The 57,671-nt window shown below is 51.9% G+C and carries 42 protein-coding genes (1 of these 42 running past the window's edge); 25 read left to right on the top strand and 17 right to left on the bottom strand.

The window, feature by feature from the left end; genetic code table 11:
• From AB1757_23080 to AB1757_23050, 7 genes are all read right to left on the bottom strand, one after another.
• A protein-coding gene (locus tag AB1757_23080) for an Nramp family divalent metal transporter (protein MEW6129937.1) crosses the window boundary here: on the bottom strand, positions 1–266 show its 5' end (the start). It extends 1,189 nt beyond the left edge of the window; the window shows 266 of its 1,455 coding nt (coding positions 1–266); its start codon is at positions 264–266; its stop codon lies beyond the left edge, outside the window.
• Between the two features lie 20 nt (positions 267–286).
• Positions 287–1,396: an SMP-30/gluconolactonase/LRE family protein gene (locus tag AB1757_23075; GenBank protein MEW6129936.1), complete on the bottom strand. Its 1,110-nt coding sequence runs from the start codon at positions 1,394–1,396 to the stop codon at positions 287–289.
• A gap of 330 nt (positions 1,397–1,726) precedes the next feature.
• The gene (locus AB1757_23070; GenBank protein ID MEW6129935.1) at positions 1,727–2,971 is read right to left on the bottom strand and encodes a Gfo/Idh/MocA family oxidoreductase; all 1,245 of its coding nucleotides are present in this window, start codon (positions 2,969–2,971) and stop codon (positions 1,727–1,729) included.
• An 11-nt stretch (positions 2,972–2,982) separates the two neighbouring features.
• Entirely contained in the window at positions 2,983–3,978 is a 996-nt protein-coding gene (locus tag AB1757_23065) for an FAD:protein FMN transferase (protein ID MEW6129934.1), read from the bottom strand.
• A gap of 153 nt (positions 3,979–4,131) precedes the next feature.
• The gene (locus tag AB1757_23060; GenBank protein ID MEW6129933.1) at positions 4,132–6,078 is read right to left on the bottom strand and encodes a glycoside hydrolase family 97 catalytic domain-containing protein; all 1,947 of its coding nucleotides are present in this window, start codon (positions 6,076–6,078) and stop codon (positions 4,132–4,134) included.
• Between the two features lie 256 nt (positions 6,079–6,334).
• A complete protein-coding gene (locus AB1757_23055) occupies positions 6,335–7,654 on the bottom strand; it encodes an alpha-L-fucosidase (GenBank protein MEW6129932.1) in 1,320 nt (439 codons plus the stop codon).
• A 16-nt stretch (positions 7,655–7,670) separates the two neighbouring features.
• Entirely contained in the window at positions 7,671–11,357 is a 3,687-nt protein-coding gene (locus AB1757_23050) for a carboxypeptidase regulatory-like domain-containing protein (GenBank protein MEW6129931.1), read from the bottom strand.
• 486 nt (positions 11,358–11,843) lie between these two features.
• On the opposite strand from AB1757_23050, the gene AB1757_23045 reads away from it, so the two are divergent.
• Positions 11,844–12,659, top strand: a complete 816-nt coding sequence (locus AB1757_23045) for an SDR family oxidoreductase (protein MEW6129930.1) — start codon at positions 11,844–11,846, stop codon at positions 12,657–12,659.
• Positions 12,660–12,699: 40 nt separating this feature from the next.
• Here the strand turns inward: AB1757_23045 and AB1757_23040 are convergent, their stop codons facing one another.
• Positions 12,700–13,755 (bottom strand): LacI family DNA-binding transcriptional regulator, encoded by a 1,056-nt coding sequence (locus tag AB1757_23040; GenBank protein ID MEW6129929.1) that lies wholly within the window; start codon positions 13,753–13,755, stop codon positions 12,700–12,702.
• Between the two features lie 916 nt (positions 13,756–14,671).
• On the opposite strand from AB1757_23040, the gene AB1757_23035 reads away from it, so the two are divergent.
• From AB1757_23035 to carB, 17 genes are all read left to right on the top strand, one after another.
• On the top strand, positions 14,672–18,208 hold the full coding sequence (locus tag AB1757_23035) for a carboxypeptidase regulatory-like domain-containing protein (protein MEW6129928.1): 3,537 nt from the start codon (positions 14,672–14,674) through the stop codon (positions 18,206–18,208).
• 66 nt (positions 18,209–18,274) lie between these two features.
• On the top strand, positions 18,275–19,495 hold the full coding sequence (locus tag AB1757_23030; protein MEW6129927.1) for an ROK family transcriptional regulator: 1,221 nt from the start codon (positions 18,275–18,277) through the stop codon (positions 19,493–19,495).
• 24 nt (positions 19,496–19,519) lie between these two features.
• A complete protein-coding gene (locus AB1757_23025; GenBank protein MEW6129926.1) occupies positions 19,520–21,445 on the top strand; it encodes a hypothetical protein in 1,926 nt (641 codons plus the stop codon).
• 17 nt (positions 21,446–21,462) lie between these two features.
• Entirely contained in the window at positions 21,463–22,299 is an 837-nt protein-coding gene (locus tag AB1757_23020) for a 5-deoxy-glucuronate isomerase (GenBank protein ID MEW6129925.1), read from the top strand.
• Positions 22,300–22,305: 6 nt separating this feature from the next.
• A complete protein-coding gene (locus AB1757_23015; GenBank protein MEW6129924.1) occupies positions 22,306–22,671 on the top strand; it encodes a cupin domain-containing protein in 366 nt (121 codons plus the stop codon).
• An 86-nt stretch (positions 22,672–22,757) separates the two neighbouring features.
• A complete protein-coding gene (locus AB1757_23010) occupies positions 22,758–24,287 on the top strand; it encodes an MFS transporter (GenBank protein ID MEW6129923.1) in 1,530 nt (509 codons plus the stop codon).
• Positions 24,287–25,048 carry a 2-dehydro-3-deoxy-D-gluconate 5-dehydrogenase KduD gene (gene kduD / locus AB1757_23005; GenBank protein MEW6129922.1) on the top strand — a complete coding sequence of 254 codons (762 nt, stop codon included), beginning with the start codon at positions 24,287–24,289 and terminating at the stop codon, positions 25,046–25,048. The genes AB1757_23010 and kduD overlap by 1 nt, the downstream gene beginning before the upstream one ends.
• Positions 25,049–25,203: 155 nt before the next feature.
• The gene (locus tag AB1757_23000; protein ID MEW6129921.1) at positions 25,204–27,780 is read left to right on the top strand and encodes a DUF4861 family protein; all 2,577 of its coding nucleotides are present in this window, start codon (positions 25,204–25,206) and stop codon (positions 27,778–27,780) included.
• The gene (locus AB1757_22995) at positions 27,777–28,757 is read left to right on the top strand and encodes a sugar phosphate isomerase/epimerase (GenBank protein ID MEW6129920.1); all 981 of its coding nucleotides are present in this window, start codon (positions 27,777–27,779) and stop codon (positions 28,755–28,757) included. Before AB1757_23000 ends, AB1757_22995 begins: the two co-directional genes overlap by 4 nt.
• 129 nt (positions 28,758–28,886) lie before the next feature.
• Positions 28,887–29,756: a sugar phosphate isomerase/epimerase family protein gene (locus tag AB1757_22990; protein MEW6129919.1), complete on the top strand. Its 870-nt coding sequence runs from the start codon at positions 28,887–28,889 to the stop codon at positions 29,754–29,756.
• A gap of 246 nt (positions 29,757–30,002) precedes the next feature.
• Complete coding sequence (locus AB1757_22985) at positions 30,003–31,367, top strand: Gfo/Idh/MocA family oxidoreductase (GenBank protein ID MEW6129918.1); 1,365 nt, start codon at positions 30,003–30,005, stop codon at positions 31,365–31,367.
• Positions 31,368–31,386: 19 nt separating this feature from the next.
• A complete protein-coding gene (locus AB1757_22980) occupies positions 31,387–32,460 on the top strand; it encodes a PmoA family protein (GenBank protein ID MEW6129917.1) in 1,074 nt (357 codons plus the stop codon).
• 182 nt (positions 32,461–32,642) lie between these two features.
• A complete protein-coding gene (locus AB1757_22975; GenBank protein MEW6129916.1) occupies positions 32,643–33,677 on the top strand; it encodes a Gfo/Idh/MocA family oxidoreductase in 1,035 nt (344 codons plus the stop codon).
• 204 nt (positions 33,678–33,881) lie between these two features.
• Entirely contained in the window at positions 33,882–34,802 is a 921-nt protein-coding gene (locus AB1757_22970; protein MEW6129915.1) for a sugar ABC transporter substrate-binding protein, read from the top strand.
• A gap of 61 nt (positions 34,803–34,863) precedes the next feature.
• A complete protein-coding gene (uxaC, locus tag AB1757_22965) occupies positions 34,864–36,291 on the top strand; it encodes a glucuronate isomerase (GenBank protein ID MEW6129914.1) in 1,428 nt (475 codons plus the stop codon).
• Between the two features lie 340 nt (positions 36,292–36,631).
• Positions 36,632–37,186, top strand: coding sequence for a zinc ribbon domain-containing protein (locus tag AB1757_22960; GenBank protein ID MEW6129913.1), 555 nt, complete (start codon positions 36,632–36,634; stop codon positions 37,184–37,186).
• Between the two features lie 3 nt (positions 37,187–37,189).
• On the top strand, positions 37,190–40,420 hold the full coding sequence (gene carB, locus AB1757_22955) for a carbamoyl-phosphate synthase large subunit (protein ID MEW6129912.1): 3,231 nt from the start codon (positions 37,190–37,192) through the stop codon (positions 40,418–40,420).
• Between the two features lie 12 nt (positions 40,421–40,432).
• Here carB and AB1757_22950 read toward each other — a convergent pair whose 3' ends face one another.
• Both AB1757_22950 and AB1757_22945 read right to left on the bottom strand, forming a co-directional pair.
• Entirely contained in the window at positions 40,433–40,819 is a 387-nt protein-coding gene (locus AB1757_22950) for a type II toxin-antitoxin system VapC family toxin (GenBank protein MEW6129911.1), read from the bottom strand.
• On the bottom strand, positions 40,816–41,043 hold the full coding sequence (locus AB1757_22945; GenBank protein ID MEW6129910.1) for a DUF2281 domain-containing protein: 228 nt from the start codon (positions 41,041–41,043) through the stop codon (positions 40,816–40,818). Before AB1757_22945 ends, AB1757_22950 begins: the two co-directional genes overlap by 4 nt.
• 129 nt (positions 41,044–41,172) lie before the next feature.
• Between AB1757_22945 and AB1757_22940 the strand changes: the two genes are divergently transcribed.
• The 7 genes from AB1757_22940 to AB1757_22910 all read left to right on the top strand — a co-directional run bounded on the left by AB1757_22940 (position 41,173) and on the right by AB1757_22910 (position 50,525).
• The gene (locus tag AB1757_22940) at positions 41,173–42,060 is read left to right on the top strand and encodes a hypothetical protein (GenBank protein MEW6129909.1); all 888 of its coding nucleotides are present in this window, start codon (positions 41,173–41,175) and stop codon (positions 42,058–42,060) included.
• 251 nt (positions 42,061–42,311) lie between these two features.
• Positions 42,312–43,541, top strand: coding sequence for a type II secretion system F family protein (locus AB1757_22935; protein MEW6129908.1), 1,230 nt, complete (start codon positions 42,312–42,314; stop codon positions 43,539–43,541).
• A gap of 231 nt (positions 43,542–43,772) precedes the next feature.
• Positions 43,773–45,377, top strand: coding sequence for a GspE/PulE family protein (locus AB1757_22930; protein ID MEW6129907.1), 1,605 nt, complete (start codon positions 43,773–43,775; stop codon positions 45,375–45,377).
• A gap of 352 nt (positions 45,378–45,729) precedes the next feature.
• Positions 45,730–48,309: a secretin N-terminal domain-containing protein gene (locus tag AB1757_22925; GenBank protein MEW6129906.1), complete on the top strand. Its 2,580-nt coding sequence runs from the start codon at positions 45,730–45,732 to the stop codon at positions 48,307–48,309.
• A 63-nt stretch (positions 48,310–48,372) separates the two neighbouring features.
• Positions 48,373–48,954: a prepilin-type N-terminal cleavage/methylation domain-containing protein gene (locus AB1757_22920; GenBank protein MEW6129905.1), complete on the top strand. Its 582-nt coding sequence runs from the start codon at positions 48,373–48,375 to the stop codon at positions 48,952–48,954.
• Positions 48,955–49,089: 135 nt separating this feature from the next.
• A complete protein-coding gene (locus AB1757_22915) occupies positions 49,090–49,548 on the top strand; it encodes a type II secretion system protein (protein MEW6129904.1) in 459 nt (152 codons plus the stop codon).
• A gap of 35 nt (positions 49,549–49,583) precedes the next feature.
• Complete coding sequence (locus tag AB1757_22910; protein ID MEW6129903.1) at positions 49,584–50,525, top strand: hypothetical protein; 942 nt, start codon at positions 49,584–49,586, stop codon at positions 50,523–50,525.
• Between the two features lie 16 nt (positions 50,526–50,541).
• On the opposite strand, the gene AB1757_22905 is transcribed toward AB1757_22910, so the two are convergent.
• The 7 genes from AB1757_22905 to AB1757_22875 form a co-directional block, all read right to left on the bottom strand.
• Positions 50,542–50,667 carry a hypothetical protein gene (locus AB1757_22905; protein MEW6129902.1) on the bottom strand — a complete coding sequence of 42 codons (126 nt, stop codon included), beginning with the start codon at positions 50,665–50,667 and terminating at the stop codon, positions 50,542–50,544.
• Position 50,668: 1 nt separating this feature from the next.
• On the bottom strand, positions 50,669–52,450 hold the full coding sequence (locus AB1757_22900; GenBank protein MEW6129901.1) for a bifunctional alpha/beta hydrolase/class I SAM-dependent methyltransferase: 1,782 nt from the start codon (positions 52,448–52,450) through the stop codon (positions 50,669–50,671).
• The gene (locus AB1757_22895; GenBank protein MEW6129900.1) at positions 52,447–53,205 is read right to left on the bottom strand and encodes a lysophospholipid acyltransferase family protein; all 759 of its coding nucleotides are present in this window, start codon (positions 53,203–53,205) and stop codon (positions 52,447–52,449) included. The genes AB1757_22900 and AB1757_22895 overlap by 4 nt, the downstream gene beginning before the upstream one ends.
• Positions 53,206–53,220: 15 nt before the next feature.
• Positions 53,221–54,165 carry a phosphatidate cytidylyltransferase gene (locus AB1757_22890; GenBank protein ID MEW6129899.1) on the bottom strand — a complete coding sequence of 315 codons (945 nt, stop codon included), beginning with the start codon at positions 54,163–54,165 and terminating at the stop codon, positions 53,221–53,223.
• A 61-nt stretch (positions 54,166–54,226) separates the two neighbouring features.
• A complete protein-coding gene (locus AB1757_22885; GenBank protein ID MEW6129898.1) occupies positions 54,227–54,853 on the bottom strand; it encodes a CDP-alcohol phosphatidyltransferase family protein in 627 nt (208 codons plus the stop codon).
• A 133-nt stretch (positions 54,854–54,986) separates the two neighbouring features.
• Complete coding sequence (locus AB1757_22880; GenBank protein ID MEW6129897.1) at positions 54,987–56,291, bottom strand: ATP-binding protein; 1,305 nt, start codon at positions 56,289–56,291, stop codon at positions 54,987–54,989.
• A 158-nt stretch (positions 56,292–56,449) separates the two neighbouring features.
• Positions 56,450–57,439 carry an aldo/keto reductase gene (locus AB1757_22875; GenBank protein MEW6129896.1) on the bottom strand — a complete coding sequence of 330 codons (990 nt, stop codon included), beginning with the start codon at positions 57,437–57,439 and terminating at the stop codon, positions 56,450–56,452.
• Positions 57,440–57,671: the final 232 nt, after the last annotated feature.

Raw genomic sequence — 57,671 nt, 5'->3', positions numbered from 1 at the left:
CGCGCACCCGCCATGCCAACCCAATACTTCAAAAATATCGCGAGCGCCGGCACCCATAACACAGCCGTGCCGAGCACTGCGCCAAAGCGGGTTGACAGGATGACTTCGCCTGAGCCGATGGCTTCGCCCATCCAGACAAATGCCGGGCCAATCATCATCAATAACGCCCACCCGCGCGGCGCATCGGGAAGCGGCGGCAAGTCCACATCCTTCACCTGAGTTTCTGCGGATGTTTGTCGGTCTTCGTTTTGCACTGTGCTTGACATGGCTTTCTCTGTTGGTGAGTTCAGGCGATATGCGCGCCCTGGGTTTCGACATACACAGCATATAGCGATTGGCTCGCGGTCATAAACAAGCGATTGCGTTTTGCGCCGCCGAAACAGATGTTGCTACAGATTTCCGGCAGCAAGATTTGTCCGATGCGCTCGCCATCGGGCGCGAAGATGTGCACGCCGTCAAAGCCTGCGCCCGCCCAACCGCCGCTTGCCCAGATGTTGCCATCGACATCAGCACGCACACCGTCGGAGCCGCCCGCTAACTCTCCATTTTTGGTCTTGAGTTTCATGGACGTAAACACTCGACCGTTAGTTAATTTTTTACCATCGACCACATCCCAGACTTTGATGTGGCGTGGCGCTTCGCCGCTTGGCGAAACCCCTGTGTCGACGATATAGAGCTTTTTGTAATCCGGCGAGAAACAAAGTCCGTTGGGTTTGAAGAGTTCGTCTGTCACCATATCTATCTTCGCCGTCTTCGCGTCAATGCGATAGACCGCTTCTTTGATGTAGAGTTCACCTTTGTTGCCTTCGTAAGCTTTCATCGTGCCGTAACCGGGGTCTGTAAACCATATGCCGCCGTCCGGGTGAACCACGACATCATTGGGCGCGTTGAAGGGTTTGCCCTGCCATTTGTCTGCAAGCACCGTCACCGTGCCGTTGGGTTCATAACGCACCATGCGCCGGGTCGCGTGTTCGCAAGAAATTTGCCGCCCTTCATAATCAAAGGTGTTGCCGTTACTGTTGTTCGATGAGTTGCGAAAGGTGCTGACGTGCCCGTCTTCGGCGAGCCAGCGACATTGAATATTATTGGGAATGTCGCTCCACACCAGATACTGCCCGTTGCCATTCCACGCCGGACCCTCCGCCCAGAGCATACCTGTGTGCAGACGTTGAATCGCCGCATTGCCGATTTTATATTTGTCGAAGCGCGGGTCAAGCACCACGATGTCTGAATCTGGATAACGCACAGGCGGCGCGTCCGGCGCGTAGTTGCGTTGCTGCCCAAAGGTCGTCAATGCGAAAGTCGACGCGGCGGTTGCGGCGACAAAAGCGCGGCGACTGAGTCGCGTGGATGACGTCAGGTTAAGGTCGTCGGTTAAATATTTTTTTCGCTCCATAGATTTATGGAAACTCCAAGTATGTGTTTATGAACTGCAAGGGAACCGTAAGGCGCAGGCGATACATCAACCGCCTGCAAGTGAATTGAGTGCTGCAAAGTTAAACGAGCAACAGAGAGCATACGGAACAAACGGCAATAACGGAATAGACAAGAAGCAAAAACTGAATATTTTCTATTTATTCCGAGTCACAAACGCAGGAACTCTGAAGCAATAGCAGAGGTCGTCACCCCTGCAAACACCAGAGCAATCGCATTTTCATTCGTCGGGCTGTTGATTGAGACAAAGGCTTTGTTCTTTCCGCTTGATGGTGTTCTGCCGTTTGCGAATTTAAATTTTAATCACTTGTCCGGTTTCGATGGCGCGATTGGCAAGCAGCACGGATATTGCCGCGTTGCGCCCCACTTGAAAATCAACTTCGGCTTTTTTACCCGAACGAATGCAGGAGATGAACGATTCCAACTCCCGATAGACCGCGCTCAACCGCTGTCTGCTCTGGGTATCAACCTGAGTGCCTTCTTTTTGAGTTTGTTGCGAAGCTTTCATGGTTTCGCCGGTTGCGGTGATGACGGTCGCGCCCTCGGCTTTGACCAGTTCGGGAGACTCTTTTTCGCGGAAATAGAGCGCCTGATTCCAACCCATTTCGATGGTTCCTTCGGTGCCCATAATGACAATCTTTTCGCCGTCGTGGGCATTGGTCGTGGTTGACGTAAACAGGGCTTTTTGTCCGGCGGGATAGGTGTAGATGACCGAAACGTTATCGTAAGTTTCGCGTCCGTCTTTCCAATAATCGATGCCGCCCATGCCGGTGACTGCCGCAGGGATTGAACCGTAGATAAGATTGACGATTTCAATCATGTGCGAGCCGAGTTCAGCCATCAGCCCTTGCGAATAGCGTTTGTACATGCGCCAGTTGATTAAGTGTTCAAGGTCTTCGTAACCCCACGGGCGCGGGTCGAAATCGCTTTTCGGAACCGGTCGCCGCCAGTTGCCGTTGCGATGCCAGTGACAACGAATGTGGGTAATCTTGCCAAGCGCCCCATCGCTCGACATCGCCAAAACCTTATGAATCACCGGGTCAAAGCGGTGTTGATGACCGACCTGCACGACAAGCTTAGGATGCGCACGCGCGGCTTTAAGCATCTGGTCGCATTGCGCCACCGAATAAGCCATCGTCTTTTCAACGAAGGCATGTTTTTCGGCGGCGAGCGCGGCAAGCGCGATTTCTGCATGCAGGTGAAGCGGCGTGGCAATGACTACTGCATCCACCTCTTTACTTTCGATGAGCTTGCGGTAATCGTTAAAGGTTTTCGGCGCGCTTGCGGCAAGCCCCACGGCTCTTTTTAAATTTGGTTCAAAGATGTCGCAGATCGCCGTGATGCGGGCGTTCGGCACGGTTGCCAGATTGCGCGTCAGTCCACTGCCTTGACCGCCGACTCCGATAACCCCGACGTTGACCTGTTCATTGGCGCTGGCGGCGAAAATATTTTTGCCCGCCGAGGTGAGCAACAGGCTCGCCGCGCCAACGGTTGAGCCTTCCAAAAAATTGCGTCTCGATAATCTCTTTTCCGTCATACTTGCTTCCTTCAAAAATTCAATCTAACAGTGCCAGCACTGCCATCCGCCTGTCGATAAAAAATCAAGGCGCGGGTTTCTTTGCGGTCTTTAAAAAACGCCCTTGCTTTATCAATGCCTGAGACCATCACGACTTTCGAGAAAACCTCTGCGTCAACGCCGCGCGGCGTGATAATCGTCGCGCTCAGGATGCCGTCAACCGGATAGCCGGTTCGCGGATTCATAATGTGACAATAAGTTTTTTCGCCAATCTCAAAGGATTTTTCGTGACAACCGGAGGTCGAAATGGATTGGTCTTTGAGTTCGAGAGTCGTCACCTGACGCGCGCGACTGGTCGGGTCGTTGACGGCGATTTTCCAGGACGTTTGATTGGGCGGTGTGCCGATGGCGTAAATCGAACTGCTGCCCGCAGTGATGAGCGCCGATTGCACGCCGCTGGCGCGCAAAATCTCTGCTGCTTTATCCACCGCATAACCTTTGGCAATGCCGCCTAAATCAAGCTCTATGCCCTCGCGGTCAAATCGTATGGCGCGTTTTGCGCTATGAAGTTTGACATGTTCATAGCCAACGTTTGCCATCACCGCTTGCAACGCTTTTGCATCAGGCACGCGCCCCTGACCTTTGAAAAATCCCCAGGCTTTCATCAATGGCCCGACGGTAATATCGAATGCGCCATCAGTCGCGCGGCTGTAGTCGAGCGCGTATTGCAACAAATCGAACAACTCTTTTTCGCAAGTGATTTCCCGGTGCGCCGCATTGCGATTGATATAGGTGAGTTCACTGGTTTCCGAGTAATTGCTCAACTGATGATCCAGGCGTTCAATCTCTTCAAATGCGGCTTCGGCAGCTTCGGCGAGTCGCGTTTGATTTTCTCCATAGGCGACAATCTCGAACGTCGTCCACATCAAGCGCCGGGCTTCCTGATACCTGACCGGTTGTTGCGCCGATAAATTAAACGGCAACCCGCTAAACATTACCGCAATGCATAAAACGAAAACTTTCATCATGATTTTTATCTGCGCGCACTGGCATTCAAGTCCATAACGCTTGCATTAACGGGCGGACAATGCGCCTGTCAACGGCAATAACCCGTGTCCTGCAACACACGGCACGGGCATTCACATCAACTGCCGTGTGAATACACCCTGTGCGTTTTGTCGTCAAGTAAGATGGTTCGATAGTTTGGAAAATCTGCCAATAAAACCGCCCCCGGCTCGTAATTCAAGGGGCAAAATTTCTGTTGGACTTACGGTAATTTGTTCGAGATTGATGGCTGCCGCCTCATCCAATTTATCGCGCGCCAGCAGAGCTTGATATTTACTTCTGCCGAGAAATGAAAGCGCGACCTTGATGGTCTTTGCCTGCGAACCATTCATCACCGCGAGAAACCAACTGTCGCCCTTGCGACGGGCAAAGGCAGCCAGTTCACCAATCTCACAAACCGGCAGCGCCATCGTTTCATCCCAAGTGCTCGGAATCGTTTTAATCAACTCAACCGCCGGATTCTCTAAAATATTTTTCGGATGCGCGCCGTAAATCAACACCGGCGACGTGAAGATGGCGGCGCTCGCAATCTGGTGCGCCCATGAAGTTTCACGACGACGTTCGCCGAAATGCACAGGCGTGTAATCGGCGTGCCCGGCAAGCATACGTGTAAACGGCAAGGTCGTATTGTGAACGGCGCGCGTCTGCATATTGCGATACTCCAAGCCGCGAATTCCTTCGCGGGTCATCTCATTCGGAAAAGTGCGCGACTCGCCTGCGGGTTTATTGGCTCCGTGAAAGTTGACCATGAGGCGATGCTCAGCCGCAGTTTTGAGCAGCGTTTGATAGAGGTCGATAATCTCTTTCGCTTCGTGGTCGAAAAAATCAATCTTGACGCCGACCACACCGACGCGGTTGCAGAGTTGGAAAAATTGTTGACGTGATTCGGCGGTTCGCAAATCGCGGCTGTGTTTCCAAAACCACACGCCGACATTGTGTTGCCTGGAATGCGCCACCAATTCGCGCATTTCATCTTCGCTCCATTTCTGCCAGAAGCCTTCGACGAGGTTATATTCAAAACCCAGTTTACCCGCGAGGCTGGAAAAATTCTTCATTTCTGCAAGCGTGTTCTCACCGCCATCGAGATATTTCCACACCGCGCGACCGGGTTTAATCCAATCGGTATGAATTCCCTGGGGTAAAAGTTTTTTGTCAGGTGGTGGCGAAAGGCTGTCAATGATGTCGCAATTGACCAGCGCATTTAAGTCCGCGCCAATCATCACCACGCGCCAGGGAGTGGTAATGGTTCCGGTAATAATTGCGGGTCGCGCCAAACGATTAACATCGCTCTCATAACGCAGTCTGAACGGATAGCTGACCGGATGCGCGTGTCCGAGTTGAACTTGAAAACCACGCTGCCCGTCGGCTTGTAGTCCCATCCCACTGTAACCCACAAGCGCCGCTTCGGTGATTGCCGCATAGCCCAGACCGTTTGGTAATTTGATGGTTAAAGGCGGCGCAGCCCATTCGCCGGGTTTAACTTCGCCAATCATTTTGCGTGTGTGAATGCCTTCGTAATGCCCTTCAAAATCGTGAGACCAAATGATACTTCCGGCTGGAATCCTGAAACCGGTTGCTTCATCGGGCACGCGCTCTCCACTGCCGTGTACGACATAGCGAAAGGCGATGCCGTTATTGAAGGCGCGCACTTCAAGTGTGCAAGGCGTTTTGCTTTCCCGATGCACCACGGAAAATTTCGCGCCGTTCGCGTGATTAATCGCTTCACTGTGTACGCCGCGCGTGGCATAGCTTTCATTCAAGCGATAGCTTTCGGTTTTAACGAGTTCAACATCCTGACAGAGATTGACATTGTTGACGAGGATGCCGAGCAGCGATGCTTCTATCACCATTTGATTATTGAATGAGATTTGATAGCCGAGGCGCGACCCGGCTCGCCAGAGCAGTTCAAAGCGCACCTTGCCGTCGGGGCTGACCAGCTTGACTGGGTTTGCGGCAAAGCCTTTGCGGGGATGCAAAGCAAATGCTCCGATAGGGGTTGCCAGGGTTGCAACAAGAAAAGTGCGACGCGAATAGACTTGCTGATGACGTTGGGTTTTTCTCATACATTTTTCCTGAGGGCAGACGAATATATGCAACTCTCCAGTTTTCTCATAGCGGATTTTGGAATCGAATACCCGTTGACCGATGTAGAGGTGTGGAGGTGATTGGAAAACAAAATATAAATCGTTTTCCAATCGGTCTTCGCAATTATCTAAAGTCAAAATCTGACTTCACAATTATCTGACGTCAAAGAAACAAGTGGCAATCAAATTGTCACCTCGTCACCTCGTCACCTCTTCATTTCACCTGTCAATAAGGTTAAACCTGGTCGCGCGCTCTTCGGCGAACGAAGAGTTCATCCTGTTTCGGCTCCGCGTCGCATTCAATGGCGAGCGTCGTCATCGGGTCATCAGGCGCTCTTTCCGGCAAGCCGGTAAATTGCACGCGATAGGTGTCCTGTTTGAAAGCCACTTTCTGCCCGGTGGCAAGTAAACTTGCGGATTTGATTTTGTTCTGTAATCCGGCAATCGCTACCGTATTGCCAGGCCAAAAGTGTACGTGCAGGTAAAGCGTGTTGCCTTTGCGCGAGAAACTGCCAAAGCGACAACGGCGCGGTTGGCAACGGTCAGCGCCGTAAAGCGACTGCCCGTTCTTATCCATCCACGCGCCCACGGTGTTGAGAATACGCACAGATTCTTCGGGCACCGAGCCATCCGGCATTGGCCCGATGTTGATAAGATAATTGCCGCCATCGTGCGCGCAGGTAATCAGGTTGCGAATGACCTGCTTAGGCGTCTTCCACGCATCATCGTTTTTGTGATAACCCCAACTGTCATTCATCGTCATGCAGGCTTCCCAGGCTTTGCCGCCTTCGGCAGCTTCGATGCGTTGTTCGGGTGTGGCAAAATCGCCGGGCAGTTTGTTGCGGTTATTAACGATGATGTCGGGCTGTAATTGAAAGACCATCTGATTCATCTTCTCGGACTCCCAACCTTTCGCGTCTAAGGGCCACGAAACGTCGTACCAGAGAATGTCTATCTTTCCGTAATTGGTCAGCAGTTCCCGCAGGTGGGTGTGAATGTAATCAACGAAGCGACGACGCGCCGCTTCATCTTCTGCCGAGCGCGCGCCATCCGGGTGATGCCAGTCCATCAATGAATAATAAAAACCGACGCGCAAGCCTTCGGCTCGCGCCGCTTCGACATACTCTTTAACCAGGTCGCGACCGGCAGCCTGTTTCGGAGCGCAGTAATTGGTGGTTTTGGTATCGAACAGGCAAAAGCCTTCGTGATGTTTGGTGGTCATCACCATATACTTCATGCCTGCGCGCCGCGCCAGGCGTGCCCACTCGCGTGCCGCATTCGGTTTCGGTTTGAACTGCTTTGCCAGCGACTCGTATTCGCTGACCGGAATGCCTTCCATTTCCATGACCCATTCGTGACGACCGAGGACGCTATAGAGTCCCCAATGGATGAACATACCGAACTTGGCTTCGTGCCACCATCGCATGCGACGCGCGCGGTCGCCTGGTTCGTCGGGATTTGGTGAGGCGGCATTGATTGATAAATCGGAGGCGGCAAGCGCCGCCCCGGCTCCGAGTAACTTGAGATATTCGCGTCGTGATAAATGATTGTACATCGGTTGCTCTCCTGAATTAGAAGTTAATCCTCAATGAGCCTTGCATAATGCGCGGCGCGCGGGCTGAGATAGGCGCGCCAAAGCGCGTGTTGGTCTGTTTGCCTGTCGCGTCGAATGTCATGGCTCCGTCAATATCACGGAAATTCACGCGATTGAAAAGATTGTAAGTCTCCCAGCGAAACTGCAAGCGATACTTCTCGCCGAGTGGAATGTTTTTGAAAAACGCCAAATCGGTATTAAATATCGAAGGCAAACGAATCAGATTTCTGCCTAAATTACCGATACTCCCGGCAGTCGTGGGTTTGGCAAAACACGACCTATCAATCAAGTATGGGGTTCCGGTGGGGTCTTTCAAATAGGTTTTCTTATTGGGGTCGCAAACCGCATTCGGGCGCGCATTGATCGAACCGCCGGTGAAGTCTGTGATATTTGCGGCTCCGGCTGTCCCTGCATACGTCCAGTTCAATCCGGTTCCGGTGCCAAAGACTTTCGGTTTGCCGCTCGCGTAAGAGGTCGTACCGGAAATTTGCCAACCATCAAAGACCGCTTTGATTGCGCCATTCTCCCAGACTCGGCTGAGTCCCGGCACATCCCAGATATAGTTGATGGTAAAGATGTGCGTCTGGTCGAAATCCGCCGGACTATAATTAAACGCCTTGTAAGGTCGTCCGTGAAAGACATCCGAAGAATCGTCATTGGCATAGTCGAAAGTTTTCGACCAGGTGTAGGCGATGCCGTATTGGAAGCCATGCGTGTAGCGGCGATTCACTTGAATTTGCAGCCCGTTATAATTTGACGAACCCGCATAAACGACGGTGGTGATCGAACCGTACCCTTGATAGGGACGCAGAAAATTATCGGCTAACGCGCCGGTTCGATTTGGTCCGTTGGTGCCGACGGCGGAAAACGGATTGCGATTTTGAGGATTGAGATTCAAGAATTTTGCGCCATCGGGAACCTGATTGATGTCGCGGCGCTCGCCAAGATGCCGGGTGAGCGAACCGACATAACTGATTTCCATCACTGTCTGCAAACCAATATCTTGCTGAATGCCGAGTGAAAAATTGTAAGTTGTCGGCGTATGCGATTGGCTCTCAACCGCATTAACGGAACTCGGCGAACTGAGCGCCGTGCCCACCAGATTAACCAGATTATCGATGTTGCCAAAATCAATCGTCAGATTGCGTTGGAACGGTTGATTGTTGACCAGGTTGCCGCCCGTCGTCCCGCCACCGGCGCGCGGCGCATGATAGACGCCACCCATCGCCCGAAGCACGGTTTTGCCTTTGCCGGAAAGGTCCCAGGCTAAACCGAAACGCGGTTCCCAATCAACCGGCTGCACATCTTTGAAGCCTTTGGGCGTACCCGGCTCACCGGCTATGGCTAATCCATTATTGGGGTCGCCGGTTCCGGGAACCAAGGTGCCGACGAGGTTCAGGTTGGTAAACAGTTGCCCGGTGCGCGGGTCTTGGGCGCGACGATTCGCGGTTGCGCAAGCAGCGGTCGCAGGCGTGCCGCCAACGCAAAACGGACGATAGAGCAAAGGCGCTTTGGCGGGGTCGTAGAGCGCCGGATCAAAGTTTGAAGCCAGATTATCGCGCTGCCGCCATTGCGTGTGATAGCCCATTCGCAAGCCATAATTCAAGGTCAACCGCCGATTCACTTTCCATTGATCCTGGGCATACCATTGCAGAAGGACAATCTCAAGATTGGTGAACGGACGCGAACTCGACTCTTGATAGCTCCTGAAATTTCCTAAGAGCGCATTGGCATAGGCATAACCGCTGTTGCCAAGAGAAGCCGAGAAATTACTATCGGTGCCGCTGAAATTGAACACCCCAGACCATTGCCCGCCCGGCGCTTCGCCGTTCAGCACGCGCTCGTAATAGGCACCGAATTTATAGCTGTGGTTGCCGCGAATGATCGAAAGATTATCGGCAAACGAAGGGCGAATATAGTCATTGCCGGTTTCGCCCCAACGATCAAGCCAGTTGATATTGGCTGGTCTGCCTTGAACGCCACTCCAATTCGTTACTCTGGGGATGGTGCCCAGCCGATTGTTATCAGGGAAGAGTTGCGGCGCAGTGTAATTCAAGGCGCTTCGTTGCAAGCGGTCAATCTCACCATCGGAGGGCACGAAGCCTTCCGAGTCGTGGCGCATACCGAAATTAAATTCGTTGACCACAGTGGGGCTGAAGATATGCACCCAGTTTGCCGACCATCCGTTATCTTTATACAGATAATGCGAGCTGATGCCCCAGCGATTTTCATCATTGCCGGGCCAACCCGAGGTGCCGGTTCCTTCATTATCTGAAGTCCACCATTGCGCCTTCACATAGATGCTGTCTTTATTTGATGGCTTCACATCAAAGCGGATAATCTGGCTGCGCTTGGGAACATCAACCGGGCTTTGAACAACATAATTAAACGCGCCGCCGGTGGCGGTAAGCCCGCCCGGCGTATTCGGCAACGGAAAGTAACTGAGCAACGCCTGTCCGCTTTTATTGATGCGCGATTGCGGAATGATATTCAAACCGAGCGGATTGCCGGGGGTGGCGCGCGAGGGGTCACGAAAGCAGGCGCTTTGGTCAGTCGCGTTGCAATTGCCCGTGGTAATCAGCGGGTCGCGAATGAAAACTTTAGCGCCGGTTGAATTGACCGACTGCGAGAAATCCCCTGTTCGTTCCAAGGTTGACGGCATGGTTACGAAACGCGGGTCTTGCGGGGTAATCTGGTGCGGTCTTTCATAGGAGTAGAAGAAGAAAAGTTTGTCGCGGTTTTTGTTGGGAAAGAGTTTGGGTATCTGTACCGGCCCGCCATAATTGAACCCCCAGATGTTATGGCGATAGAGCGGCTTGCCGAGTTCCGCTTTATTATTGAAAAACGGCGTGGCATTGAATGCTTCATTGCGGACGAAGTAGTAGGCTGAACCGGCATAGTTTTTATTGCCGCCTTTAGAGACCAGGTTGATCAATGCGCCGCCATTATTGCCGTACTCTGCGTCATAGTTATTACGCAAGACCTTGACTTCGGCGACGGCATCCTGGTTGATCGTCATGCTCAGTTTGTTTGAGCCGCTCGGCTCACTGGCATTCAACCCATCAACTGAGGCAACCGTCGAACGACCGCGCTGACCGGAGATGTTCGGCAAATCGGTGCCGAACCCTTCGCCTACCGCTTCTATATCGTCGTTATTAGAGGTTCCCGGTATCAGCCGCAACAGAGAGGTAACATCGCGACCTTTGGTTGAAATCAAAGCAATTTGATCTGCCGTCAGCCGCGCCGTGAGGTCGCTCGATTGCGTTTCGATTCGCGCCCCTTCGGTCGTGATGCTGACGGTTTCGCTCACCTGTCCGGGTTTCAATTCGAGATTGCCGAGTGCCAGGACTTCATTGGCGCTCAAGACAACCTGCTTTTGTTCGAGCGTCTGAAAACCCTGTTGTTCGATCTTAACCGTATAGGTGCTTGGTTGGAGCGCCGCGAAACTGAATCTACCTTCATCGTTGGCAGTCAAGGTGCGAACATTTCCGGTTTGTTCGTTGACCAATCGGATGGTGGCTCCGGCAATGATGGCACCCGAAGAATCAACTATGGTGCCGGTAATCGTGCCGGTAATCGTTTGACTGAAAGCCGTGCTGCAAGGAATTAAGCTCAGCAACACTACCATGAGACCTGATAAGCAGTTATTCCTGAAGTAAGCCATGCTACTTTCTCCTCCGGCAATTATCCTCGTAGAGGGCTGAAGTGCCCTTAACTGATGCGGCGCGTCACTCGGATTCGGATAGGCGCGTCCCTGACGATGAATAAAGCCTCTTAAAGTAAGTGCCTAGGCCCGCACTTTTTTTGCTGGATCAATTAGAGAGTACGGTTAGGGGTTTTGATTTTTTGCCGGCTGCGTTGAGTCACAGCCCATTCATAGCTTTTCGCTATGGGCAGCTAACCAGGTCAGCGGGATTATATTTGATTATGTTACCGATAACAAGTAGTATTTTTAGCGGTAACATTAATCAACCGAAAAAAGAAGAACGGTCGCCTTTTCAGCCCAGGTGATGACGATAAGGCAATCGGGCAAATTCAAGTTCTTGTTTGTTCCTTGTCGTTCTGCCACTATGAACGGGCAAATCGACATATCGGCTATCGATTTCAACAGCTCTTGTGAAGACCTGGGCTTAAATCTTTGGAGGTCTCAATGGCAAACTTACGATACGCGGACAAAGTGGTAGTGATTACCGGAGGCAGCAGAGGCATCGGTTATGGTTGCGCCCGGGAATTTGTCAAAGCTGGCGCGCAGGTGATGATTTGCTCGAATGACGAACAGGAAGGCTCGGCTGCGGTCGCAGCTTTAAAAAACCTCGCCAGTGAGCAACCGGCAGGCAATGCCGATTTTATTTACTGCGATGTCAGAAACGCCGCGGATATTGAAAATCTGATTGCAGTTTCGGTCTCGCGTTTTGGAAGAATTGATTGCCTGATCAATAATGCGGGATGGCATCCGCCGCATAAACCGATTGATGATTTTTCCGTTGATGAATTTCGCGAGTTGATTAATCTGAACCTCCTCAGCGTCTTCACAACCTGTAAATTGGCGCTGCCTTACCTGCGAGAAACCAGGGGCAATATCATCAATATGGCAAGCCTGGTCGGTCATATGGGGCAACACTGGGCTTCGACTTATGTGGCAACCAAAGGCGCGGTTGTGGCATTGACCAAAGCCCTTGCCATTGATGAAGCCCCCAATGGGGTTCGCGTCAATTCGGTTTCTCCGGGCAACATTTATACGCCGCTCTGGCAGGAAGCCATTGATGCTGCGCCTGACCCTCAGCAGTGCCGTGCTGATGGTGAAGCGGCGCAAGTGTTGGGACGGATGGGAACCAGCGAAGAGGTCGGGCGGTTATGTTTGTTTATCGCCGCCGAAGCTACGTTTACAACCGGCGTGGATCATTTTATCTCTGGCGGGGCAGAATTGGGTTACGGACGAAAAAGCGCTATTGATGATACGCTCTAAACCTGTTCGATGAGTGGAGCGGCTTGCGCTGAACCAACTATCAATTCTTGCCGACCCGAACCCGCGACCGCCTGCGCACCGGAGAAGTTGAAGTCTCCCCACAGGAGTTTCGCACAATCAGTTCCGGTGAAAGAACGATGTTTTTTGCTTTCGCAACCGCAGACTCGCCATTAATGAGTTGCATCAATAAGCGGGCTGCCTGCTCGCCCATTTCACTCCTCGACCAGGAAACCGTGGTGAGCGGTACACGAAGCATGTCGCTGTAATGAATATTGCCGGCACCGACAATGGCGATGTCCCTGCCCACCCGCACACCGAATTCTTCCAAGGCTTTTATGGCGCCAATCGCCGCCGGGTCGTTGACCGCAAAAACCGCTTCCGGCATATCTCCTTGCATAAGCCACGCGCGCATTGCCTCATACCCCTCCGATTCAAGAAAACCGCAATCGCGTACCAGCGATTCGTCATAGCGGATTTTGTGTTGGGCTAAGGCTTGCTGATAACCTTCGAGCCGTTCGACACTCACAGATGAAGCATCACCAAGCAGGTAGCCGATGCGGCGCTTACCAAGCTGAATCAAATGTTCTGTCGCCAACCTGCCAACCTGCACATTGTCTGTGGTGACAGTCGGACAACGTAAATTCTTCATGGTGCGATCAACCAGCACGATTTTGGCGTCGTTTTTGAGCATCTTGCGATAGACCCTGGTTTCAGTTGGTGGCAGCACCGAACTGATGATCAAGCCATCCGTGCGGTGGAGCAGAGCTTCCACTTCACCGATTTCTCTTTCGGCGTCTTCGTCTGTGCTACAAATCAGCAGTTGAAAGCCAGCGGGTCTGGCAATCGATTCAATGGCGCGGGCGACCTCTGCAAAATAGAGGTTCATCAAATCCGGCACCACAATACCGATTAGATACGAGCGGTTGGTAACCAGCGCACGCGCATGTTGATTGGGTTGATAATTTTTTCGGCGTGCGACCTCCAAGACCCGCGCGCGGGTTTCCGGGTGAATCAGCGGATGATTATTAATGGCACGCGAGACCGTCATCTTCGATACGCCCAATTCGCGCGCAATATCTGCAAGTGTTACCGCCATAACCTTCCATCAATGAATTCTGTTTTGAGGCGCAGCCTGATTTGCCTCTACCCTCACAATTTTCGTCATTCAAGCCAATGCTAATTTGACAGCAGTTTTTCGATTTCAGATTGTCTGAAATTTAAGCGCCTGACGCTTCAGGTTTGCTATAGCCCGCCACATTTTAATTGTTATCGATAACAAAAACCAAGGCGATTATGCGTTCAATGACTCCGTTTTCTTCGGCTCCGGAAGGTTTTTGCAATTCACCGCCACTACCCCCGTAGCGCATTCAAACCGGAAGTCAGTAATGCCGGTTTTCTCCTCTTTCATCACCACGCGGCGAAATATTTCGCCGCCGCAGATAGATTTTTGTTGACTCAAAATGGCGAAGATGATAATTTGTCCCAACATTGAACAAATTAAATAGTAAGCTCTGGTATAACGCCTGTCAGCGAATCTAACAGTTTAGCGTTGCCAGATTTTAGATTTGCAGACCATATGGCTTAAGAAGATTTGATTTTTTTGTTGAAGCTCTGCAATCAGGCAATTATTTTAGAGATTATCAGTTTTTAATCAATTAGCCAGTTTGATTCTGTTTTTTCCTAATGAATCAGTGTGGGTGACACCTCACTCAACTACAGCTGATTAATTATTGTTTAAGTGTCTCAAGTGGCAAATCGCGACGCTAATTTGTCCTATATTAGGGCAAATCAAGAAGCGCTCAGAAAAATCAAAAATCAAAGAGCCATCGAATCGTGCGGTTTTCAGGCTGCATAGTTCATTTATCGGCAAACGATTCGCGGGTGCCCAAGCTCTCTAGCGAAGATGAGCATTTAATGTCTCATCCGTTTTAACGCAGATCGCTCACTTTACCGGATGCTTCCGGCTTGTCATTCAAAGGCGTGTGACCTGGCATGCTTACAGGAGGTTGTCTATGAAAAAAACTTTCAAGCTGCTTGCTTTATACGTCATTTTGTCTTTTTTATTTGGGTTTTTACCCTTGCGAACAACTAATTCCATCGTATATGGACAGACCAATACCGGTCGTATCTCAGGAACCGTAACCGATACGTCGGGGGCAACGCTCCAAGGTAGTCTTGTCAAAGTGACCAACGATGCGACGGGTTTGTCGCGGACTACAAAAACCGATGATAACGGTTTTTATGTGATTACCAATCTGCTGCCCGGTAATTACACGGTTTCTGTCGAGCATCAGGGTTTCAAAAAAGCGATTCAATCCAATCATACGCTAGTTGCCGATGGACGATTGACGGTAGACGTTCCGCTTGAACCCGGAGCGATTTCCGAAAGCGTGCTCGTCACTTCGGTCAATTCCGAGACCATCAATAAAACTTCGGGTGAAGTGGCGCGCGTCATCGATACCGAACAGGTACAAAATCTGGCGCTCAATGGACGCAACTACCTGCAACTGACAACGCTGATTCCCGGCGCGCCGTTGCTCACCGATGATCCGCTTGCTTTAATGACCGACCTCGGAGTCAATCAGCCCATCAATGGCAATCGCGGCAATACCAATATGCTCACGGTTGATGGCGGTTTCAATCTGGATTCGGGCAGCAACAACAGCCAGATTAATAACGTCGGCATTGATTTTATTCAGGAAGTAAAAATTCAGACTTCAAATTTCTCTGCCGAATATGGGCGCACATCGGGCGCGGCAATCAATGTGGTGACACGCAGCGGCGGCAACCAATTTCACGGCAGCCTCTTTGAGTTTGTGCGCAACAACAAGTTCGATGCCAACAATTTTTTCAACAATGCCAGAGGTCGCTTTACAGATAATCCGACCGCCAAAGCTCCGGATGTCAAAGTCGCTTCGACTGATCCGCGACTGGGCAAAGAGGTCGTCTCGCGTCCGGCGCTGCGCTATAACAATTATGGCTTCAGTTTTGGCGGGCCAATCCAAAGAGATAAATTTTTCTTCTTCGGCGGCATTGAATGGAAGTCCATACGCCGGTTTACCGCCTCAACACCACGAACCCTGCCAACACGCGCCGAGCGACTCGGCGATTTTTCATTCAGGCTGCGCGGGGCGGATGGCATCGTCGGAACCGCTGATGATGGGGTCATCAGAGACCCGCAACGAACCGGCACCTGTAGCACGACAAATCGCGCCGCTTGTTTTCCCGGAAACATCATTCCGGCAAGCCGCATCACCGCCGATGGCAAAGCCTTCGCTACCGTCTATACGGCTATGGAAGCGCTGGCTGCGGCTTATACAGATACGCCAACGGCTAACAATGCGCTTTATCAACAACCCAATCCCTTTGATGTCAGACAGGAAATTGTGCGCCTGGATTATCGCTTTAATGATAGCCACAGCATCTATGGTCGCTATATTCATGATGATTATAATTTGACCGCGCCTTTCGGAACCTTCATCGATTCACAATTGCCGACCATTCCGACCAACCGTCGGCGTCCGAGTTTCAGTTATCAAGTTGGTCACCTCTGGCTCATTAATGCCCGGTTGGTCAACGAAGCCAAGGTCAATACCTCCTGGAACGGTCAGCGGATTCCACCGGTTGGCGATAACTGGAAAAGGGAAACCTACGGCTTTGCTTTTCAGCAATTGTTTTCAGGCGGGCGATTCGATAACGGCATTCCCGATACCGCCATCAATGGGTTCGCAAGCTGGGATGGGCCATCGCGTTCGCTGCTATCTCCTACAACCGACATTGCCCTGAGCGATACGGTTTCGTTGAACTATCAAAAGCACTCCATCAAAACCGGCGGCACCTACATTCGCAATCGCAAAGACCAGAACGGGCGGTCGCGATATACAGGGCAGGTGACCTTTAACAGCAGCGGCAATCCGAATTCGACCGGCAACGCTTTTGCCGATGCCCTGCTTGGCAATTTCCGCACCTACACGGAGTTTGAAGACGACCCCATCGGGTTCTTCCGCTTCTCTCAGGTTGACGCCTTTGTCTCTGACAGTTGGAAAGTCAGCCCCAGGTTGTCGCTTGAAATCGGCATGCGCTATCAGTACGGACAGCCCACCTATACGCAAGCCAACAACATCGTGAATTTCGATCCCAGTCTCTACGACCCGGCGCAAGCCGTCAGGCTTAATAACAATGGCACCATCGTGCCGAATTCAGGCAATCGCTTTAATGGCTTGATTCGCGCCGGTGATGGGGTTCCCGAAAAGGAAATTGCCCGGGTACGCAATGCCAGCGGCTTGGGTGCAGTGCCCGCGGGTGCGCCACGCGGACTGTATGACGCTCAACATATCTTCATGCCGCGTTTTGGTTTTGCCTGGTCACCAACCAGTGATGGTAAAACAGCGGTTCGTGGTGGCTTCGGCATATTCTACGACAAGCCCGAAGGCAATCTGATTTTTTCACAGGTCAACATCCCGCCATTTCTTACCAGCGCCAGCTTTGAAAACGGCAACATCGGCAACATCGCAGGCGGCACTGCCGGTGCGCTGGCTCCGTTTGCCAATATGCTGGCTATAGACCCAAATCTCGAGCTCCCTTACACAATGAATTGGAGTATCAGTGTACAGCGTGAACTGCCGGGTGGCGTCTTTGGCGAAGTGGCTTATGTATCCAATCTGGGCAGGCATTTGTTGCGCCAGCCCGATATTAACGCGCCATCTTTTGCCGACCTCTTAGCCAATTCGCAACTCCCTACAGCGCAGCGCAAAGCAACCAATGCGCTACGTCCATACAAGGGATTTGCAGCAATCAATTTCCGCCTTTCGGATGCCAATTCCAACTATCACGCCTTACAGCTTTTTGGGGCAAAACGTAAAGGCGACCTGACCATGACCGTCAGTTACACCTGGTCGAAATCCTTAGCTGACGCCAGCGGCAATGGTGATGGCGTGGATGCCGGAGAGGAGCCTTTCAATCGCAGAGCCAACTATGGGCCGACCAGCTTTGATCGCCGCCACATCTTCGTCACCACCTATACCTACAGAATCCCGTTTTTCCACTCCTGGAAAGGCATCGGCGGAGCGCTTTTATCGGGTTGGGAACTGAGCGGCATCACACGCTTTCAGACAGGTCAATTATTAACCGTTTTAGGAACCACAGGAATCGGTAATCGTCGCGCCGATTATCTTGGTGGCGATGTCAAACTCTTCCGCTTTGAGCGCACCCTCGACCGTTGGTTCAACGAAGAGGCATTCGCCCCGGCAGCCGAAACCCGTCCCGGCACCAGTGGTCGCGGCATCATCGTTGGCCCCGGTCGTAACCTGTGGGATTTGTCGATGCGCAAGCGTTTCGGCATCACAGAAGACATCAAGCTGTTGGTTCAGGCAGATTTTTTCAATGCCTTTAATCATACCAATTTCAATAATCCGAATACCTCAATGCCGGCACTGGTGACTACAGCAGGCGCTGACCCGCGACAAAATATTAAGACCAGCAGTTTCGGTTCGATTACAGGGGCTGCGCCGGGGCGCAATATTCAGTTGGCATTGAAGTTGACTTTCTGAGGAATTGAGGTTGGCGCGCTGGAGCTTATTTCCTGTCATTTTCGACAGCTTTTGGTAATTTGCATTATGCGAAGAATCAACCCACACAAATTTCAAATCGCCAAACGCGGAACGTCGCGCGACATTAACCGACAGATTGCGCTGAATCTGATTCGCACCCATCAACCGATGTCGCGCGCTGACCTGGCGCGGATGATGGGACTCAGGCGCGGCGCGGTCAGTCTTATTGTCAATGAATTATTGGAAGAAGGCGCAATCTTCGAGGGCATGACGGGCGAGGCTGAACGCGGACGCAAACCCACTTTCCTGTACATTGATTCAAGAGGAAAATCAATCATTGCTGTCGATATTCGCGTGACGCGAACTTACATTCTAATCACCGACCGTCTGGGTCGTCCACTGGTTGGACCCATCAATTTTCCGACCGACCATAATCCGAAAACTTTGACCCTTGAACTGAGCAAACGCATCAAGCAAATACTCGCCGACCATCCTGAAATCGGCGACTGTGAAGGGGTAGGCGTCGTCGTGCCGGGAATGGTTGAGCAAAGTACCAGTCGCATCATTCTTGCGCCGACGCTCGGTTGGCGCGACGTCGAGCTTCGTGAATCGCTTGCCGCCGCCACCGGGCTACCCATTCATCTGGAAAATTCCGGTAAAGCGTGTGCGCTGGCACAGGTCTGGGCAACACGCGGCGATGCCGCATCAATGAGCGACCTGGCTTTTGTGACGGTCTCGGATGGCGTCGGCGTCGGCATCATTGCGGGCGGTGAGGTTTTGCGTGGGCGACATAATATCGCAGGCGAGTTCGGGCACGTCCCGCTTAACATTGATGGCCCGCGCTGCTCTTGCGGAGCGACCGGTTGTTGGGAAGCCTACATCTCAAACCTCGCAACTTTATCGCGTTATTTCGGTCGCAATTTGCAGGAGATGACCTTGATTCCCGCTGAAATTGCCGCCTTCACCATTGATGACCTGATTGCGCGCGCCCGCGCCGGTGATGCGAAAGCCACGGCGGCAGTGCAATCAACAGCACGCTATCTCGGTCTCGGACTGGCTTCAATTATTAATGCAATCGATCCGGGGCGCATTTACATCGGCGGTGAAATTACAACGGCGTGGGATTTGATTGAAACGACGGTGCGCGCGGCGCTCGCCGAACGCGCCTTAACGCCCGCCGCCTCTAATCCCGACATTTGTATCGTTTCGGCTAGCGATTATCCGCGATTGCGCGGCGCGGCGGCGCTGGTTGTCGCGCCGGCGTTTGCAGCGCCCGCCGTCGCCTGAAGGTGATCAACGATTAAGAAATTGATGATGCGTAAGAAAACACAACACCTGGCTTTCGCTCTGCTGTTGGTAACCACGGCAAGCGCGAGCCTGCGCGCCAATGCTTCACCTACGGTTCAGTTCGTTGAACGCCAGAGCTTGCGCACAGAGATTAGCCGATTTCTTAACGACGAGATGGCAGCCCACATTCGCGCCATTCAATCGCTCAACCCACCACCTGAGCGCGTGCTCGGCGCAGGAACAACCGGCGAATACACCTGGGGAACTTTCATGCGCGCGGTCGGCGCTTATGCGGAGATGGCAAGGCAGCAGGCATTAGCCGAGCATGACCTTGCAAAACTGGTCGGGCAAGCGGGACTTTGGGAACACAAACTCGGCAGCAAAGCCTTCTCTCAGTTATACGCCGCACAGACGCTACGCCATTTCGGGCGCGACCTGAAGACCAATCCTGTATGGCAAGGCTTAAGCGAAGCCGAACGCATTGCCTGGCGTGAACTGCTTGATGTGCGGCGCTTCTATGACCCGAAGACGCGCAAGGTTATCAAGCTCGCTGAAAATTATCTGGGCGTTGCGGCTCGCCTTGCCGCCATTGATTATCAACTCGGCATACTCGATGACCGCAAACTGCTTGATGAATTACTCGACCGCGCGGCTGAGCCTTTCACCAAAGGCAGGCTCTATGCCGACGATGCGCCGCCGACCGGCAGATTTGACCGCTACTCGAACGAATATGCGCGCTTCATTTGCGACGCTGCCGAGACCGCCGGGCGCAAAGATATTCTCGAAGCATTAAAACCAAGTATCGCAGCACAGATGAAGTTGTGGTGGGACCTCGTTAAAGATGACGGTTACGGTTACGCATGGGGGCGCAGCCTCGGCGCTATCAGTTACATGGATACGATGGAGATTGTCGGCTTTTTAGCCGCACATCCTGAATTTCGCCCCGCGCCGCTCACCCATCTGGCAACTGCCTACCTGCTTGCCTGGCGTTGGTTGCGTAGTGATTATCACAACGACACGCATCAGCTATCGGTCTTCGCTTTCGGGCGCGGCAACTATCGTTACATCACACGCGAACGCGAATGGCAGCAGACGGTTGGTTGGTTTGGCAAAGTCGCTGATTCATACATGAAGTTGATGCCCGTGCTTGAACGCGAAAAGCTCACGGAGATTCCAACGCAGCTTTCACTTCCCAATGTTGCGCGGTTTGAATTTTTCCGGCGCGGCGCAAGAAGCGCGGGCGTGTGGCTGGTGCGTCAGGGGTCGCTGAGTTTCACCTTGCCGATTACCACCGGCACACAACCGGGGGTTTCCGATTACCTGCCCGCGCCGCATGGTCTGGCGGGATTTGCTGCGCCGGTCGAGCAACGTTTCCCGGCGCTTGTCCCTTACCTTGAACTTCAGGACGGTCGGGTGATTGCAGCAACCGATGGCGCAGATGAGATTGAACCGGCTGCGGACGGTCGTTCACTGAAAGTCATCTGGCGACGTTGGGCGCTTATCGGCAGCAAGTCAGGCGAATTCGTTGACCCACACTTAACCAGTGAAGTCAGCTTTCGACTTGAGGGAGCAACTCTACAGCGTGAAGAGACCTTGACGGCAAGCGAACCGCTTTCGATTCGCAGATGGTGGATGGCGATTCCGACGACTGCCAGGCGTTACCTTCAAGCCTCTGGCGATGCGCAGAAGTGGACGCGCCTGGAATCGGCAGATGGCATTTTGGAAGTGCTCGCGCCTGTCGCTGATTGGACAATCTCGGAATCGCTGATTGCCAATGGTGATAGTCCGCTTGGACGCGGCGCGCGCGGCGCGGTGCCGATGTATTTGCTTTACGAATCGCACAACCTGCAACTCGAATCCCGTCGTCCGCTGCGCTGGCGTATTGCCTTGCGCGCGGCGGCTGCCAGCCGACCGGAGACTTTGCCACTCATGAAGCATGGAGAGAACTAAGGAGAAATTGTTTACCTATGGAAACCACACAACACCCAATCACTGCTGAAAGCTGTATTGTGCGCCAGACGCACGCCCGCAAAGGTCGCACATTGGCAGTCGCGCCGGGGGCGACCGCCGCGCGCCATCTCTACTACGGACGCATCATCCTCAACGCCACAGATGAACCGATTCATTTTGCAACCGGCGAACGGGAAACCAGCTTGATTTGTTTAAACGGGCGGGCGACGGTTCAAGCCAACGGCAACGCATTCGAGTTGGGGCGCTATGATGCACTCTACATTCCGCGCGACTGTGATGTCGCAGTCACAGCAGCAACGGCAAGCTGTGACCTCGCGGAAATTTCCGCGCCGGTTGCCGGTCGCTACCCTTTACAACAGGTTTCATTCGCAGATGTGCAACGCGACCCGGCTTTGCATTTCAAAACCGGCGGGCAAGGGGCTGAACGCGAATTGAATATTTTAATCGGCAAAAACGTCGAAGCCGGAAGATTGCTTGCCGGTGTGACCTTCAGTAAACCGGGAAACTGGACTTCCTGGCCCCCGCATGAACACGCAGCCATGCTCGAAGAAGCCTATCTCTACATTGATATGCCGTCGCCCGCCTTTGGCATTCAACTGGTTTACACCAATCCGCAGGAACCGGAAGTGGCAACCATCGTGCGCGAAGGCGATGTGGTGTTGATGCCCGGAGGCTATCATCCGAATGTTGCCGCGCCCGGCGGGCAAATCAATTTTTTGTGGATGATGGCAGCCAATCGTGAAGGTGAAGATCGGCAGTTTGGTGTCGTCAATGTGCAGCCTGAATATGCCACGGGTGGTTCCGGGCTTGAGGCATCAGGGGCAGGGAGATAACCAGGCATGCAACGACCATCAAATTTGAGTCTCGCCGTACAGCATTTGAATTGGGGAAGCGTGCCCGTTGAATGCATCGAAGAAGGCGTTGAGCGGCAGATGATTATTGGCAATCAGTTAATGGTTTGTCGCTTGCGCTTTGAGCCGTTTATCGTCACCCCGGCGCACGATCATCCGCACGAACAGATCACCATCGTCGAACGTGGGCGGGTGCGTTTTATCATCGGCAGTCAGGAACGCATCGCCGAAGCCGGTGATGTGCTGCATTTCCCATCGGGATGCTGGCACGGCGCAACCATGCTGGATGAAGAGGTTGTCCTCATTGATATTTTCACGCCGGTGCGCGAGGACTTTCTTAATCTGCCCGCGTGAGAAGCGCAGGCGCGCGGTACGGCTTTCGAGCCAGGTGTCATTTGTGAAGATCGCGTACTTGAATTTTTTATAAAAAGGATTTTTCCATGTCATCACCTCCTCCAAGTCTGGGCACAACTGTCGCTGCGCCACAAACGATTGCAACCCGCGTCGGGCGTTACCGCTGGGTGATTTGTGCGTTGCTGTTTTTCGCCACCACGATTAACTATGTAGACCGGCAGGTGATTGGCATCCTCGAAAAAGATTTGCGCACCATCATCGGTTGGTCGCCGGTTGACTATGGCAATATCGTTGCCGCCTTTAATGCCGCCTATGCGCTTGGACTACTGGTCTCCGGTCGGTTAATTGATCGCTTCGGGACAAAACTCGGATACGCGCTCGCTATTGTTGTCTGGAGCCTTGCGGGAATGGCTGCTGCGCTTGCCCGCACACCGTTCGGCTTTGGCAGCGCCAGAGCCGCGCTTGGCGTCGGTGAAGCGGCAAACTTTCCTGCGGCAATTAAAACGGTTGCCGAATGGTTTCCCAAAAAAGAACGCGCCTTAGCAACCGGGATTTTCAATGCAGGCACCAATGTCGGCGCGATTGTCGCGCCGCTTGCTGTGCCCTGGATTTTTATTCACTGGGGCTGGCAATGGGCATTTATTTTAACCGGCGCGCTCGGTTTTCTGTGGCTGTTGTTCTGGCTGCCGATGTATCGCAAACCCGAAGCCCATCCGAAATTATCACCAACTGAACTTGCTTATATTCAAAGCGATCCGCCTGACCCGCCAGCCGCCAAGGTTCCCTGGATTCAATTGCTGCCGCATAAACAGACCACCGCCTTTGCGATTGGCAAATATATGACCGACCCGGTCTGGTGGTTCTACCTGTATTGGATACCGAGTTTTCTCAGAGAAAAGCATGGGCTAGACCTCACACAAGTCGGCTTGCCTTTAATTGCCATTTATCTCATTGCTGACATTGGCAGCATCGGCGGCGGTTGGCTCTCTTCGGCTTTTATCAAACGCGGCTGGACGGTCAATCGGGCGCGCAAGACCGCCATGCTCATCTGCGCTGTATCCGTTTTGCCGATGGTCTATATGCCCTACATCAATCATCTATGGCTTGCCGTGTTGCTCTTTGGCATAGCGGCGGCGGCGCATCAAGGCTGGTCAGCGAATATCTTCACCATGTCGAGCGATATGTTCCCGCGTCGCGCGGTCGGTTCGGTGGTCGGTGTCGGCGGCATGGCGGGCGCAATCGGCGGAGCCATCATGGCGGTTGCCACAGGCTACATTCTGGAGCGCACAGGCGGCAATTACATGATTATCTTTTTCACCGTGGGTCCAGCCTATCTCGTGGCGCTTGGCATCATTCACCTGCTCGCGCCGAAATTCCAACCCGTCGATGAAAGCGCCTTGCTTGAACCGAATCCGATGTCGGTTGGCGGATTTTTAGGTTTCGGTTTTGTCGGCTCTATTCTCGGCTCATTCGCAGGCTGGTGTCTGGGATTAATCGCCAGGCAAACCGGCGGGGCGTTGTTGAAATATATGTTGGGCGGCGCGGTGACGGGCATTTTAGTGGGAATCGTCGCCGGTAATCTGCTAACCAAACTGAGTCAGGCGAAACAGAGTTAATGATTTTAGAGGCTTTCAAACTGAACGGCAAAGTGGCGCTGGTGACTGGCGCTTCGGCAGGGCTGGGCGCTCGAATTGCCATTGCGCTTGCTCAGGCAGGCGCAGAGGTCGCCTGTCACGGTAACTCACACGCCCCGGATGCAACCTGCGAAGCCATTGCTAACCTCGGTCGGCGCGCGCTTGCCATCAGAGGCGATTTGCAAGATTGCAACGCGCCGCGTCGGTTGATTGAAAACACCGTTCAAGAGCTTGGCGCGATTGACATCCTCGTAAACAACGCCGGGATGATTCGCCGCGCCCCTGCGGTTGATTATGCGGAAGCGGATTGGGCGGCGGTTATCGAAGTGAATCTATCGAGCGTCTTTCGGCTTTCACAACTTGCAGGCAAACACATGATGGAGCGAGGTCGCGGCAAAATTATCAACATCGCTTCTCTGCTCTCGTTTCAAGGCGGTATCACAGTGCCCGCTTATGCGGCGTCTAAAGCCGGTGTTGCAGGACTCACGAAAGCCTTAGCGAATGAATGGGCGGCGAGAGGAATAAATGTCAACGCCATTGCGCCGGGCTATATCGCTACGGATAACACGCTGGCGTTACAACGCGACGCGACGCGCAACCGGCAGATACTTGAACGCATTCCTGCCGGACGATGGGGCGAACCGGATGATTTAGCCGGAGCAGCGGTTTTCCTTTCGTCATCGGCGAGCGATTACATTTATGGCCATGTTCTAGTCGTGGATGGCGGCTGGATGGGTCGTTGAGAAAGGTGAAGGGGGAAGGATGAATAACAATATTAACCAGGTCTCATCCTTCTTTCTTCACCCCGTATAAGCTAATGATAGTTGCCTCGTCATATTCGTCAAGTAACCGCGCTTCATCAGCCACGTTTTCATTCTCCAGGTAAGGAACAGCAGTTATGCCCAAAAACCTATCGTCACTACTGGCTACCCTCGCGCTTTTGCTCTTTGCGCCCATAAGCAATTTGCAAGCGACGCCGCGCATTAAAGTCATTAAGTTGGCGGTGACCAATCCGACCAATCAATCACGCCCGCAAGAAAACATCATTGTCAGCGTCAGCGAACTCAAACGCCTCGCTTGGGATTTCAAAGCCGGCACGGTCATCATTACCACGAGTGATGCGGCAACCCTTGAAGAAGACGCCCGCACTTTGCAAACCGTCGAACTGCCGTCGCAAGCAGACGATTTGGATGGTGATGGTAAATATGATGAGTTAGCTTTTCAAATCGCGCTCGCGCCAAAGCAAACGCGCATCGTGACGATTGCCTATGGTGACGCGGCAACTTTGCAACGATTGCGCAGCCATTACCCGCGCCGCACATCCGCAAAATTCACCACCAAATACGAAGGCATGGGATGGGAATCGGAACTCACCGCCTGGCGACTTTATTTCGACGCGCGCAATGCCATTGATTTATTCGGCAAGCGGCGAGTCGGACTTTATCTTGAACTCTTCGGCTCGCCCGAATACGACTATCACGAAGAGTCGCCTTATGGGCGCGACATTTACAAAATCGGCGAGGCGCTCGGCATTGGCGCAATCGGCGCGTTGGTTGATGGCAAAGTCGTCAAAGTAGCCGATGTCGCAGAACGCCGTCAGCGCGTCATCAGCACAGGACCGGTGCGGGCAATTGTCGAACTCGAATACAACGGTTGGAAAGTTGGTGGACGCGCGGTTGATTTGACAAGTCGCATAACTCAGTGGGCGGGAGAGCACGGTTTTATTCATCGCATCATTGCAAAGAATGCCGAAGGACTGACCCTCGTAACCGGCTTGCCGCAAAAACCCGGCGTCGAAGAGCTGAGCGCCGAGGTGAAGGCTGATAAACACGCGCGCATCATTTGCACCTGGGGACATCAGGTACTTAAAACCGGCGCAACCGCGACCGAGTCATTATCTGACCAAAATCTCGGACTCGCGCTCGTTGTGCCGCAATCAGAACGCGATAACGACGCATCATTGAATAACCCCGCCAATCATCTCGCTCGCCTCTCTCTGAAAGACGGCGCGGCGTGGTGGTATGTTGCCGCCTTGTGGGATCAGGAAGGTACGGAGACTTTGCAAATCAACGCTGATCATGCGGCAACCCGCAATCAAAGCGGCACACTTGGGTTTGCCGCTACAGCTATCAACACACGACAAGGTTTCGCGAGTTTTGTTGAAGAGTTGAGCGCGCGTCTTTCGCGACCCGCTGATGTGCGATTGCTTTCAAGTCGCGGCGCGCCTGAGTCTGCGCCGCCCGATACGCTTCATCCGGCGCAGCGTAAAACCTATGCGCAAGCCATCGCGCTCATTCGTCAAGCGGTAGAAGGCAATGCGCAAAAATGGGAACCCCTCATCGCAGCGACTCCCCCGGAGGTTGTCAATAAATCCACTGGCGCGGGATTTTTCACCGAAGGCAACAATCAAACCGGCGAATGGAAAGAGCAGAAAGGCTATTTTTGGACGGGCTGTTTCTGGATTGGCGAGTTGTGGAAGCTTTACGACAAAACCAAAGATGAACGTTTTCGCCGCTGGGCAGAATTGTGGCACGCGCGCTTGCTCGGCAAAGAGATGACGCAAAATCATGACACAGGCTTTTTGAATTACTACACTTCGGTCTTTGCTTATGAACTGACCAAAGACCCGAAATATCGCGTGAGCGCCCTGCGCGCTGCCGAGCGCTTGAAACAGCATTTCAACCCCAAGACCAGCATGGCGGCTTCGTGGGATGTGAACGGCGACGACACCATCATTGATACGATGATGAATTTGCAAATCTGGTGGTGGGCGGCGCGCGAAACGAATAACAACGAATGGCGCGCGATGGGTGTGAGTCACGCGCTCAAATCCGCAGAGTGGTTGGTGCGCGAAGACGGGTCAATCATCCAGTCAGTGCATTATAATCCCGGCGATAACCGTCAGGAATTTGCTTCGGCTGGCAATAAAACGCCGCTTGCCAATCAGGCGCATTCGGGTGAGCGGGTTTTTTATCACACCCATCAAGGTTTTGCCGCAGACACCGGTTGGGGGCGCGGCACTGCGTGGGCGCTCTATGGTTTTACGACAGCATTTCGAGAAACCCAGGACGCGCGTTTGCTGAAAACCGCCGAAAAGATTGCCGCATTTGTCATCGACCGGTTGCCCGAAGATGGCGTAACGTGGTACGACTTTCACGACGAAGGCGTGCATTTTCGTAACCGCGACACATCGGCGGCAGCACTCATCGCGGGCGCATTACTTCGGCTCTCTGAATTAACCGATGATTCGACTCGCGCGGCAATGTACAGACGCGAAGGTGAGCGCATCGTTCAATCGTTGATTGACGGTTATCTCACACCCGTCGCAGCCGACGATAAAACGCCGCCCGGTGTTTTGCGTCATGGTTCGAGCACGCGCCCGCATGACGGGATGCTCATTTACGGCGATTATTATTTGCTCGAAGCGTTGTTATGGTTGGAAGCGAACCCGACAAGGAAGGGAGCAATACAATGACATCACAAACTTCTCGGCGCGGATTTATTTTAAGTCTCGGTTCATTTGCTGCTGCCTCTGCCTGTTTGCCTCTCAGCACGCTTGCCGGCAATGTTGAACCGCCACTCTATCCATCGGTTGACCTCTCTTACTTCGACACTCCGATACCCCCCGCTGCCGCAGACATTCGTTTTGGTTATGCGGCAATCACCTGGGGCGGCGACGATATGACCGCCATCAAAGAAGTGAGTGAGCTTGGGTTTCGCGGCATACAATTGCGCTCCAATCTCCTAAAAGAGTATGGCGACAAACCGCAAGCCATCAAAGAGATTTTGCAGCAACACAAACTGCAATTCGTGGCGCTATCGGGCGGCGGACCGCGCGGCACCGATTACAACGAAGCGGAAGCCGTTGCTTTACAGGTCAAACAGGCAACTTTTCTGCGCGATGCCGGCGGGCTTTATTTACAGATGACCGATTCCTCGCGCCCGAAAGAGCGCAAACCTTCGGCAGAGGATTTCAAAAAACTGGCGCGCACGCTCACAGAAGTTGGCAAACGCATCGCTGATTCAGGCATTCAACTCGGCTATCACAATCACATGAACAGTCTCGGCGAAGCGCCCGATGAAGTCGATGCCATTATGGATGCGACTGATGCGCGCTACGTTAAACTCGAACTCGACATCGCGCACTATGCGCAAGGCGGCGGCGACCCGGTCAAAGCCATTAAAAAATATCGCGACCGCATTCTCTTTCTGCACATCAAGGATGTCGAAACCATTACGCCAGGCGGCAATCAAACCGGCAACTATCGTTTCGTTGAACTCGGTCGCGGCAGAGTCGATTTGCCAGCGGTGTTTGCGGCGCTTAAAGAGATTAAATTTCGCGGCTGGGCTATCATTGAACTCGACAGCGTGCCCGATAAAAGCGGCACGCCAAAAGCTTCGGCAATGATGAGCAAAAAGTACGTGGAAGAAAAATTAAAGTTGAAAATTTAATCAGGATTCAGGGAAAGGAAAGTATGAAGTAGGAACGATGAACGATGAACAACTACAAAACGCTTTCTGTTCATCCTTCATACTTCAGCCTTCATCGTTTCTTCTCCCCTGAATCCTGAATCCTTGCTTATGTCAACCTTCAAACTATCGGTTTTCACAGATGAAATCACTCACGATTTCGGGCGGGCGCTGGAAATCGCGTCGCAGGAATTCGGACTCGCTTATGTTGAAATACGCGGCATGTGGAACAAGAACATCATGCAACTTGACGGCAAAGAGATTGCCGAAGCGCGGCGTTTGCTCGAAAAATACAAGCTGCGCGTGAGTTCGATAGCTGGGCCACTGTTTAAAGTCGATTGGCTTGGCGCGCCGGTTTCCAAATTCAGCCAGCGTGACCAGTTCGGCGCAAACTACACTTTCGAGCAGCAAGCGGAAGTGCTTGAACGCGGCATTGAACTGGCGCGCGCCTTCAACACCGACCATCTGCGTTGTTTCGATTTCTGGCGACTCGAAGACCAGAAACCTTATCGCGCGGCGATTGATGAAAAGCTGATTGAAGCGGCAACCAAAGCAGGAAAGCGCGGCGTGACGTTGGTGATGGAAAACGAATACGCCTGCAACACGGCGACCGCTGCCGAAGCCGCAAGGACGCTGGCGGCGGTTCGAGTTTCGAGTTTCAAATTGAACTGGGACCCCGGCAATTCGGCATTTCGCTCAGAGGTGCCTTTTCCTGATGGCTACCGTCTGCTTCCGAAAAATCGCATCGGTCATGTGCATTGCAAAGATGTCGCGCGCAAACCGGAAGGCGGCTTTGCGTGGATGGCGATGGGACGCGGCATCATTGATTTTGTCGGGCAATTCAAAGCCTTAAAAAAAGATGGCTATCGCGGCGCAGTGGTGTTGGAAACTCATTGGCGCGGCGCGGGCATCGCGGAAGAATCGACGCGACAAAGCATGGCGGGAATGAAAGATTTGCTCAAACGCGCCGACGCGCTTTGAATTGCGGATTGCGAATTGCGGATTGAACGGCGCGAGTTGGTCTTACATTCAATTACAGTTTTTTGCGAGTCAAAAATAAGCAACAGTCAAAGTGGCGTTCCATATTCATCGGATATGCGATTCATTCACCGAGTTGGTGTTCAGTTTTTTTCAGTGGAATCTGTGACCTGAAATTTTAACGAGGCAGGTTTTTATGGTTGGTTTAAAACGGGCAACCGAAAACGCCTGTGAGAAAGGGAGGAGTTTATGGCAACAAAAAATCAGCATCGTCGGGAGTTTATGAAGACTTCGATTGTCGGGGCTGCCGGTCTGGCTTTCAGTTCGACGGCTGCAAGTTATGCAAGGATTCTCGGAGCCAATGACCGCGTGCGCGTGGCTTTCGTCGGTCCCGGCGACCGCGCCCGCGATGCCTTGATTCCAGCTTTTTTACAACTCTCGCGCGAGTTGAATTTTGAACCCGCGGCGGTTTGTGACATCTGGAATAAACGGCTCGAAGAGAGCGCGGCTTTCGTGACCAGGCAGGCTGACAAATTAAAGGTTCCGGTCGGCGGCGAACAACTGGCAAAGGCGCGCAACACTGATGAACTCTATGCAATGAAAAACATTGATGCGGTCATCATCGCGACTGCCGATTTTCAACACGCGGTGCATTGCATGGAAGGGGTGCGCGCCGGCAAAGATGTTTATGTCGAAAAGCCTTTCGCCAACACCATGACCGACGCGCGCAATGCCCTGAAACTGGTGAAAGCCTCAAAACAAATCGTTCAGGTCGGCACCCAGAGGCGTTCGACGCCAAGCTATATGCGGGCTTACGATTTCATTAAATCGGGCAAATTCGGCGACATTGTGATGGCGGAGATGACCTGGAACGTGAATCAACCGGGGCGCTGGCGAAGACCCAGTCTCGTGCCGCAACTTAAAGAGCAGGACACCGACTGGAAACGTTTTCTCATCAATCGTCCATACGAACCATTCGATGCGAGAAAATATCTCGAATTCCGATTGTTCTGGCCCTATTCATCTGGCATACCCGATCAATGGATGGTTCATCAGATTGACACGGTGCATTGGTTTACCGGCTACAATCATCCGACGAGTGTAGTTGCCAACGGCGGCATTTATCTGTGGCGCGATGGGCGCAAGAATTTCGATACCATGACCGCAGTTTTCGATTACGGCGATGCGGCGCGCGGCGGCAAAGGATTTCAGGTGGTCTATTCATCGCGGCAGACCAATAGCGCAGGCGATGTCAAAGAAATTTATTATTCAAATGGCGGCAGCCTCAACCTCGACACCAACAAGATTGGCCCGCAAGGCGGACTCAGAGAAAATTATGCCAAAGCGATGGGAATGCAGCCGTTTTTACTGCCGGAAATGTCGCTTACCGAAGAGACCGCCAAAGCCGAAACCGCGGCAAGCACCGGCGTCGATAGCTCTACGCTTGCACACATGCGTAACTGGATGGAATGTGTGCGGTCGCGCAAAACCCCGAATGCCGATATTCACGCGGCATACAATCATTCGGTGGCGCTTTGTATGACCATCGCCGCTTTGCAAACCGGCAAGCGCGTGACCTTCAATGATGCCAAACAAGACATTGTCATTGGCTAATGCACCAAGGAGGAATTCCATGTTCAGGCAGCAAAGCGTTGGCGCGCGTTTGCTTGTTTTTCTCTGCGTCATGGTCATCGGGGGTCTGCCAATATTTGCGCAAAGCACATCGTCGAAAGCAATGGTGCGCGTCGTAGTGAATGAAGCCCATCGTCGTGTGGATGTAACCGTTGATGGCAAATTATTCACTTCGTACATCTGGACTGACACCATTAAAAAACCTGTGCTTTATCCGTTAAAAACCGCTCAAGGCAATTTGGTGACGCGCGGTTTTCCGCTTGAACCACGGGCGGGCGAGCGCGTCGACCACCCGCATCACGTCGGTTTGTGGTTCAATTACGGCGATGTCAACAAGCTCGATTTCTGGAACAACTCGGATGCCATCAAAGCCGAAGAACGCCAGAAATACGGCAGCATTCGTCACACCAAAATCAAGCGCGTAAAAAGCGGCAACCGGCGCGGCGAACTCGAAGTCGAAATGGAATGGCTCACATCCAGTGGCAAAATTTTGCTGCGCGAAAACACCACGTTCATTTTTCATGCCAGTGAAAATGCGCGCACCATCGACCGCATCACTAAGCTTACGGCTTTAAACGAGCGCGTCATTTTCGCCGATAACAAAGAAGGCGTCTTAGGTATACGTGTCGCCCGCCAGTTAGAGCAACCATCGGACAAGCCCGAAGTTTTCACCGACGCGAGCGGCAAAGCGACAACGGTTGCCAAACTCGATAACGCGGGCGTCAGCGGTCGCTATCAAAGCAGCGAAGGCAAAACCGGTGACAGTGTGTGGGGAACGCGCGGCAGATGGACAATGCTTACGGGCACGATTGAACAAGAAGCCATCACGCTTGCCATTCTCGACCACCCGAAAAATGCGGGCTTTCCGACTTATTGGCACGCGCGCGGTTATGGACTGTTTGCCGCCAACCCGCTGGGGCAACAAGTCTTCAGCAATGGCAAAGAGAAATTGAACTTCACCCTCGAACCGAAACAGTCAACAACGTTCAGGCATCGCATTTTAATTTTGTCGGGCAAGGCGACCGCTGATGAATTGGAATCCCAGTACCAACGCTTCACCAGTGAAATGAAGTAACGATAGATTTAGCCTTCATTGAATACAGTTTGAAGGAATAGAGAGTACGGAACAAACGGAAAATCAAATGCAGGGTATCAACCCAATCAACAATACTTTTCGCAGTTTCCGTCTATTCCGTTATTTCCGTTTGTTCCGTACTCTCTCCTTGAATTGATGAAATTAATTTTTAGGAACGTGGCATGACCTTTCATCTGGGAATTCTTGGCGGCGGCAATATCAGCAACACCCACGCGCGCGCCGCTGCGGAAATCGATGGCGCAAAAATTGTCGCCTTCTGCGGGCAAAATCGCGAAAAGGTCAAACAGTTGGCGGAAACTTTTGACGCGGCGGCTTACGAAAATCTCGACCGCTTTCTCAATCACCAACCGATGGATGTGGTGTTGATTGGCTCGCCATCCGGTCTTCATGCCGAACAAGGCATCGCGGCAGCCGGGCGCGGCTTGCACCTGCTGATTGAAAAACCTATCGCGATTACGACTGAACAGACTGACGCCTTAATCGCCGCGTGTGAAAAAGCAAAGGTGAAACTCGGCGTCTTTTTTCAAGATCGCGTCGCGACTGATATTGTGAAACTCAAAGAATGGATTGATGCGGGAAAATTCGGAAAACTTTTTCTCTCAACGGCTCAGGTGAAATGGTTTCGCCCGCCCGAATATTACGGCGATTCACACTGGCGCGGCACCTGGGCGATGGATGGCGGCGGGGCGCTCATGAATCAGGGCATTCATAGCGTCGATTTGCTTTTATGGTTGATGGGGGCGGTCAGCGAAGTTTCCGCAAGAGCGATTACCGCAATCCATGACATTGAGGTCGAAGACACCGTGGTTGCAACTTTGCAGTTTGCAAATGGCGCGATTGGCACTCTGGAAGCTACCACGGCTGCCTATCCCGGCTTTGCCCGGCGACTTGAAATCACCGGTTCACAAGGCACGGTTATTTTAGAAAATCAGGGCATTCGTTCGGCTAATCTGCGCACACCGATTGCGGAATTGATGAGAGAAAATAATTCCGCAGAAGATGAACGCTCAACGTCGCCAACCATTTCAAATACACGCGGGCATCGAATGATTATCGAAGATTTCTTGCGCGCCATTGCCACGAACGGGATGCCTTTATGCGATGGACGACAGGCGCGCCGCAGCGTCGAGTTGATTGAAGCCATCTATCAATCGTCGCGCACCGGACAACCGGTTAAACTTACAGCGGACGAATGAAAAATTCATTGAACGACAATCGGTTCATCACCCATAGAGGGTCGATTATCAGCGGATTAATCCATTAAGTATTGATTTCCGTGACATCAAAGCAGATGATATGCGCGAATGCCGCAGCTTGTAGCATTTCCTGAGAGCGCGCCGAGCGGCAGAAAATCAACAATACAGTAAGGTGAATTTTTACGAAGCGGGGGTAACGTAAATATGAAGACCTTAGCGCTCTGTCTTGCCAACGAGGCAAACGAGTATCAGAAGGCGGTGTGCGAAGACGCGCTGGCAACAGCTAATCGGTTGGGAATCAAATTAGAAATCTATTTTGCCAATGACAAAATTACCGAACAAATCAAACAAATTTACGGATGTTTGCATCGCGACGCTTTCAGCCGCCCGGCGGCGCTTCTCATCATGCCGGTGCGGGTTGGCGCGCTCCATCGGGTGGCGCACGATGTTTTACGCGCCGGTATCGGTTGGATATGTTTAAATCGGCAGATTGACGATTTTGAAAATTTTCGGCAAGCCTATCGTCACCTTCCGACCTGTCTGGTCAGTCCCGATCAACGTGAAATCGGTCATATACAGGGGCGACAATTTTGTGCGCTGTTGCCGGATGGCGGGCACCTCCTTTACGTGCAGGGCGAAGCCACCAACCCATCCGCGCAAGGGCGTATCGAGGGGCTGCGAGAAGTTATTCAAGGAACGAAAATCGAACTGGCGGGAACACTTGATGGCAACTGGTCTACTCAGGATGCGGAACGGGTGATCAGCAGTTGGTTACGCATCGCTCTGTTAGGCAATTCGCAAATCGACCTGATTGGCTGTCAAAATGATGCGATGGCAATCGGCGCGTTAAAAGCATTACAATCGGTTGCCGCGTACCTGGGTCAACCGGAGATTGCCAAAATTCCGGTGACAGGATGCGATGGGGTAGTGCATGTTGGTCAAAAACTGGTACGCGAAGGTGAGCTGGCGGCAACCGTTATCATTCCATCCACCGGCGGGCCAGCAGTCGAATTAATCGCCACAGCCTGGAGTATGGATAAACCGCTTCCGCCACAGATCACTTTGTCATCGCTGTCCTATCCGCCAGAGACGACGCTTGCCGAGCCTGCGCGTTCTCATAAATGACGCAAGGTTCGTCATCATAATTTGCCCAGTGAGTAATCATTTTTTTAGTGAGGTTAAGTTAATGGTCAAAAGTGCAAAAGCCTTTTTGCCGTCGGATCGCTATTTCGATGGTGACCCGCGACAAAAAGAGATTGCTCAATCGTTATACATCCAGGTTGCTGATGCGCCGCTCATCTGTCCGCATGGTCACGTTGACCCGCAAATGTTTGCCGATCCCGATTATGATTTCGGCAGCCCGACGGCGCTGCTTTTGATTCCCGACCACTACGTTTTCCGAATGCTCTATTCGCAAGGCTACACCCTTGAACAGTTGGGCATTCCCACAGTTGATGGCAGCGCCGTTGAAACCGACCATCGCCGCATCTGGCAGATTTTTGCCGACAATTTTTTTCTGTTTCGCGGCACGCCGACAGGCATGTGGCTTACCCATGAACTGAGAGATGTTTTCGGCATTGAAGAAAAACTCACGGGCGCATCGGCGCAGGCAATTTATGACCACATCAGCGCGCAACTCGCAAAACCCGAATTTCGCCCGCGCCGTTTGTTTGAGCGATTCAATATCGAAGTCCTGGCGACTACCGATGCCGCAACCGATGCGTTGGAACATCATCAGGCGATTCGCGCCTCGGGGTGGCGCGGACGCATCGTTCCGACCTTTCGTCCCGATGGCGTCATCAACATTGATCGCCCCGATTGGCTTGCAAATATGCGCGCGCTTGGCGAACTCTGTGGAAAAGAAATCACCGGTGTTCGCGCTTTGATTCAAGCCCTTGAAGCACGCCGGGCTTACTTTAAATCGCTTGGCGCGACCTCGACCGACCACGCGGCGCTTACGCCTTTCACCTGTGAACTCAGCGAAGCGCAAGCCGATGCGATTTTAGCGCGCGCATTGAAAGATGAAGCAACCGATGAAGATGCCAGATGCTTTACCGGTCATATGCTGATTGAGAATGCCCGTATGAGCATCGAAGATGGTCTGGTGATGCAATTTCATCCGGGTTCATATCGCAATCACAATCCGTCAATCTTTGAACGCTTCGGCGCGGACAAAGGCGCGGATATTCCCATCCCTGTCGAATACACGCGAAGTTTATTGCCGCTGTTGAATAAATACGGCAATGATCGGCGGCTCACACTGATTCTGTTCACGCTTGATGAATCAACTTATGGGCGTGAACTTGCGCCGCTTGCCGGGCATTACCCGGCGGTGAAACTCGGTCCTCCGTGGTGGTTTTTCGATAGCTTAAACGGCATGCGTCGTTATAAAGATTATGTAATGGAAACCGCAGGGCTTTATAACACCGTCGGATTCAATGATGACACGCGCGCCTTTCCGTCGATTCCGGCGCGTCACGATTTAGCGCGACGTGTGGATGCCAACTGGCTTGCGGGACTCATCGCGCGCGGCATCATTGATATGAGCGATGCCGAAGACCTGATTCACGACCTGGCTTATCGTCTGGCGAAACGCGCCTACAAGTTTGATTGAACCGGCGATGTTTTCAATTCAACTATGCTTGAAAAATAAAATCGCGCTTTTGCCAAAGTGAAAAATTATTCTCGGATGAAGCGGATTGGACGGATCGGGACAATCTCAACCAATCCGCCTCATCCGCTCAATCCGGGAATAAATTTTAAACATTTACCAATGAGCTTTTGAATTTTACGTTTAGCTTTTCAATGCCCATCGCGCTTTTATCAATTCTCGCCTTACGTTGAAAGGCTCACGCCTAACCTGTAATATGAACTGTCGGCACGGCTGACATTTCACTCATCTCTTAGAACTTTCTGCCGAAACAAAAGCGTACCTTCATCAGAGGTATTAAACTATGTACTGCCCAAGCTGCGGTTCGCAAAATCAGGATGAATTAAAATTCTGCACCCGTTGCGGAACCAATTTAGGAATCGTCTCTGATGCTTTAACTGGCAAGTTCGACGCGCCCGCGAAAATCGATGAACGCTTGGTGCGTTTGCTTAAAAATTATTTTCGCGGTCGTCGCAATGCCGCCATCGGTTTTGCGCTCGGCGTGATTGGCGCAAGCAAACTTGGCATCGCGGCGCTTCTTGATACGCCGGTCAATCTGTTCATGATCATATTCAACAGCGTGTTTGCTTCGCTATTTATTTTCGGCATCGTCTGGATGCTATTGGGGCTTGCGAAGTGGAACAATACGAGCAGCGAACTGCAAGCTTTGGGATTTGATAATCCGCAAGACGCGCTGCCGAAAACCAGGCGCGAGCCAGCCGCATTGCCCGAACCGTCAACGGTGATGGTGGTGAAAAATTTAAATACCGATTTACCTAAAGAAGCGGCGAGCGTCACCGAACAGACAACCCGACAACTCGAAGAAAAAGTTCCTATCCCTCAAAAAATTTCCAATTAAAGAATGCCAAAACGAACAGACATCAAAAAAATCTTAATCATCGGCTCAGGACCTATCGTCATTGGTCAGGCTTGCGAATTCGATTATTCGGGAACCCAGGCTTGCAAAGCCCTCAAGAGCGAAGGCTTCGAGGTCGTGTTAATCAACTCGAATCCCGCGACCATTATGACCGACCCTGAGCTTGCCGATAGAACTTATGTTGAACCGCTCACCCCCGAAGCGGTGCGCGCCTGCATTGAACGCGAGCGACCTGAGGCGATTTTACCGACCGTCGGCGGACAAACGGCTTTGAACATTGCAGTCGCCTTAGCCGAAAACGGCACGCTTGCAGAGTTCAATGTCGAACTCATCGGCGCGAAACTCGATGCCATCAAAATCGCCGAAGACCGCCAGCTTTTCAAAAAAGCGATGGAAGAGATTGGCGTTGCCATGCCGCGTTCGGGCTACGTCAAATCATTAGACGAAGCGCGCGAGTTAATCAGCTTTGTCGGTTTCCCTGCCATCATTCGCCCGTCATTTACGCTTGGTGGTACAGGCGGCGGTATCGCTTACAACGCCGAAGAGTACGAAGAGATTGTCAGTCGCGCTTTGGCGGCGTCACCCTTGCACGAAACCTTGATTGAACAATCAGTCATCGGCTGGAAAGAGTATGAACTCGAAGTGATGCGCGACCTCGCGGACAATGTCGTCATCATCTGTTCGATTGAAAATTTCGACCCGATGGGCATCCACACAGGCGATTCGATTACGGTTGCGCCTGCACAGACACTCACCGACCGCGAATATCAGGTGATGCGTGATGCGGCGCTTAAAATCATTCGCAAAGTCGGCGTCGAAACCGGCGGCTCGAATATTCAATTCGCTTTGAACCCGGCAAACGGCGATATGATTGTCATCGAAATGAACCCGCGCGTGTCGCGTTCATCGGCGCTCGCTTCAAAAGCCACAGGGTTTCCGATTGCCAAGATTGCCGCAAAACTCGCGGTCGGTTATACGCTTGATGAAATCCCCAACGACATCACCCGCAAAACGCCGGCGAGTTTCGAGCCGACGATTGATTATTGTGTGGTGAAGATTCCGAAATGGGCGTTTGAAAAATTCCCGGCGTCCGACCCAACGCTTGGCGTGCAGATGAAATCCGTCGGTGAAGCGATGGCAATCGGGCGCACCTTCAAAGAAGCTTTTCAAAAAGGCTTGCGTTCGCTCGAAGTGCGCGGCGGTTTCCGCGTTCCCGAAGACATTGATGATACAGAGTTGCGTCGTCGTCTGGTGGTGCCCTCGGCTGAACGAATGTATTTCGTATTGCACGCGCTCACCAGAAATTTTTCGATTGATGAAATTCACGAACTCACGAAAATCGACTGCTGGTTTTTAGATAACCTTTCCGAGATTATCGAAACCGAACGCGAACTGGCGACCAAATCACTCGGCACGATTTCAAAAGAAGAGTTGCTTGCCGCTAAACGCATGGGCTTTTCCGACCAGCGACTCGCTACGCTTTTGAAGACCAGCAAAGACGAACCGACGACCGAAAACGATGTGCGCAACAAACGTATACGACTCGGCATTCGCCCGGTCTTCAAACGGGTTGACACCTGCGGCGCGGAGTTTGAGTCTTTTACGCCCTATCTCTATTCGACCTACGAAGAAGAGGACGAAGCGATGGTGTCGTCGCGCAAGAAAGTCATCATTCTCGGTTCGGGTCCGAATCGCATCGGGCAAGGCATCGAATTCGATTATTGCTGTTGTCATGCTTCGTTTGCGCTGGAAGAAGACGGCTTTGAGAGCATCATGGTCAACTGCAACCCTGAGACTGTCTCGACCGATTACGACACTTCGGATCGGTTGTATTTCGAGCCGGTGACTTTTGAAGATGTGATGGAAATCGTGGACGCGGAAAAACCCGACGGGGTGATTGTGCAGTTCGGTGGACAAACACCGCTGAATCTTTCAATGCGACTCTTGGCGGCTGGTGTTCCGATCATCGGCACCTCGCCCGAATCCATTGACCTTGCGGAAGACCGCGAATTATTTGGCAATTTATTAGCAAAACTCGACATTCCGCAACCGCCGAATGGTTACGCGACGTCGATTGATGAAGCGCGCGATGTTGCGGCGGAGATTGGTTATCCGGTGCTGGTGCGTCCAAGCTATGTGCTCGGCGGTCGCGCCATGCAAATCGTTTATGATGAAACCAGTCTCGATAATTACATGACGCACGCCGTTGAAGCTTCGCCCGAACATCCGGTGTTGATTGATTCGTTTTTGGAAAACGCCAGCGAGATAGATGTTGACGCTTTGAGCGACGGCGAGCGCGTGGTGATTGCCGGTATTCAACAACACATCGAAGAGGCGGGCATTCATTCGGGCGATTCAAGTTGCGTGCTGCCGCCGTATGCCGTAAAAGACGAGCATCTCGATGCCATGCGTCGCTACACGCGGGAACTGGCATTAGCGTTGAAAGTTGTCGGACTGGTGAACATTCAATTCGCCATTCACGACGATAAAGTTTATGTGCTTGAAGTCAATCCGCGAGCCTCGCGCACCGTGCCGTTTGTCTCGAAGGCGACGGGGGTGCCGCTTGCGAAGATTGCCGCGAAGCTCATGACCGGGCGTAAACTCTCGGAGTTCAATTTACCGGATGAACTGGCGGTTGAGCGGTTTTATATCAAAGCGCCGGTCTTTCCGTTTGTGAAGTTTCCCGGCGTTGACCCGATTCTAGGACCCGAAATGCGTTCGACGGGCGAAGTGATGGGGGTTGCGGAAAATTTCGGCGGCGCGTATTTGAAAGCGCAGCAGGGCGCGGGAATGAAGTTGCCACGCGAAGGCGCGATTTTCATTTCGGTCAATGACCAGGACAAACGCCATGCCATTGAACTGGCAAAAGAACTCACGGAATTGGGCTTTAAGCTGGTTGCCACGCGCGGCACCCAGAAGTTGATTGAAAGCGCCGGCATCGCCTGTGATTTCGTTTACAAAGTCAACGAAGGTCGCCCGCATATTGCCGATATGATTAAGAGCAAACAGATTCACTTAATCATCAACACGCCTTTAGGGCGGATATCGTTTTACGATGAGCGCGCGATTCGCCGTGCCGCCATGCAATACGGCGTGCCCTGCGTGACGACGATGACCGGGGCGATTGCCACGGTCGCGGCAATCAAATCGCTGCGCGAAGAAAAACTCACGGTGCAAAGTTTGCAGGAATATCACGCGAAGGCTGCCAGTAAATAAGCGAAAACGATTTCACCACAGCCGTTTGATTGGATAGCCGTCGAATGTTATATCGGCGCTGATGATTGGCAGGTTTTCAACGATGGCTTGTGCGATGAGCATTCTGTCGAACGGGTCGCGGTGATGAAACGGTAATGTGGCAACCGTGTGTAAATGCGCTATTTCTATCGGACAAAAATCGAAGCCGTTGTTTGTAATTTGGCTTGGAATTAACCATGAGAAAGGTGTATTCAAATTCAGTTTACCGATGCTGCATTTGATCGCCATTTCCCAAAGACTTGCCGTACTAATAAATTTTTCATTTGCCAAATCTTCAATCAAGCTCCGCGCCGCCGCACTCAGATTAGAACTTCCCATAATGAACCAGATAAAGGTGTGCGTATCAAGTAATAGTTTTATTCCATATACTCTTTGAACTCTTCCAATGGTTCATCAAAATCCTCAGACATTGTGATTAACCCTTTGGCGCTGCCGAATTGCGGACGCGGCTTAGTCTTTGTTAGCGGCACCAGTTTGATTAACGTCTTTTCATCTTTTTCGATGATGACCTCTGCGCCATTTAAAGCCGCTTCGATTAAATCCGGTAAGCGGGTTTTCGCTTCCTCAATGGTCACTTGTTGCATAACCTACAGTCCTTTTGCTTAAAGAAAATTTCTGTGTGATTATAGCAAAGAAAAATCGCCGCGTTGAAATTTCGTCGGGCGATTTCGGGCTGTACACAAATCCTTTTCAACAAATCGAAGGAGACCGCTATGAATTTTCGCCGTGTGGTTTATCTCGCCTTGGCGCTGGCAACTCCGCTGGCGCTTTTCTCAACGTCACAGAGTCAGACGCAGAAAAAGCCAACGACGACGGCAAAACCTGCGGCAAACACCGTGATTTTTGCGGTGAATAAATACGAAGGCGGCAACACCTCGATTGACCCTGTGGTGATGTTGAGCGGCGGGCGATTCATCAATCCGATGGCGAAAGATGATGAAGCGAGTCTCAAAGCCTTCACGACAAAATATCTGCGCGTCGGGCAAAAGTATCGTCTGCTTTTCGGCGGCGCGGAAAACGGTTCCGTCACCGTCAAAGAGCGTTACACCGAATGTATCTGTTTGACCGCAGGCGCAGAAGCGCAAACCACAGCGAAACTCGGCGGCGAGGTGCGCGCTTTGGCGACCACTTCATCAACCCTTGGCGCGAAACAGAGTTCGCGGCGCGCCCCGACCCCGGAAGAGCGCGCCGCGGTGATGAACCTTGCGAAGCAGGCATTCAAACAGAACAAAGTCCCCGCCGGTTTTTTAGCCAACATCACCACTCATAACCTCACCGCCACAGACCTTGATGGCGACGGCAAAGCGGAACTCATCGGCAGCTTTCAAGTGAATGGTTACAAGGACGCGCCGCACGCGCTCTTGTTAATCGTCGAGCCGCAAGCAAACGATTTTAAAATCGGCTTGAGTTGGTTTGCGCAAAACAATGATGAAGAAATGCGGGAATCGCGCCGCTACATTGACCAGTTGGATATTGACGGCGATGGTGTCGGCGAAGTATTTGTTGAGAGCGGCTATTACGAGAGCACCGATTTCACCATTTATAAAAAGGTGAAAGGCGTCTGGCGCAGCGTCTACAAAGGCGGTTTGTATGGCATTTGATTAACCGCTATGGTTTAATGAACGCGCCTTCCCTTTCTTCACAGTTGCTTCTTGAGATGAGTATTTGAAACCAACTGCAATGATTTGCGTGTAATCCCCCGCCGGATAAAAACGAACGCCAACCTGAATTTACCACGGTGGTTTGCGTTCCAATTGTTGTGGTATCATTTTTTTCGCAAAATATTTCCCCCAGATTGACGACCAAAACCGAGCAGGTCTTTCAGTTGGGTTCATTTTGTTAGGTTCAAAACATGGCTGAATATATTTGTCGTTTAGGCACACCGACGGGCGAAGTGATCACCCGCACGATGGAAGCAACCGCAGAGCGCGACCTGCGCCTCAGACTTGAACGTGAAGGCTTTCGCGTCTTTGCTATCTCCTCTTCAAAAGGCAGAACTTTCAATTTATCGTTCGGCTCTGAAAGCGGCGCGAAAAAAATCAAACTCGCGGATTTTCTGCTCTTCAATCAACAACTTTCCGCCCTCTTGCGCGCCGGACTTCCGATTTTGCAAGCCATCGGCATTCTCAGAAAACGTGTGCAAAACGAACGCCTGCGTCTGGTGCTTGAAGATGTCGAAGAAAAGGTTCGCGCCGGGCAGGCTTTATCACAAGCCTTCGCGGCACAGGGCGACGCTTTTCCGCGCATCTACATCGCCTCGATTCTTGCCGGTGAACGCTCAGGCGCGCTTGATGAAGTGTTGCTGCGTTACGTCAAATATCAACAGACCTTGCAGGACGCGCGCCGCAAAATCAAAAAATCGCTTTCGTATCCGATGGTGCTCATCAGCGCCTCCATTATTCTGGTGATGATTCTGGCAACCTATGTCATCCCGAATTTCATGAAGTTGTACGAAGGCAGTAATCAACTGCCTTTTTTAACCATTGCCGTCGTCGATACGGCGCAATTCATTCGCGACAACCTGATCTGGCTGTTGCCAACGATTATCATTTCGATCATTGCCATTTTGATTTGGCGGCGCACACCCAGTGGCAGATATACGGTTGATAAATGGATTTTGAAAACTCCGATTGTCGGTGAAACGGTTCGCCAGATTACCATCGCGCAATTTACCCGCAGTCTCGCGACCCTGCTTGCCGGCGGTATCACGCTGCCCGAATCCGTAGAAATTGCCGGTGAATCAATCACCAACCGGGCGCTCAACAAAGCCAGTCAAGGCGTACTCACAGGCATACGCGAAGGCAAACCGTTTACCGATAGTCTCGAACAATCCGGTTGGGTATCGGAACTCGCGATTGACATGATTGGCGTCGGTGAACGTTCGGGGGCGCTACGTGAAATGCTTGATGAGGTGGCGAATTTTTATGATGCGGAAATTGATGTCAGATTAAACGCCATCACCACATTTATTGAACCCGTCATTCTCGTGGTGATGGGCAGCCTGGTGATGACCATATTGCTGGCGATGTATTTGCCGCTTTTCTACATGATTGGCAGCATGGGTTCGGGCGGCGGACATTAGAAAGAGGTGAATTACCCATTGGCATTGAACCTCTCAATCATTTCAAAGGCTGTTGCGTTGCGGTCAGAGACCGTCTTTCAACAGTTTTCAGAGTATGCTGAGATATTTTTAAATTGACGATTTAATTTTTTAAGGATGTAACTAATGGCAGAAACGATGGAACAAGCAGGCGGCAATGAAACAGCCGCTCCGGTTATGCCACCGCAAGCGAGTGGCAATGGACGCGGCGAAATGTCGCAAGAAGAAATTCTGGCGCGGGAAAAAGCCAAACGCTACCGTCTCAAATATGTCGATTTGCGCGGCGAAGGCGCGGAAGAAATCAATTATCACCTGATTCACGAATTGCCGGTTGATTTGATGGTGCGCCATAGTTTCGTGCCGTTTAAACGCGACGGCGATGTGCTCTATGTCGCCATGGCTGACCCGACGAATTTTGAAGTGATTGATGAAATCGAAGGGCAGTTGAAGGTTCGTTTGAAACCCTCGGTTGCAACCCTCACCGCCATTGAAGACGCCTTGAAACGCGGCGATACTTCTGCGCGAATTTTGCAAGACGCGACCGCAGGGTTTCGCGCCGATGGCATGACGCTGTTAAGAGAGACCGAACAGGGCGAAGAGGTTTTAGACCTTGAAAAACTCACCGGCGAAGATGAAATGTCGCCGATTATCAAACTGGTTTACACCATCGTCTTAAACGCCCTCGAACGCCGCGCCTCTGATATTCATATCGAAACCCGCGATAATGATGTGGTCGTCAAATATCGTATTGACGGCGCGCTCTATCGCGCTGCCGACCCGATTGACATTCAACATCATCAAACCATCATTCAACGCATCAAGGTTATGTCCGAATTGGACATTGCCGAACGCCGCGTGCCCCAAGACGGCAGGTTTAGAATTCTGGTGCGCGGTCGCAAAATCGATTTTCGTGTTTCGATTATGCCGGCAATTCACGGCGAAAACTGCGTCATTCGTATTCTCGACAAAGAACAAATCAACGAATCGTTTCGCGAACTCAATCTCGAAGTCGTCGGCTTTGACCCGCATGATTTACGCAAGTTCCGCAAATTCATTGCCGAGCCTTACGGCATGGTGCTGGTCACCGGTCCCACGGGTTCCGGTAAAACCACGACGCTTTACGGCGCTTTGAATGAAATCAAAAACGATGAAGACAAAATCATCACCATCGAAGACCCTGTCGAATATCAGTTGCAGGGCATCACGCAGATTCCCGTCAATGAAAAGAAAGGCTTAACCTTTGCGCGCGGTTTGCGTTCCATCCTGCGTCACGACCCCGATAAAATCATGGTCGGTGAAATCCGCGATAATGAAACGGCGCAAATCGCCATTCAATCGGCGCTCACCGGTCACCTGGTTTTCACCACGGTTCACGCCAACAATGTTATTGACGTCATCGGGCGATTTTTGAATATGGGGGTTGAACCCTATAACTTCGTTTCCTCTTTGAACTGCGTGCTGGCGCAACGGTTGGTGCGTTTACTGTGCGTGCATTGCAAACGCCGATATAAACCGGCGGATCAGGAACTTTCAGAATCGGGACTCAGTCCCGAACGCTATCGCAATGAACCGTTTTATCAATCGGTGGGTTGCGAAGTCTGCAATTTTACAGGCTATCGCGGCAGAAGCGCGATTCACGAATTGCTCGATGTAACCGACAATATTCGTGAAATTATTCTCGAACGCCGACCGGGTTCGGAAGTGCGCCGCGCCGCCCGCGCCGAAGGTCTAACGTCGCTACGCGAATCGGCATTAGCGAAAGTTTTTGCGGGAAATACCACGCTGCACGAAATCAATCGGGTAACGTTTGTCGAATAAAGCGAAATATTTTGAAACTGTAGGAAATGGCAGCGGTTTAAACCCTTCGGAAGGTCACGAATCGCTTCCGTTCCCGGAGCCAAAACAGCAATCTTTATATTGTCTTATGTACGGACATAGCATAACATAAAGCATCTTCTGTTTAGGTTGCCCGAATAAATTTTGAATGCTCTTATACCCTGTTTAGGGCGGTCGGTTGATTGGGAAAAGCTGACCTGTTTAAGTTGCACCGGAAAGCTGTTAATCGAAAACGGCGTCTCCCACAAAGGCGTTTACAAGGTATTCGAGAAGTGAACTGTTGCGACCCGAAATCAATCATTGAGGTTTAACGATGCTTACGCGCTCCATAAAAATGCAAAGAGCTTGGGTTCTATTGCTCGTCTTTACGCTTGGCGTTCCCTTTGCGGTGTTTGCCGATCACAAAAAACATTTCAAAGAAGGACAGAAAGCCGAAGCCGCGCGGCAATGGGACAAAGCCGCTCAAGAGTATGCTCTGGCCGCTTCTGAAAAACCCGATAGTTATGAATACGTCGCCTATTACAGCCGGGCGCTGGTGAATGCGGCGTTTCAGTTGGTTGAACGCGGCGATAAGCTTGCCGACCAGAAGGACTTTAACGCGGCTTATCAGGCATACCGTCAGGCTTATGCCTACGACCCGGGCAACGAACTCGCTTTGATCAAAGCCCGCCGGATGCTTGAAGCGCAAGGGCTACCGACCAACGATTTGCCAACAACAAATGACAAAGCCGGACCGCAATATAAACCTCAGGATGATGACAATCCCAACACCAAAGCATCCTATACCTCGAAAGTTGTTTTACCATCAGGCAAAAATACGGTCACCAGAGCGGTCAATGTGCCAACCACCGGCAGCCGGAAATTTCAACCGACCAATGTGATTTTGCGTGATGCCGGGCTTTTATCAACCATCGAACAAATCGCCCAGTCGATGAACCTGAACGTTATTTTCGATCAACAGGTTGCCGCGCAATATCGCAATCAACGCATCCAATCGCTTGAACTTCGCAATGTGACTTATCCGAAAGCGTTGGAAATGATTCTCAAGACCAACAATCTGATGTACTCGCAACAGGACACCCGCACCATCGTGGTTGCGATGGATGGTTTGCAATCGAGAATGAAATACGAGCCTTATGCGGTGCGCACGTTTTACATCAAATATGCAGACGTTGATCAGGTGAAAAACGCCCTGTCAAGCGCCCTGCAAACCAAATCTGCAACCCCGATCAAACAACTCAATGCTCTGGTGGTTCGCGATACCCCGGCAAACCTTGAAATGATCGAACGCATGATTTCTTCGCTCGATAAAGCCAAAGCCGAAGTGTTGATTGATGTGAGCATTTACGAAGTTTCGCGCAATGACCTGACGGCGTTTGGTAACCAATTTGGCAATGCAGATAAAAACGGCAATCAGATTCCTTTCTTCGGCGGATTTGGACAAAATGGCGATACACCTTTTAGACCGAATACCCATATCCTCTTAAACAGCAATGTTCTCGGTTTTGCGTTAGGACTTGCGCCCAGCCAAATCAGTTTCTTCCAGAGTCGCGGTAAAGCGAAACTCTTGGCGTCAACTCAGGTTCACATTCTCGACGGCGAACAACAAAGCATCAAAATTGGTCGAAGAATTCCGATTCAGACCGCCTCGCTGCCGTCTTACACTCAGCCCAATACCGGAAGAAACGGCACCAACGTAAACAATCTCGACAGCAGTTTCATCAATGCTTTCGGCGTCGGCATCCCGCAAATTCAATACGAGAACGTCGGTCTCAACATTGATATGAAGCCGCAGGTCTTCGAGGACGAAGTGCAGATGCAGATGAAGATTGAATCGTCTTCGGTGGATTCCAGCACCAGCACGTTGACGCCAATTTTCAGCCAGCGCCAGTTGTCATCCTTTGCGCGGGTGAAGGACGGGCAACCGACGTTGATTGCCGGGGTCAGTCAAAACGAAGAGAGCAAGACGGTCAAAGGCATACCGGTTATCGGATTGATTCCGATACTCGGACGATTCTTCTCAACGCCCGATACCAAGAATTCGCAAAACGATGTGGTCATTACCGTGACCCCGCACGTGTTGCGCCGCGCCGATATTAAAGAAGACGACCACTTTGCAATCAATTCCGGTTACGCGCAAGACCCGAGCGCGCAATTATCCATTCAACAAATCATCGATCTGGCGGATATGATTGACGCGCAACAATCACAGGTTGCGGGCAGTCCGACAACTCCGCAAATGCAACCGTCACAGCCCATCACCAATACGACTCCGGCATCGCAACAAGGCAACCTGAATCAACCCGGCGTCGTGGTTAGCCCGGTGAATAATGTTTCACCTAATCAACCGCCGGCGCTGAAACCCAATGTGCAGGCGAAACCGCTCGACAAAGTACCGCCAGCCAATGATAAAGGCGGCAATCTCAATGATGACGACGATGATGATGACGATGCGGATACGCCGCAAGCCGGACAAGCGGCAGGTTCAAGCGATCAGAGTCCCATTACGGTTACGGTGCGAAGCGCGGGAACCCTTGCCACCCGTGGGCAAGACCTCTATGTGGCAATCAACCTGAGCGGCAATTCAACAATTTCGTCGGCGAATCTGTCATTGAATTTCGACCCCAATATTTTGGAAGTAAAAAGCGTCCGCGATGGCGGGTTGTTGCGTTCGGGAAGCGGCACACCTGATATTCAATTCACCGCTGACAACGGGGTGTTGAATGTGCAGATGAGTCGGCAGGGCGCAACCGCAGGCGTACCGGCGCGCGGCATGCTGTTGCTGTTGATTTTTAATGTCAAAGGACAGGGACAATCCCCCTTACAGTTGAATGAAGCGCAAACCTTCATTCGCACAGGCAGCGGACAGGTGGCATCGTTGAAGTTCCAATCAACCCAGGTTGAAGTACGCTAAACAAATTGCGAATTGCGGATTGCGGATTGTTGATTTTGAATTTGATAAAGTGAATTTGAAGTTATGATGACGAAAGCAACAAATAGTTTTTTGAATTTGATTGTGAAAAATTTTTCCAGCAATCCACAATCTGCAATCCGCAATCCGCAATTGCAACAATCCGCAATCCGCAATCCGCAATCAAAGGGCTTCACCCTACTTGAACTCATCATCACCATCACGATTCTTTCGATTTTGACGAGCGTCACGATTCCGCTGGTTCGCAATTCCGTCAAACGTGAACGTGAAAGTGAATTGCGGTTGAATCTGCGACAATTGCGTCAGGCGATTGATGCCTACAAACGTTTTGCCGAACTTAACCGGAATGCCATTCCGATTGAGTGGAAGACCGATAGCTATTATCCGAAAAATCTGGAAATTCTCGTCGAAGGCTTCATCCCGGCAAATACGGTTGGCACAACCGGCAATCGCATACGCTTCTTGCGTCGTTTGCCGATTGACCCGATGACCGGCAAAGCCGAATGGGGCATGAAATCTTACAAAGATGAACCCGATTCGACCTCTTGGGGCGGCGAAGATGTTTTCGATGTTTATACGACAAGTGATGACACAGCATTAAACGGCACGAAGTATAAAGACTGGTAATTGGAATACCGCTTCGTTGGTCTGAGACCAGCATGCAACCTGGTCAGAAGCATAGTGCAATTTTCTGTTGAGCAAGCGGTCTTTGACCTCGCGCGCTTTCTTGAAATAAGTAAACGGACAATCGATGTATAGGTTATGAAGTTTTACGAAAAGATTAAAAATTTAGTAAGTCCACAAAAGCAACTACTGGCGACCGGCGACCGGCGACCGACTACCGGCGCATCCGGTTTTACCATGCTCGAATTGGTCATTGTGATGACGATTATCGTTATCCTCGCGGCAATCGGTGTGGTCAACTATCAGAAGTTGCAGATACACGCCCGCGAAACCGTCCTTAAACAAGACCTCCACGATATGCGCAAAGCCATAGACCAGTATGCTGCCGACAAAGAAGCCTTGCCGCAATCGCTCGAAGATTTGGTCAGCGCCGGTTATCTTCGCGAAGTTCCGATTGACCCGATAACCGGCGAAGCCGATTGGAAAGTTGAAACCGACGAAGACACCATTTCGCGAACCGGCGGCACCGGCGTCGTTGATGTTTTCAGTTCGGCAAGCGGCGAAAGTTCAGACGGCAAGGCTTATAGCGACTATTGATTGGTTTATAAATTTCTAAATTTCACTCCGAAAACATGGCATCAGCAATACAGAGATATTTTTTAGCGCCGAGAGTTCCGCACACGGCTGGCGGATTCGTTGATAACAATTTCGTGGTCGTGGATTTGCGCCGCGTGCGTCGGGGTTTTGGCATCGCTTCAAGCGCCGTGTCGCCAATACCTGAAGGTCTGGTGACCCCGAATTTTGATTTGACCAACATTCACGACCCCCACACGCTCGCTTCACTGATTGGACAAACCGCCGAAGCCGCGGGGCTGGCAAATAAAAAGCAGTGGAGTCTGGCGCTACCGGAAGGCGCAGCGCGTTCTTTGGTGGTCAACTTAGAGAGCAAACCCGCGAGCCGCAAAGAACTCAACGAAATCATGTCCTGGAAAATCGAACGGCTCATCGGCACGCCCGCTACAGAACTTTTCATCAGTCGGCAAAAACTGCATCAGGATAGCAAACAGGAACGTTACCTGGTTGCGGTCGCCCGTCACGCCGTGCTCAATGAATACGAAATTGTTTTCAATCAACTGGGCTGGCAGGTTGGACTGATGCTGCCGCGACATATGGGCGAAATTCAATGGTTGATGATGGATAAATCGCCGGGCGATAAAATGCTGGTTTCGGCTAACCGTTCGGGATTTACCGCTGTTGTTTTAAGTCATGGCGAACCCGTTCTGGTGCGCAATTATGTTTGCGAACCGGAATCACGCACCGACGATTTACACCGCTTTGCCCTCTATTACCGCGAAAAAATGGCAAGCTCGTCGGGAACCGCGCCCTATCTTGAAAGCGTTTTGGTTATCGGCAATATTGATTTAGGCGAAGCGCAAAACGCCATCAGCGATGCGCTGGAAAATCGCCCGCGCCTTGTGGACGTTTCGGAATTCGGTCTGGATTTGGAAGACGCGCCGGTCTGGTTCGACCATCTCGCAGGCGCAGCAGGTCTCGCCTCCCTTGCCTGGCAATAAGCAACTCAAGAATTCATCAATAAAATTGCGTGGCATTCCGTTCAACCGGCAAAAGCGAATTACTGCCGATAACGATTTGCGAATGAATGTGCGGCAAGCCCGATTGCTGACCGCACACAAAATGCGTTTGCTGTTTTTTCATCCTACGGGCTTTTGCGGTCTCGCTGCGCGATTGACACCGTGAAGATTCCTCTACCGCCGACCGCTGTTCTGATTTTCCTGAAACCTGCTTCGCGTACAAGTTCATCAAGTTCCCATTGCGTGCGACGCCGCATGACCCAAGGTTCGCCATTACGATTCGTCAATACGCGCGCAATCATCTCAATCTGAGGATGCCACGGCTGATTCGTATAGATGAGATAGCCGCCTTCTTCCATCGTTGAGGCGATTCCCCGAAGACATCGCCGCACCAATGCGTTATCTGCGAAAAGTTCAAATAATCCCGAAACAATTGCAATGTTCGGGTGCGGGTCGAGCGCAGCGTAAGATGCATCGTCGAAAGCGTCTGCCTTTTCAAAGGTAACCCCTTTTAAACCAAACTGCGCTGCAAGCGCGCGACCTGCCTCAATATTCTCATCCCTATAATCCCGCAATTTAGCCGTCATATTTTGAGCATCGAGTATTGCGAGAGTTTCGAGCACATACCGTCCTTGTCCAGTTGCGACATCGAGAATGTATATCTGCGTGCCCGATTCGCTCACTCGCTCGATAGACTCATGCAGCAATTTTTGAAGATTCGCTTTACGCTGACGAATGCCTACCCAGGCAGAATTGTTGAGGTAAAACCAGTCTATAAGGCGTCCGATGAGCAATGAGCCGCGTGCGCGATTTTCGTAGATATAATCGAGCGACTGGCCTGAATCGAACCCCATCTGCCAGCCGAGTCGAATCCCTTTGCTGAGCCTGCCGTAAGTCTTCATGAATGCGCGTTGCGTTGCGAACCAGAAACGCCGCAGCGAAAACCCAGGCAGCGGTCTTTGCAATCGTTCATATTCGTCGCGAGTAGTCGTCACCTCTGCATCGCTGCGTGGCACTTCCTGGCGGGCAAAGGAGGTATGAATGAAGCGATGGATTTCATCAAGGACAGATTGCCGATCCTTCTCATGCAGGATGTCGTGGTACATCCCAGCGAAGACGCGCATACGCTTTTCCTGTGAGCCGAGCCGGTCAAAAAACTGGCATTCGGCTGAAAGCGACACCACATAGTCTGCGCCGCCCGCAAGCATCAGTACAGGAGTTTGGATTGCGCCGGCATCGGCGATTAGACGCATTGCCGTATCGTGCAATCCAAGCAGAACGTTCACGGCAATCCTGCGCGAGATTAGTGGGTCGTTGTCGTAGCGGCGCGCTTCCTTTCGGTCATGCGTCAGCAAACGCCCTTTGACATAACTCGACACATACAAAGTGCGGCGTCGAATGAGCCTGTGCATCAGGCGCAGCATAAAACGCGCGAAGGGCACATAGAGTCTTACACGTAGCGCAGGCGTCACCATAATCATCGCGCGCACAGGCGGGGCATAGTCGTGAATCCAGGCGGCAACCATTACCGCGCTTACGCTGTGTCCAAGAACAATCATGTCTTCAAGTCGCTTCCCGTAGGTTTGCGAAATGTGCTGAACAAAATCGTCCATATCTTTCGCGAAGCGACCAAAACTCGGCGCATAACCGCGCGCGCCGAAAGAGTGTCCGTGACCACGTGCATCCCAGGCAAAGACATCAACATCGCCCAGTCGAAGGTCTCGCACAACATCTTCCAGCCGACCCGAATGCTCGTGCCCTCTGTGAAAAAGGATGAGCGATTTCGGTGTTGGTTGCCGTGAAATCCACGCCCGGTAGAACAATTCTGTGCCATCCGCAAGCGTCATTGAATGCTCGGTCGGCGTAATTTCGGAAATTGTGTCGGAGGGTGTCCGGGTATTGATCATCGATTGAACTCCTGTGAGATGGGTTGCGTCGCAGGCAACCAGTTTTCGGATGAGAGCGCGAGAACCGCGCTACGAAGGTCTGCGCAAACCCGGAGCGCACCGTCGTCCGTCTGCTCGATTCGCTCATAGGTGCGCGCTTCTCCGATGGTCAGTCGTATTCGCTCAGGACGAGGAATCCAGGCTCCTTTAGGTAAGGCTCTGCCTGTCCCATCAAGGTAGCAAGGCACGACTCGGTAAGCGGTGCCTGCAAGCAGCAAACCGACGCCGCGCCTGAACCTGCCAATGCGACCATCTATTGAGCGCGTGCCCTCCGGGAATATCAAGAAAATGTTGTTTGGTTTCGCGAGCATCTGTTGGCAGAGTTTCAACGTCTGCTTCCCCCTGGCGTCACGGTCAAACAACATCACATTCGCAATAATCGTAGTGAGGGCAAGACGCAAACGATTCGCACAAAAGTAATCGCGCGCCGCAAGCGGATAGGCTGAGTGCAGCGACCGCAATGGTAGCGCGGCAAGGAGCGCAACAGCGTCAAGATGGCTCGCGTGATTCGCCACCAGCACGAATGAACCATCGCGGGGAAGATGTTCGCGACCGACAATGTCGAAGCGGTTATAGAGTCTTAAAGCGATGCGAATCGCCACCGCTATGATGAGGCGTGCGGCATAGACAAGTGAGTCAGATTTTCGTCTACAGGTTTTGAGTCGCTCAACCAAGGAGCGATTGCTGTCTGTGACGATTGCATAGTTCCAATCCATCTGCTCATGCCTCCATTACCAGCCGTGTGTGTAGCGTGTGAAATGGAAAAAAAGCGGTGCGGTGTAGAGCAAACTGTCGATACGGTCAAGGATACCTCCGTGACCGCGAATGAGCGTCCCCATGTCCTTTATCCCAAGGTCGCGTTTAATAACACTGATTGAAAGATCGCCAAGGTGTCCGCCAATGCCAACGATTAAACCGGCGAGGACACATTCCAACATTGAGAAATCCGGTAACGCGAAGCGCACAGTGAGCGGGAACAACGCTGAGATGACGACTGCGCCAAACGCCCCTTCGCGGGTCTTTCCCGGGCTCACATTCGTGCAGAGCGGTCGGCGACCAAAAAGCTTGCCGCAGACGAATGCGGCAATATCATTGAGTTCAACGGCGAAGAGCAGATAGAGCAAATAGCCGTAAGGGTTGCGCGTATTGGTTAGAAATAGAATGTGTGCGAACATCCACCCGATATAGAGAAATCCGAAGAGCGATAGCGCAACGATCTTTAACTGCCCTTCGGGCTGGTTTCGCAAAATTGCCGCGAGCATCAGTGCTGCACATACCAAGACCGGCACAGTCATAAAAAGCCCGTACCAGCCGGAAGCGCCGGTTGCCGGGTCGCGCGCCAGAGCGGCAATTCCCAGACCGACAATCCCGGCAAGGCTAATTAATGTCATGACAAAGTCGCGATGCAGACCAGTTGCGCGAGCATATTCGGTGAACGCAAAGATAGCGATTATCGCGAAAAAACCGATTGCCACAACGCGCCCTGCCAGCAGACTCGCGCCAATGACCGGCACCATTGCAACCCAGCCGAGATAGGCATTCCAGGCTTGTGAGACATTTTTTGAGAAGCCAAACCTGAGAATAGCCAAACTCACCCCGCCACTCACGATGAGACTCGTCGTGAGAATCGCGAAGAAACGAAAGATGTCGCTTGCAAGTGCTGCTGATGGTGACATGGCGATTTCCACGAAGCCATCCTGTTTTAAAAAATCAACAGGAAAATTTCAGCCCCCAAACCTAAATACAATTTTTCCGGGTTCGCTTTGCACGCCGCAATGCGCTACCGGCGCGGTTTGCAATCGTCGCGATGAGCAACATCATCGTGAGAATTAACAGCCCGGTACTCCAAGCCTGTGACGCGACCCCAAGTCCAAGCGCGAAAGCGAGCGCACCAAATAGCACTGCACGGTCGCTCTTACCCATTGGACCTTCATTGCCTCGCGCCCCGCTAATCTGTAAAGCGACTAACCCCATCGCCTCGCTTACCAGTGCCAGACAGACGACAACAACCAGGAGGGGCGTCGACACTTCCGGCACAAGGGCAAGCGGGAGGTAGAGCATCATGTCCGATGCGAGGTCGCCGAATTCGTTGAGTACGACGCCAAGATTGCTTGCCAAACCGTGCTCACGCGCCAGTATGCCATCAATCGCATTAAGCGACAGGCGGATAAAGAGCGTCACCGGCATCAGGATTAACGGCCACGCAACTGCCGGTTGCCACACAATGAACGCCCCTTGAATTGAGGAAATCATCACCGCCGCAACGGTCACCTCATTGGCGGTGATGGAATGCCGCGCGAGCCAGCGAGCTGCGGGTCTCAGACAACTCTGAAAAGCAGGCTTGAGGTTGTAAACACTTGGCACACTATCCTCCGGCAGCGCCGAGATGGTTTCCGGCTGCCTGCCCGGAAAGCTTACAATAGTCGAGTAATCGGAGTATGGTGGGTTGTGACACTTTCTGAAGTGTCACAATCAGTTGTCGTCAGGTGCGAATCATCTAAAACCAAATCGTAAACTGTGTCGCTTTGCCCGGTTCGCTTACCAACGAAAAATCGAACCGGTGATTATCCAAAATTTCCTGCACCATCGTAAGTCCTATGCCTTGTCCATTCTCTTTGGTGCTGAAAAACGGCGTGAACAATTGTGATTGCACTTCGGGCGCAATGCCGCTTCCCGTATCTTCGATGGCAATGAACCAGCGACCGGCTGCCATGCCTGTGCGAATCGTAATAACGCCGCGCTCGCCAATCGCTTCCATCGCATTTTTCAAAACATTGACGAAAACCTGCTCCATCTGCGTGCGGTCAAGCGCAATGTCTGCTATCGGCGTTTGCATTTCCCAGTTCAATTTGATGTGGCGGCGCGCCAAATCTTCGCGCATAAAAACCGTGATGCCTTTTACCAGTTGGACGACATCGCACACGGCGCGATGCGGCTCGCTGAGCCGCACCACATCGGCGAAACTTTTCATAAAGCGGTTGAGTTGGTCGGTGCGCGAAATCACCACGCTTAACGCCGTTTCAAAATCTCTGCGGTCATCTTCCGCGAGTTGGTCTTTATAGAGCAAACAGGAATGCAGCAGCGAATTTGCCGAGCCTACCGAGTTATTGACTTCGTGGCTCATCAGGCGAATCAGTTTTTCATAAGCGGTCTTTTCCGATTGGCGCAATTCCTCTGTGAGTTCTTCCATTAAAATAAAATCGCGGGTAAACCCTCTATCCAGAAATTGCGACCGTTGACATTTGATGCGCCGCCTGCCGGTTAAATTCATCACCCGCGCTTCACCGATGCTCAATTCATCGAGTTCATCGGTAAACGGCGTCTGAATTTCATTGAGTTTTTTGCCCAGGAGATTCGCCGTCGCGGATTGCAACATCTGCTCAGCGCAAGGATTCACCATAGCGATGCGTTTATCGAAATCGAAAGTGATAATGCCTGAGGGCGAAGCCTTCATGATTTTATCGAGAAAATAATTCTGCTCCTGCAATTTGATGCGTTCATCGCGCAGGTGGTCAATCATGCGATTGTAGATGTGAATGAGTTGGTCGAGTTCTTTTTGCCCGACTTCGCGAAACCGCGCGGTAAAATCGCTGTCACTTAAAAATTGCGCGCCGGTATTGATGAGTTCGATGGTGCCAAAGAAATTTTTAATAATCGCAATGCCGATGAGCAGCGAAATCACAAAGACCGCTTCGACCGCCAAAAGCCAGATGCGATTTTGCAAAAGCAGATAAATCGCCACTCCGGCAAACAGCAGATGAATGATAATCAGATAAGCAATGAATTTGAGTCGCAAACTCATAAGAGAATAAGTAGGCAGTAGGCAGTAGGCAGTTAAAGGAAAAAGTTTCCAATGTTTTTGAAGTAAAGTAAATTCAAATAAAAAATATCTACACTCAAAAACTTATAGCTATAAATCATGAAGAGCTGCCTACTGCCTTCTGCCTTCTGCCTACTGAATTACAGATTGACCGATTTCATGAACGCTTCGGGGTAGCGCAATCCCTGAGCCGCGTCTTTCGGGAAGACCGCTTCAATCTCTGCCAAATCGGTTGCGGTCAATTTCACCTCCGAGGCAGCAATATTTTCTTCGAGGTATTGGCGGCGTTTGGTTCCCGGTATCGGCACAATATCGTCGCCTTGCGCCAGCACCCAGGCGAGCGCCAGTTGTGAAGCGGTGATGCCTTTGGCTTCGGCTAAGGCTTTTACGCGCTCGACGAGTTCAAGATTTTTCTGGAAATTTTCGCCTTGAAAGCGCGGCGAATAACGCCGGTAATCGGTAGCTTCGAGGTCATCGAAACGTTTAATTTGTCCGGTCAAAAATCCGCGTCCGAGCGGGCTGTAAGCCACAAAGCCGATGCCGAGTTGGCGCACGGTTTGCAAAATCTCTGCTTCGGGGTCGCGGCTCCACAATGAATACTCAGTCTGCAACGCGCTAATCGGATGCACGGCGTGCGCTCGACGAATGGTTTGCGGCGCGGCTTCTGAAAGTCCTAAATAGCGCACCTTGCCGGCGCTCACGAGTTCCGCCATCGCGCCAACGGTTTCTTCGATGGGTACTTTCGGGTCAACGCGGTGTTGATAATAGAGGTCAATGCAATCAATGCCGAGACGTTGCAGCGAAGCGTCGCACGCCGCGCGCACATATTCGGGGCGACCATTGATGCTGCGCACTGTATTGTTTTCGCCATCGCGCTGAATGCCGAATTTCGTCGCGATGATGACCTTGTCGCGACGGTCGGCAATGGTTTTACCGACCAGCACTTCATTGGTGTAAGGCCCGTACATATCAGAGGTGTCAAAAAAATTCAGTCCCAGTTCAATGGCACGCTGAATCGTCGCAATCGATTCGTTCTCATCGAGGCTGCCATAAAATTCCGACATCCCCATACAACCCAACCCCTGTTCGGAAACCACAAGCCCCTGTGTGCCCAATTTTCTCTGTTGCATATTGCTTGCTCCTTTTTGGTGGTGAAATATAGAAGTGATTATACAAGCGCGGAAAATCGCTGCCACCCTTGTCACAGGCTTTTTCGCGCTCAGGCAATATTATTTACCAATGGTTCGGACAAAACTAAGCGGCAATAACCGCATAATTTCGTAACGAATCGTATTCAGGATGATTTTTTATCAAACTTGGCTCCAGAGCTAACTTTGAAATAATCATCTCCAGAAACTGTTC

This window comes from Acidobacteriota bacterium, from assembly GCA_040754075.1.
GTDB lineage: Bacteria > Acidobacteriota > Blastocatellia > UBA7656 > UBA7656 > JBFMDH01.
This window is presented reverse-complemented; position numbering and strand designations above follow the sequence as displayed.

Coding starts and splice junctions, on each gene's coding strand:
- AB1757_23075 (MEW6129936.1), bottom strand. CDS start 1,396: ATGGAGCGAAAAAAATATTTAACCGACGACCTTAACCTGACGTCATCC.
- AB1757_23070 (MEW6129935.1), bottom strand. CDS start 2,971: ATGACGGAAAAGAGATTATCGAGACGCAATTTTTTGGAAGGCTCAACC.
- AB1757_23065 (MEW6129934.1), bottom strand. CDS start 3,978: ATGATGAAAGTTTTCGTTTTATGCATTGCGGTAATGTTTAGCGGGTTG.
- AB1757_23060 (MEW6129933.1), bottom strand. CDS start 6,078: ATGAGAAAAACCCAACGTCATCAGCAAGTCTATTCGCGTCGCACTTTT.
- AB1757_23055 (MEW6129932.1), bottom strand. CDS start 7,654: ATGTACAATCATTTATCACGACGCGAATATCTCAAGTTACTCGGAGCC.
- AB1757_23050 (MEW6129931.1), bottom strand. CDS start 11,357: ATGGCTTACTTCAGGAATAACTGCTTATCAGGTCTCATGGTAGTGTTG.
- AB1757_23045 (MEW6129930.1), top strand. CDS start 11,844: ATGGCAAACTTACGATACGCGGACAAAGTGGTAGTGATTACCGGAGGC.
- AB1757_23040 (MEW6129929.1), bottom strand. CDS start 13,755: ATGGCGGTAACACTTGCAGATATTGCGCGCGAATTGGGCGTATCGAAG.
- AB1757_23035 (MEW6129928.1), top strand. CDS start 14,672: ATGAAAAAAACTTTCAAGCTGCTTGCTTTATACGTCATTTTGTCTTTT.
- AB1757_23030 (MEW6129927.1), top strand. CDS start 18,275: ATGCGAAGAATCAACCCACACAAATTTCAAATCGCCAAACGCGGAACG.
- AB1757_23025 (MEW6129926.1), top strand. CDS start 19,520: ATGATGCGTAAGAAAACACAACACCTGGCTTTCGCTCTGCTGTTGGTA.
- AB1757_23020 (MEW6129925.1), top strand. CDS start 21,463: ATGGAAACCACACAACACCCAATCACTGCTGAAAGCTGTATTGTGCGC.
- AB1757_23015 (MEW6129924.1), top strand. CDS start 22,306: ATGCAACGACCATCAAATTTGAGTCTCGCCGTACAGCATTTGAATTGG.
- AB1757_23010 (MEW6129923.1), top strand. CDS start 22,758: ATGTCATCACCTCCTCCAAGTCTGGGCACAACTGTCGCTGCGCCACAA.
- kduD (MEW6129922.1), top strand. CDS start 24,287: ATGATTTTAGAGGCTTTCAAACTGAACGGCAAAGTGGCGCTGGTGACT.
- AB1757_23000 (MEW6129921.1), top strand. CDS start 25,204: ATGCCCAAAAACCTATCGTCACTACTGGCTACCCTCGCGCTTTTGCTC.
- AB1757_22995 (MEW6129920.1), top strand. CDS start 27,777: ATGACATCACAAACTTCTCGGCGCGGATTTATTTTAAGTCTCGGTTCA.
- AB1757_22990 (MEW6129919.1), top strand. CDS start 28,887: ATGTCAACCTTCAAACTATCGGTTTTCACAGATGAAATCACTCACGAT.
- AB1757_22985 (MEW6129918.1), top strand. CDS start 30,003: ATGGCAACAAAAAATCAGCATCGTCGGGAGTTTATGAAGACTTCGATT.
- AB1757_22980 (MEW6129917.1), top strand. CDS start 31,387: ATGTTCAGGCAGCAAAGCGTTGGCGCGCGTTTGCTTGTTTTTCTCTGC.
- AB1757_22975 (MEW6129916.1), top strand. CDS start 32,643: ATGACCTTTCATCTGGGAATTCTTGGCGGCGGCAATATCAGCAACACC.
- AB1757_22970 (MEW6129915.1), top strand. CDS start 33,882: ATGAAGACCTTAGCGCTCTGTCTTGCCAACGAGGCAAACGAGTATCAG.
- uxaC (MEW6129914.1), top strand. CDS start 34,864: ATGGTCAAAAGTGCAAAAGCCTTTTTGCCGTCGGATCGCTATTTCGAT.
- AB1757_22960 (MEW6129913.1), top strand. CDS start 36,632: ATGTACTGCCCAAGCTGCGGTTCGCAAAATCAGGATGAATTAAAATTC.
- carB (MEW6129912.1), top strand. CDS start 37,190: ATGCCAAAACGAACAGACATCAAAAAAATCTTAATCATCGGCTCAGGA.
- AB1757_22945 (MEW6129910.1), bottom strand. CDS start 41,043: ATGCAACAAGTGACCATTGAGGAAGCGAAAACCCGCTTACCGGATTTA.
- AB1757_22940 (MEW6129909.1), top strand. CDS start 41,173: ATGAATTTTCGCCGTGTGGTTTATCTCGCCTTGGCGCTGGCAACTCCG.
- AB1757_22935 (MEW6129908.1), top strand. CDS start 42,312: ATGGCTGAATATATTTGTCGTTTAGGCACACCGACGGGCGAAGTGATC.
- AB1757_22930 (MEW6129907.1), top strand. CDS start 43,773: ATGTCGCAAGAAGAAATTCTGGCGCGGGAAAAAGCCAAACGCTACCGT.
- AB1757_22925 (MEW6129906.1), top strand. CDS start 45,730: ATGCAAAGAGCTTGGGTTCTATTGCTCGTCTTTACGCTTGGCGTTCCC.
- AB1757_22920 (MEW6129905.1), top strand. CDS start 48,373: ATGATGACGAAAGCAACAAATAGTTTTTTGAATTTGATTGTGAAAAAT.
- AB1757_22915 (MEW6129904.1), top strand. CDS start 49,090: ATGAAGTTTTACGAAAAGATTAAAAATTTAGTAAGTCCACAAAAGCAA.
- AB1757_22910 (MEW6129903.1), top strand. CDS start 49,584: ATGGCATCAGCAATACAGAGATATTTTTTAGCGCCGAGAGTTCCGCAC.
- AB1757_22905 (MEW6129902.1), bottom strand. CDS start 50,667: ATGAAAAAACAGCAAACGCATTTTGTGTGCGGTCAGCAATCGGGCTTG.
- AB1757_22900 (MEW6129901.1), bottom strand. CDS start 52,450: ATGATCAATACCCGGACACCCTCCGACACAATTTCCGAAATTACGCCG.
- AB1757_22895 (MEW6129900.1), bottom strand. CDS start 53,205: ATGGATTGGAACTATGCAATCGTCACAGACAGCAATCGCTCCTTGGTT.
- AB1757_22890 (MEW6129899.1), bottom strand. CDS start 54,165: ATGTCACCATCAGCAGCACTTGCAAGCGACATCTTTCGTTTCTTCGCG.
- AB1757_22880 (MEW6129897.1), bottom strand. CDS start 56,291: ATGAGTTTGCGACTCAAATTCATTGCTTATCTGATTATCATTCATCTG.
- AB1757_22875 (MEW6129896.1), bottom strand. CDS start 57,439: ATGCAACAGAGAAAATTGGGCACACAGGGGCTTGTGGTTTCCGAACAG.